Annotated in this window: 45 protein-coding genes, 2 rRNA genes, 4 pseudogenes and 1 riboswitch (1 of these 52 running past the window's edge); of the genes and pseudogenes, 24 read left to right on the forward strand and 27 right to left on the reverse strand. The window is 72.0% G+C overall.

The features are described from left to right. Positions 1 to 114: 114 nt before the first annotated feature. Complete coding sequence (locus ACIRYZ_RS04485; RefSeq protein WP_402939376.1) at positions 115 to 918, reverse strand: nucleotidyltransferase domain-containing protein; 804 nt, start codon at positions 916 to 918, stop codon at positions 115 to 117. Between the two features lie 258 nt (positions 919 to 1,176). Further along, complete coding sequence (locus ACIRYZ_RS04490) at positions 1,177 to 2,562, reverse strand: serine/threonine-protein kinase (RefSeq protein ID WP_402939379.1); 1,386 nt, start codon at positions 2,560 to 2,562, stop codon at positions 1,177 to 1,179. Positions 2,563 to 3,400: 838 nt separating this feature from the next. On the opposite strand from ACIRYZ_RS04490, the pseudogene ACIRYZ_RS04495 reads away from it, so the two are divergent. Next, positions 3,401 to 5,104 (forward strand): annotated as a pseudogene (locus ACIRYZ_RS04495) (nitrate- and nitrite sensing domain-containing protein); the annotation flags it as partial. A 278-nt stretch (positions 5,105 to 5,382) separates the two neighbouring features. On the opposite strand, the pseudogene ACIRYZ_RS04500 reads toward ACIRYZ_RS04495, so the two are convergent. Further along, positions 5,383 to 5,505, reverse strand: a pseudogene (locus ACIRYZ_RS04500) (hypothetical protein); the annotation flags it as partial. A gap of 636 nt (positions 5,506 to 6,141) precedes the next feature. Here ACIRYZ_RS04500 and ACIRYZ_RS04505 point away from each other — a divergent pair. From ACIRYZ_RS04505 to ACIRYZ_RS04520, 4 genes are all read left to right on the forward strand, one after another. Beyond that, on the forward strand, positions 6,142 to 6,588 hold the full coding sequence (locus tag ACIRYZ_RS04505; RefSeq protein WP_402939382.1) for a roadblock/LC7 domain-containing protein: 447 nt from the start codon (positions 6,142 to 6,144) through the stop codon (positions 6,586 to 6,588). Positions 6,589 to 6,694: 106 nt separating this feature from the next. Then, positions 6,695 to 7,060 carry a DUF742 domain-containing protein gene (locus ACIRYZ_RS04510; RefSeq protein ID WP_380609690.1) on the forward strand — a complete coding sequence of 122 codons (366 nt, stop codon included), beginning with the start codon at positions 6,695 to 6,697 and terminating at the stop codon, positions 7,058 to 7,060. Positions 7,061 to 7,062: 2 nt separating this feature from the next. Further along, on the forward strand, positions 7,063 to 7,665 hold the full coding sequence (locus tag ACIRYZ_RS04515) for a GTP-binding protein (RefSeq protein WP_402939385.1): 603 nt from the start codon (positions 7,063 to 7,065) through the stop codon (positions 7,663 to 7,665). A gap of 18 nt (positions 7,666 to 7,683) precedes the next feature. After that, positions 7,684 to 8,817 (forward strand): FAD-dependent monooxygenase, encoded by a 1,134-nt coding sequence (locus ACIRYZ_RS04520; RefSeq protein WP_402939386.1) that lies wholly within the window; start codon positions 7,684 to 7,686, stop codon positions 8,815 to 8,817. A gap of 38 nt (positions 8,818 to 8,855) precedes the next feature. On the opposite strand, the gene ACIRYZ_RS04525 is transcribed toward ACIRYZ_RS04520, so the two are convergent. Genes ACIRYZ_RS04525 through ACIRYZ_RS04535 form a run of 3 tightly spaced genes read right to left on the reverse strand, consistent with a single transcriptional unit; the run spans position 8,856 to position 10,762 of the window. Further along, positions 8,856 to 9,617 (reverse strand): serine hydrolase, encoded by a 762-nt coding sequence (locus ACIRYZ_RS04525; RefSeq protein WP_402939389.1) that lies wholly within the window; start codon positions 9,615 to 9,617, stop codon positions 8,856 to 8,858. Positions 9,618 to 9,641: 24 nt separating this feature from the next. Further along, the gene (locus ACIRYZ_RS04530) at positions 9,642 to 9,884 is read right to left on the reverse strand and encodes a DUF397 domain-containing protein (RefSeq protein ID WP_402939392.1); all 243 of its coding nucleotides are present in this window, start codon (positions 9,882 to 9,884) and stop codon (positions 9,642 to 9,644) included. Next, positions 9,881 to 10,762, reverse strand: coding sequence for a Scr1 family TA system antitoxin-like transcriptional regulator (locus ACIRYZ_RS04535; protein WP_402939548.1), 882 nt, complete (start codon positions 10,760 to 10,762; stop codon positions 9,881 to 9,883). Before ACIRYZ_RS04535 ends, ACIRYZ_RS04530 begins: the two co-directional genes overlap by 4 nt. 116 nt (positions 10,763 to 10,878) lie before the next feature. Between ACIRYZ_RS04535 and ACIRYZ_RS04540 the strand changes: the two genes are divergently transcribed. Further along, the gene (locus tag ACIRYZ_RS04540) at positions 10,879 to 11,340 is read left to right on the forward strand and encodes an ATP-binding protein (protein ID WP_402939394.1); all 462 of its coding nucleotides are present in this window, start codon (positions 10,879 to 10,881) and stop codon (positions 11,338 to 11,340) included. Between the two features lie 275 nt (positions 11,341 to 11,615). Next, positions 11,616 to 11,701: riboswitch (ZMP/ZTP riboswitch) on the forward strand. A 51-nt stretch (positions 11,702 to 11,752) separates the two neighbouring features. Further along, positions 11,753 to 12,586, forward strand: a complete 834-nt coding sequence (locus ACIRYZ_RS04545; protein ID WP_402939551.1) for a bifunctional 5,10-methylenetetrahydrofolate dehydrogenase/5,10-methenyltetrahydrofolate cyclohydrolase — start codon at positions 11,753 to 11,755, stop codon at positions 12,584 to 12,586. Between the two features lie 81 nt (positions 12,587 to 12,667). Here the strand turns inward: ACIRYZ_RS04545 and ACIRYZ_RS04550 are convergent, their stop codons facing one another. From ACIRYZ_RS04550 to ACIRYZ_RS04560, 3 genes are all read right to left on the reverse strand, one after another. Next, complete coding sequence (locus ACIRYZ_RS04550) at positions 12,668 to 12,898, reverse strand: hypothetical protein (protein ID WP_402939396.1); 231 nt, start codon at positions 12,896 to 12,898, stop codon at positions 12,668 to 12,670. 173 nt (positions 12,899 to 13,071) lie between these two features. Then, positions 13,072 to 13,761, reverse strand: a complete 690-nt coding sequence (locus ACIRYZ_RS04555) for an alpha/beta fold hydrolase (RefSeq protein WP_402939399.1) — start codon at positions 13,759 to 13,761, stop codon at positions 13,072 to 13,074. 489 nt (positions 13,762 to 14,250) lie between these two features. Continuing rightward, positions 14,251 to 14,985, reverse strand: a complete 735-nt coding sequence (locus tag ACIRYZ_RS04560) for a MarR family transcriptional regulator (RefSeq protein ID WP_402939401.1) — start codon at positions 14,983 to 14,985, stop codon at positions 14,251 to 14,253. 232 nt (positions 14,986 to 15,217) lie between these two features. On the opposite strand from ACIRYZ_RS04560, the gene ACIRYZ_RS04565 reads away from it, so the two are divergent. Continuing rightward, positions 15,218 to 16,447: a serine hydrolase domain-containing protein gene (locus ACIRYZ_RS04565; RefSeq protein WP_402939404.1), complete on the forward strand. Its 1,230-nt coding sequence runs from the start codon at positions 15,218 to 15,220 to the stop codon at positions 16,445 to 16,447. A gap of 75 nt (positions 16,448 to 16,522) precedes the next feature. Here ACIRYZ_RS04565 and ACIRYZ_RS04570 read toward each other — a convergent pair whose 3' ends face one another. Together ACIRYZ_RS04570 and ACIRYZ_RS04575 are read right to left on the reverse strand one after the other, a co-directional pair. After that, positions 16,523 to 18,067 carry a hypothetical protein gene (locus ACIRYZ_RS04570; RefSeq protein WP_402939407.1) on the reverse strand — a complete coding sequence of 515 codons (1,545 nt, stop codon included), beginning with the start codon at positions 18,065 to 18,067 and terminating at the stop codon, positions 16,523 to 16,525. 91 nt (positions 18,068 to 18,158) lie between these two features. Next, positions 18,159 to 18,314 carry a hypothetical protein gene (locus tag ACIRYZ_RS04575; RefSeq protein WP_402939409.1) on the reverse strand — a complete coding sequence of 52 codons (156 nt, stop codon included), beginning with the start codon at positions 18,312 to 18,314 and terminating at the stop codon, positions 18,159 to 18,161. A gap of 390 nt (positions 18,315 to 18,704) precedes the next feature. Here ACIRYZ_RS04575 and ACIRYZ_RS04580 point away from each other — a divergent pair, with 390 nt between their 5' ends. Together ACIRYZ_RS04580 and ACIRYZ_RS04585 are read left to right on the forward strand one after the other, a co-directional pair. Continuing rightward, a complete protein-coding gene (locus ACIRYZ_RS04580; protein WP_402939412.1) occupies positions 18,705 to 21,941 on the forward strand; it encodes an EAL domain-containing protein in 3,237 nt (1,078 codons plus the stop codon). Positions 21,942 to 21,974: 33 nt separating this feature from the next. After that, positions 21,975 to 22,358: a hypothetical protein gene (locus tag ACIRYZ_RS04585; RefSeq protein ID WP_402939414.1), complete on the forward strand. Its 384-nt coding sequence runs from the start codon at positions 21,975 to 21,977 to the stop codon at positions 22,356 to 22,358. Between the two features lie 249 nt (positions 22,359 to 22,607). On the opposite strand, the gene ACIRYZ_RS04590 is transcribed toward ACIRYZ_RS04585, so the two are convergent. Beyond that, positions 22,608 to 23,111, reverse strand: a complete 504-nt coding sequence (locus ACIRYZ_RS04590; protein ID WP_402939417.1) for an AAA family ATPase — start codon at positions 23,109 to 23,111, stop codon at positions 22,608 to 22,610. A 381-nt stretch (positions 23,112 to 23,492) separates the two neighbouring features. On the opposite strand from ACIRYZ_RS04590, the gene ACIRYZ_RS04595 reads away from it, so the two are divergent. After that, on the forward strand, positions 23,493 to 24,707 hold the full coding sequence (locus ACIRYZ_RS04595) for an alpha/beta hydrolase family protein (protein WP_402939420.1): 1,215 nt from the start codon (positions 23,493 to 23,495) through the stop codon (positions 24,705 to 24,707). Between the two features lie 39 nt (positions 24,708 to 24,746). Here the strand turns inward: ACIRYZ_RS04595 and ACIRYZ_RS04600 are convergent, their stop codons facing one another. Continuing rightward, a complete protein-coding gene (locus tag ACIRYZ_RS04600; RefSeq protein ID WP_402939423.1) occupies positions 24,747 to 25,502 on the reverse strand; it encodes a hypothetical protein in 756 nt (251 codons plus the stop codon). Between the two features lie 184 nt (positions 25,503 to 25,686). Then, the gene (locus tag ACIRYZ_RS04605; protein ID WP_402939554.1) at positions 25,687 to 27,720 is read right to left on the reverse strand and encodes an FAD-dependent oxidoreductase; all 2,034 of its coding nucleotides are present in this window, start codon (positions 27,718 to 27,720) and stop codon (positions 25,687 to 25,689) included. Between the two features lie 225 nt (positions 27,721 to 27,945). Between ACIRYZ_RS04605 and ACIRYZ_RS04610 the strand changes: the two genes are divergently transcribed. Beyond that, positions 27,946 to 29,178, forward strand: a complete 1,233-nt coding sequence (locus ACIRYZ_RS04610) for a monooxygenase (protein ID WP_402939426.1) — start codon at positions 27,946 to 27,948, stop codon at positions 29,176 to 29,178. Between the two features lie 76 nt (positions 29,179 to 29,254). Here ACIRYZ_RS04610 and ACIRYZ_RS04615 read toward each other — a convergent pair whose 3' ends face one another. Beyond that, on the reverse strand, positions 29,255 to 29,830 hold the full coding sequence (locus ACIRYZ_RS04615; RefSeq protein ID WP_355672404.1) for a TerD family protein: 576 nt from the start codon (positions 29,828 to 29,830) through the stop codon (positions 29,255 to 29,257). Between the two features lie 376 nt (positions 29,831 to 30,206). Here ACIRYZ_RS04615 and ACIRYZ_RS04620 point away from each other — a divergent pair, with 376 nt between their 5' ends. Beyond that, the gene (locus ACIRYZ_RS04620) at positions 30,207 to 30,500 is read left to right on the forward strand and encodes a hypothetical protein (protein ID WP_402939428.1); all 294 of its coding nucleotides are present in this window, start codon (positions 30,207 to 30,209) and stop codon (positions 30,498 to 30,500) included. Between the two features lie 87 nt (positions 30,501 to 30,587). After that, a complete protein-coding gene (locus ACIRYZ_RS04625) occupies positions 30,588 to 30,992 on the forward strand; it encodes a hypothetical protein (RefSeq protein ID WP_402939431.1) in 405 nt (134 codons plus the stop codon). A 164-nt stretch (positions 30,993 to 31,156) separates the two neighbouring features. Here the strand turns inward: ACIRYZ_RS04625 and ACIRYZ_RS04630 are convergent, their stop codons facing one another. Beyond that, on the reverse strand, positions 31,157 to 32,785 hold the full coding sequence (locus ACIRYZ_RS04630; RefSeq protein WP_402939434.1) for a glycerol-3-phosphate dehydrogenase/oxidase: 1,629 nt from the start codon (positions 32,783 to 32,785) through the stop codon (positions 31,157 to 31,159). Then, positions 32,782 to 33,381: a TetR/AcrR family transcriptional regulator gene (locus ACIRYZ_RS04635; RefSeq protein ID WP_402939437.1), complete on the reverse strand. Its 600-nt coding sequence runs from the start codon at positions 33,379 to 33,381 to the stop codon at positions 32,782 to 32,784. The genes ACIRYZ_RS04630 and ACIRYZ_RS04635 overlap by 4 nt, the downstream gene beginning before the upstream one ends. A gap of 20 nt (positions 33,382 to 33,401) precedes the next feature. Between ACIRYZ_RS04635 and ACIRYZ_RS04640 the strand changes: the two genes are divergently transcribed. The 3 genes from ACIRYZ_RS04640 to ACIRYZ_RS04650 are packed head-to-tail and all read left to right on the forward strand — an operon-like array spanning position 33,402 to position 36,428. Then, positions 33,402 to 35,024 (forward strand): FAD-binding oxidoreductase, encoded by a 1,623-nt coding sequence (locus tag ACIRYZ_RS04640; RefSeq protein ID WP_402939440.1) that lies wholly within the window; start codon positions 33,402 to 33,404, stop codon positions 35,022 to 35,024. Then, positions 35,021 to 35,929: a diacylglycerol kinase gene (locus tag ACIRYZ_RS04645; RefSeq protein ID WP_402939442.1), complete on the forward strand. Its 909-nt coding sequence runs from the start codon at positions 35,021 to 35,023 to the stop codon at positions 35,927 to 35,929. Before ACIRYZ_RS04640 ends, ACIRYZ_RS04645 begins: the two co-directional genes overlap by 4 nt. 52 nt (positions 35,930 to 35,981) lie before the next feature. Then, positions 35,982 to 36,428, forward strand: a complete 447-nt coding sequence (locus tag ACIRYZ_RS04650) for a hypothetical protein (protein WP_402939445.1) — start codon at positions 35,982 to 35,984, stop codon at positions 36,426 to 36,428. On the opposite strand, the gene ACIRYZ_RS04655 is transcribed toward ACIRYZ_RS04650, so the two are convergent. The 3 genes and pseudogenes from ACIRYZ_RS04655 to ACIRYZ_RS04665 all read right to left on the reverse strand — a co-directional run bounded on the left by ACIRYZ_RS04655 (position 36,412) and on the right by ACIRYZ_RS04665 (position 38,327). Next, a complete protein-coding gene (locus ACIRYZ_RS04655) occupies positions 36,412 to 36,870 on the reverse strand; it encodes a hypothetical protein (RefSeq protein ID WP_402939447.1) in 459 nt (152 codons plus the stop codon). The genes ACIRYZ_RS04650 and ACIRYZ_RS04655 overlap by 17 nt on opposite strands. 407 nt (positions 36,871 to 37,277) lie before the next feature. Then, a pseudogene (locus ACIRYZ_RS04660) lies at positions 37,278 to 37,787 on the reverse strand (GNAT family N-acetyltransferase); the annotation flags it as partial. A gap of 123 nt (positions 37,788 to 37,910) precedes the next feature. Further along, the gene (locus tag ACIRYZ_RS04665) at positions 37,911 to 38,327 is read right to left on the reverse strand and encodes an ester cyclase (RefSeq protein ID WP_402939450.1); all 417 of its coding nucleotides are present in this window, start codon (positions 38,325 to 38,327) and stop codon (positions 37,911 to 37,913) included. Positions 38,328 to 38,503: 176 nt separating this feature from the next. Here ACIRYZ_RS04665 and ACIRYZ_RS04670 point away from each other — a divergent pair, with 176 nt between their 5' ends. Both ACIRYZ_RS04670 and tnpA read left to right on the forward strand, forming a co-directional pair. Then, positions 38,504 to 38,929: a hypothetical protein gene (locus tag ACIRYZ_RS04670; RefSeq protein WP_402939452.1), complete on the forward strand. Its 426-nt coding sequence runs from the start codon at positions 38,504 to 38,506 to the stop codon at positions 38,927 to 38,929. Continuing rightward, a pseudogene (gene tnpA, locus ACIRYZ_RS04675) lies at positions 38,926 to 39,152 on the forward strand (IS200/IS605 family transposase); the annotation flags it as partial. The gene ACIRYZ_RS04670 and the pseudogene tnpA, both read left to right, overlap by 4 nt. Before the next feature lie 58 nt (positions 39,153 to 39,210). Here the strand turns inward: tnpA and ACIRYZ_RS04680 are convergent. Next, positions 39,211 to 39,963 carry a helix-turn-helix domain-containing protein gene (locus ACIRYZ_RS04680; protein WP_402939455.1) on the reverse strand — a complete coding sequence of 251 codons (753 nt, stop codon included), beginning with the start codon at positions 39,961 to 39,963 and terminating at the stop codon, positions 39,211 to 39,213. Between the two features lie 85 nt (positions 39,964 to 40,048). Between ACIRYZ_RS04680 and ACIRYZ_RS04685 the strand changes: the two genes are divergently transcribed. Beyond that, entirely contained in the window at positions 40,049 to 41,020 is a 972-nt protein-coding gene (locus ACIRYZ_RS04685; RefSeq protein WP_402939457.1) for an LLM class flavin-dependent oxidoreductase, read from the forward strand. On the opposite strand, the gene ACIRYZ_RS04690 is transcribed toward ACIRYZ_RS04685, so the two are convergent. From ACIRYZ_RS04690 to ACIRYZ_RS04700, 3 genes are all read right to left on the reverse strand, one after another. Further along, a complete protein-coding gene (locus tag ACIRYZ_RS04690; protein WP_402939460.1) occupies positions 40,998 to 42,356 on the reverse strand; it encodes a DUF2252 domain-containing protein in 1,359 nt (452 codons plus the stop codon). The genes ACIRYZ_RS04685 and ACIRYZ_RS04690 overlap by 23 nt on opposite strands. Positions 42,357 to 42,481: 125 nt before the next feature. Further along, on the reverse strand, positions 42,482 to 44,056 hold the full coding sequence (locus ACIRYZ_RS04695; RefSeq protein WP_402939462.1) for a multicopper oxidase family protein: 1,575 nt from the start codon (positions 44,054 to 44,056) through the stop codon (positions 42,482 to 42,484). Further along, a complete protein-coding gene (locus ACIRYZ_RS04700) occupies positions 44,053 to 44,523 on the reverse strand; it encodes a hypothetical protein (RefSeq protein ID WP_402939465.1) in 471 nt (156 codons plus the stop codon). Before ACIRYZ_RS04700 ends, ACIRYZ_RS04695 begins: the two co-directional genes overlap by 4 nt. 528 nt (positions 44,524 to 45,051) lie before the next feature. Between ACIRYZ_RS04700 and ACIRYZ_RS04705 the strand changes: the two genes are divergently transcribed. Further along, entirely contained in the window at positions 45,052 to 45,885 is an 834-nt protein-coding gene (locus ACIRYZ_RS04705; RefSeq protein ID WP_402939468.1) for a hypothetical protein, read from the forward strand. Continuing rightward, the gene (locus tag ACIRYZ_RS04710) at positions 45,882 to 46,160 is read left to right on the forward strand and encodes a hypothetical protein (RefSeq protein WP_402939470.1); all 279 of its coding nucleotides are present in this window, start codon (positions 45,882 to 45,884) and stop codon (positions 46,158 to 46,160) included. Before ACIRYZ_RS04705 ends, ACIRYZ_RS04710 begins: the two co-directional genes overlap by 4 nt. A gap of 117 nt (positions 46,161 to 46,277) precedes the next feature. On the opposite strand, the gene ACIRYZ_RS04715 is transcribed toward ACIRYZ_RS04710, so the two are convergent. After that, entirely contained in the window at positions 46,278 to 47,561 is a 1,284-nt protein-coding gene (locus tag ACIRYZ_RS04715; RefSeq protein ID WP_402939472.1) for a vanadium-dependent haloperoxidase, read from the reverse strand. 208 nt (positions 47,562 to 47,769) lie between these two features. Between ACIRYZ_RS04715 and ACIRYZ_RS04720 the strand changes: the two genes are divergently transcribed. Both ACIRYZ_RS04720 and ACIRYZ_RS04725 read left to right on the forward strand, forming a co-directional pair. Next, positions 47,770 to 48,372, forward strand: coding sequence for a sigma-70 family RNA polymerase sigma factor (locus tag ACIRYZ_RS04720; protein WP_393040104.1), 603 nt, complete (start codon positions 47,770 to 47,772; stop codon positions 48,370 to 48,372). A 25-nt stretch (positions 48,373 to 48,397) separates the two neighbouring features. Further along, positions 48,398 to 49,243 carry an anti-sigma factor family protein gene (locus ACIRYZ_RS04725; protein ID WP_402939476.1) on the forward strand — a complete coding sequence of 282 codons (846 nt, stop codon included), beginning with the start codon at positions 48,398 to 48,400 and terminating at the stop codon, positions 49,241 to 49,243. Positions 49,244 to 49,348: 105 nt separating this feature from the next. Here the strand turns inward: ACIRYZ_RS04725 and rrf are convergent. Further along, a 5S ribosomal RNA gene (rrf, locus tag ACIRYZ_RS04730) occupies positions 49,349 to 49,465 on the reverse strand. An 80-nt stretch (positions 49,466 to 49,545) separates the two neighbouring features. Next, a 23S ribosomal RNA gene (locus ACIRYZ_RS04735) occupies positions 49,546 to 50,946 on the reverse strand (it continues 1,372 nt past the right edge of the window).

The raw sequence follows: 50,946 nt of genomic DNA on the forward strand, positions 1-50,946 counted from the left end.
CGTTCCCCCAGGCTGCCCTGGAGTTGGAGATTCTGCGGTAGGACCGGGGCCTTGCGGCAAGGCCCCCCGCGCGCTATAAGTTGAGAGTGGCGGGGAGTGGGTGATCGATCCCCATCAGCTTCGCAGCGCCGCCACGGCCTCCTCGACCAGCTTCCGCGCCCGCTCCACGGTCTGCGTCAGCTCCTCGGGGCCCTCCCCCACCGCACCCAGCAGGCCTCGCACTCGCGGCCCGAACTCCACTGGCACGCCACTCAGTTGTGCGGCGAAAGCGAGCGCGCCCTTCTCGTTGAGGCACCAGTGCCGGTTGCGCGCGTACAGCGCCTGCACCAGCACCCCGACCGCCCGGGACAGGCAGAGCGCGACGTACAGGGTGTCGCCGCGCGCCGCTCCCTTGGCCGCGCCGCCGACCAGGAACTCCGCCTCCCAGACGCCCGCCGTCAGCGCTGCGCGCAGCGGCTCGGGGTAGGTCGCGGTCTGTGCCTGCAGCGCTGCCAACTCTCCCGCGGGGTCGGCGAGTACGCGCCCGAGCGCGACCTCGCCGGCGTAACACGGCGACCAGAAGCCGAGCGGGTGCCCGGCCTGTACGCCCACCTCGTACCGGCCCTCCCGGCAGTCCGCCCACACCCGCTCGACCCGGTCGAGGTCCCGCAGGATCCAGTCGACGGCGACTCCGTCGACCTGCAGCCACGCCCCGCCGTTCACCCACGGCCCCCAGCCGCCGGGCCCGGCCACCTCCACCTCCGGCCCGGCCAACTCCCGCAGCGCGGCGAGGTCCAGCTCACCGCGGTAGTAGACCCCGAGGTCCCAGTCCGAATCCGGCCGGTGCGCACCACGTGCCCGGCTCCCACCGAGCATCACCCCCACCACGCCCGGGACTTCGGCCAGTCGGCCCGCCATCTGCTCGATCAACGCATGCATAGCGGGAAGTCTGGCCGCCGAAACGGCCCCGGGCCAACGGATTTCGCCACAGCAACCCGATCGGCGGCGCCCCGACGCCGCACGGCCCGGCGCTTCCCGGCCACCGTCCGGCGACCCGCCCGAGCAGACGCGCTTCCTCTGCCGACCGAACATGCCCATGTGTCGCTTCGGTTGACGTACCCAAAGCATCAACCTCGGCCCTGGCGGGCGGGAGTTTCAACGACCATTGCGACGTAAGTGGCCGTCGGGGCAAGCTCGTTACGGCACCGGCGCCAGGCAGAGGGTGACCTCGGACTTGTGCGCCGTGGCCGGGAGGACCTGTGACTTCGCTTCCAGGGAAGGAGCACAAAGCAACGCCCCTTCGATCCTCCACACGACTTTGCCGTGCTCGGATGCCCAAGGCCATTTCGCCGAGCAGGGCTCGATGTCCCAGGGGCCGTTGTCGTCCAGGTCGGGCGCCTTGTAGAAGACGCAGTCGCCGACCTTCGCATCGTGGGCCGTACGGCCGTAGGCGTAACCACCTCCCACCAGCAGGCCCAGGACGACCACCAGCACGAAGGCCGTGGCGGCGATCGCCCTCTTCTGGTCGGAAGTCAGCGAGGACTTCTCCGGCTTCTTGGCATCGGCCGCCACCTCGGGCGCGTCGGCCTTCCCACGCGATGCCGGGTTCGGGACGCCCCCGCCGATCCGCTGCCCCGCCATGCGGTCGTGCACGGCCCGCATGGCCGTCGCGAGGTCGGTCAGCAGTTGCTTGCGGGTATCGCACTCCCCCGCCCCCGGCGGACCCTCCGACCCCGCCAGACCTCCCAACCGGTTCAGCGCCGCCGCCGCGTCCGGTGGACGGCTCCCGGGGTCCTTGGCCAGTAGGTCCATCACCAGCTGCTCCAGGCTGCCCGGAACGCCCGGCCGCCACACGCTCGGCGGCACCGGCGGCACGTGCACGTGCTGGTACATGATCGCGGGAAGGTCACCCCGCAGGTCCACCCACGGCGTCCCGGCCAGGAGTTCGTACAGCACGCAGCCCACCGCGTACAGGTCGCAGCGGTGGTCGACGGGCGCGGTGGAGAACTGCTCGGGCGCCATGTACGGCGGCGTGCCCACGATGTGCATGCCTGTCAGGATGGCAGTCGCGTTCGCGAGCCTGGAGATGCCGAAGTCGCCGACCTTGACCCGCCCGGAGTCCAGCCTGAACAGGTTCGCCGGCTTGATGTCGCGGTGCACCACCCCCTGGGCGTGGGCGGCCGCGAGCGCGTCGAGCACCTGTCGTGCGATGTCGACGACCTGGTCCACCGGCAGCCCGGTCGGGTGGTCGCGGAGGACGGCCGCGAGGGTCCGGCCGGCGAGCAGTTCCATCACCAGGTACCAGGCGCGGCGCCCGCCGGTGTCGTAACTGTCGAGGTCGAACACGGTGGTGATGCCCGGGTGGTTGAGCATGGCCCCGATCTCGGCCTCCCGGCGGAAGAGCGCGAGATCCTGCGCTCCGACGGCCCCGCCGGCGGGCGTCAGGATCTTCACGGCCACCGGGCGCTTCAGCCGGAGGTCCCGGCCCGCCCAGACCTCACCCATGCCCCCTCGCCCCAGGAGCTGTTCGAGCTGGTACCGGTCCCCGAGCGCCGGTCCCGCCCCCGCGATTTCGCCCGACATCCAAATCCTCCCCCAGCCCATCGCCCGTACCGCCTCACGCATTCCAACAGACGTCGGGCTCCCCGGACCAGAAAGCGCGGAAACCCGTCCGACCCTGAATGAGGCGGCCCCGTGAGGTTCGCGGCCATCAGCGAGGTCTGACGGAACTTCCGAGCGACCGGCCGTTGCCGTTCGCACGTCCGGTTCCGAGGGGGCCGAGTCATCGTAAGGTGACCCGGCTACCCGACTACGGCTCGCACGAGGAGCTGGTCCGGGCCCTGCACGTCGGCGATCCGGAGGCGGCGGGGCGGGTGCTGGCGGCGGGGCGGGTGCTGGCGGCGGGGCGGGTGCTGGCGGCGGAGCTGGAGGCGACCCGCGCCCGGTTGCTCAACTCCTGGCGGCGGGGCCCCGGACGGGGCGTCACACAGTTTTCACACGACGGCCATCCGGCGTCAGCTCGCGTCATTGACACTGTGTTGGGCGCTGCCGAATCAGGCTGCTTCGGACACAAACGGTCAACGCGCGGGTGACATTGTGCCCAACTGGTGCGCAAGCACCGCTCAGGCAGCGAACGGGCATTCACGCCAATCACACGATATGACTAGTATCGCCTCGTCAAAAGCCCGTGCCCGGACGGTCCGCCTCTCACCGGCCGGCCGCCAGCCCCAAGGAGTCTGCTCTGCGCGCGCGTGCGAATCGGCGGCCCCCGGCGCCGAAGGCCCCCCGCAGGCGGCCACGCCTGTCCCTGCGGGGGGCGCTGCTCGTCCTGGCCGTCGTCCCCAGCCTGGCCCTGGTCGCCCTCTGGGCGGTGACCAGTGGTGAGACCGTCTTCGACTTCCAGCGCCAGGCCGCCCAGGGCATGCTGGCCCAGAAGGCCGGCCAGCCGTCCAACATCGTCTACTACAACCTCCAGGAGGAGCGCCGGCTCAGCGCCGAGGCGCTCGCCAGACCCGGCGCCAACGCCGACCAGCTCCGCCACCAGCGGCAGTTGACCGACGACGCCGTGCGCCAGTTCCAGGCACTGTCCGGCGAGACCGCCGACAACGCCCCCGACGACGTGCGCACCGCCGTCGCCGAGGCCCGGCAGGCGATGGGCAAGCTGACCGAAGAGCGCGCCGCCGTGGACAAGGGCTCCGTCGACCAGCAGACGGTCTTCGCTTACTACACCGACCTGATCTCCGTCGACCTGCGGCTGTTCACCGCACTCAGCCACGTCGACACGGGCGAGGTCACCTGGGTGTCCAAGACCCTGGTCAACTCCTTCTGGGCCAAGGAGATGCTGGCCCGCGAGGACGCCGTCCTGGCCCGCGGCTGGCCCGGCGGGCGCCTCAGCGCCGCCGACTACCAGCAGGTCCAGCAGCTGATCGGCTCCCAGGACCACCTGTTCACCGTCCAGGTCGTCCCGTACGTACCGGCCGGCGAGGCCGGCGCCTGGCACGACCTGATGAACAGTCCGGCCTGGCAGGCCAAGACCGCCGTCGAGCAGCAGCTCACCAAGCCGACCGGCGCCGACGCCAACGGCACCGTCAGACTGCCACCCGCCCAGGACCAGTGGCGCCAGGCCGTCGACCAGCTCAACCCGCAGCTCGTCAAGGCCATCGAGGCCCGCACCAGCGCCATCGTCGAGGTCGGCAAGGGCGCCATCCTCGGTCTGCTCACCCGGGTCGTGCTCACCACCGTCGTCGGCCTGATCACCGTGGTCGCCGTCGTCATCTCCTCGTGGCGGATCAGCCGCTCGCTGCGCCGCCGGATCAAGGAGATGCAGACCCAGGCCGAGGAGATGGAACGCACCCTGCCCGAGGTGGTCGACCGCCTCGGCCGCGGCGAGCAGGTCGACGTCGAGGCCGAGACCCGCGCCGTCACCACCGGGGCGCACGGCAACGGCGCCGACGAGCTCGCCCGCCTCGGCCAGGCGCTCAATCTGGCCCGCTCCGCCGCGCTGGAGGCCGCCGTCCGGCAGGCCGAGCAGCACCGCGGCTTCGAGCGCCTCCTCCAGCGCATCGCCCGCCGCACCCAGCTGCTGATCGGGCGCCAGCTGCGCAAGCTGGACGAGCTGGAGCGCAAGCACGAGGACCCGGAGGTCCTGGAGGGCCTGTTCGACCTCGACCACCTCACCGCCCGCCTGCGCCGCTACGAGGAGAACCTCGTCATCATGGCCGGCGGCCAGCCGCAGCGGCGCTGGCGCAAGCCCGTCCCACTGCTGGACGTGCTGCGCTCCGCCCAGGGCGAGGTGCAGGACTACCGCCGGATCATGATCGACGTCGAGGGCCACCCGTGGATCTCCGAGCGGGCCGTCGGGCCGGTCGCGCACGTGCTGGCCGAGCTGATGGAGAACGCCACCACCTTCTCCAAGCCGCCCACCCCGGTCGAGGTCCGGGCCGCCATGGTCGGACGCGGGCTCGCGGTCGAGATCGAGGACCGGGGCCTGGGCATGGACCCGGAGCAGTACGACGCGGCCAACGAGCTGATGAGCCGCCCGCCGCGCACCGACGTGCTGGCCCGCGCCGACGACATCCGGCTCGGTTTCCACGTGGTCGCCCGCCTCGCCGCGCTGACCGGGCTGAAGATCGAGTTCCGGCCGTCGGCCTTCGGCGGCACCCGGGTGGTCGTACTCGTCCCGGACGAACTGGTCATCGACGGCGACGCCGAGCTCCTGCCGGAGACCGCGCCCGCGGAGCCGATCCCGCTGGTCCGGCGCTCCCGCCGGGCGGTGCGCTCCGCCTCCGACGAGCCGCCGCAGCCCGCGGTGCCGGTGGGGCCGCCGGTCGCACCGGTGGACTCCTTCGGGCCCATCGAGGCCGTCGCGCCCGCCTGCCAGAAGCCGACGTTCCAGAAGCCGACGTTCCAGGAGCCGACGTTCCAGGAGCCGACGTTCCGGGAGCCGACGTTCCGGGAGACCGCCTTCCAGCAGCAGGCGGTGCGGGGACAGGCGGCGCAGCAGGAGCAGGCGAACGAGCAGCCCATCGAGCACAGCTCCCCCGCCGACCCGTCCCCGGTCTGTCAGGCCCACGCCGCGCACGACACCCCGCCCGCGCACGACACCCCCGCCTACCCGGACATCGCCTACGCCCGGGTCACCGAGGCCGAGGCCCCGTACGCCGACGAGCAGTACCGCCCGGCCGACCACTACCGGCTGGCCGAGCGGCGGCAGCCCCGCGAGTACCCCTCCGCCGTGCCGGTGAGCCCGGTCGAGGGCGGGCAGCCTCCACTGCCGCAGCGGGTCCGCCAGGCCAGCCTGGCCGCCGAGCTGCGGGTGCCGCCGCCGACCCGGCAGCAGTGGGTCGAACCGGCCGACGGGCAGCCGGCCGACGGGCAGCCCGTCGGCGGCCCGTTCCACCGGCTCGACCAGACCGACCAGCCCGACCAGCCGGACCGCTCCGGGCGTCCGGTCCGCCGCTCCGGCGCGACCATCGGCGCCTTCCAGCGCCAGTCCCGCGCCGCCCGGGCCCAGGACAGCGGCGAGCACCCGCTGCCCCGGGCCGCCGCCACCCCGCCGGCGCCCCCCAGCACGCCCGCCGGTCCCCCCGCCTCCGCGTCCGCCGCGTCCCCCTGGGCCCTGCCGGCCGCGGAACCCCGAACCACACGAACGGATGACAGGCCATGAACCGCACGATCGCCACCCACCAGGACCTGGACTGGCTGCTGGACGGACTCGTCGACTCGGTGCCCGGGACCCGCAACGCCGTCCTGCTCTCCGACGACGGCCTCGTGGTCAGCCACTCCCGCACCATCGAGCGGGCCGACGCCGAGCGCCTGGCCGCCGTCGCCACCGGACAGCAGTCGCTCGCCCGGGGCGTCGGCCAGCTCTTCGACGGCGGGCCGGTGCACCAGGTGATCGTCGAGCTCGCCGAGTGCTGGCTGTTCGTCATCGCCGCCGCCCAAGGCACCCACCTGGCCGTGGTCGCCTCCCAGGAGGTGGACGCCGAGGTGATGTCCGTCGCGATGCACACCCTGGTGCAGCAGGTCGGCCAGAAGCTCACCACCCCGAACCGGGCCGAGGCCGCGCCGGCGTCCTTCGACGTCTTCGCCAGCCGGAACCGGGGCTGACGGCCGCGTGGGCCCGTACAGCGAGCCGGGGGACGGCTGGGCGCGCGGCCGGGTGCCGCACTGGAGCGAGCTGGAGGAGCCGGAGGCGGAGGACGAGACGGGCGTCATGGTGCGCCCGTACACCATCACCCGCGGCCGGACCGCGCCCGAGCGCGACGACCTCACCCTGATCACCGTGCTCACCACGATCGACGAGGAGGCCGACGCGGCCCTGGCGCGGGGCAGCCGCGCCGGTGCCCGCGGCCTCCAGCCCGAGCACCGGCTGATCCTCGACCGCTGCCGGCGCCCGGCAGCCGTCGCCGAGGTGGCGGCCGGCCTGGACCTTCCGGTCTCGGTCACCAAGATCCTGCTGGGCGACCTGGTCGCCCAGGGCCTGCTGAAGGCCCGGGCACCGCTCTCGGTGGCCCGCGCCGCCGGGGGCGTGGACCTCGGCCTGCTCACGGCCGTACGCGAAGGACTTCGGAGACTCTGAACATGGCAACACCCCACTCCAGCGGTTCCGTTGACGGACTCGCCGCCGCCCCGGCCGCCGTCAAGATCCTGATCGCGGGCGGCTTCGGCGTCGGCAAGACCACCCTGGTCGGCTCGGTCAGCGAGGTCACCCCGCTGCGCACCGAGGAGTACCTGACCACGGCCAGCGTCGGCGTGGACGACCTGGCCGGCGTCGACCAGAAGGACACCACCACCGTCGCCCTGGACTTCGGCCGGATCACCATCAGCCCCGAGCTGGTGGTCTACCTGTTCGGCACGCCCGGGCAGGAACGTTTCTGGTTCATGTGGAACGACCTGGTCAACGGCGCCCTCGGCGGGATCGTCATCGCCGACACCCGGCGGCTGGAGACCAGCTTCGCGTCCATCGACTTCTTCGAGAGCCGGGGCATCCCGTTCGTGGTCGCGATCAACTGCTTCCACAACCACAACACCCGCACCCCGGACGAGATCCGGGCCGCGCTCGACCTCGACCCGCAGGTCCCGATGCTGATCGGCGACGTCCGCGAGCGCGCCTTCGGCCGCGACCTGCTGCTCGCCCTGGTCGACCACCTGATGGACCTCGCCGCCGTCGCCCCCGTCGGCTGAGCCGCTTTGGAGCCCCTCTTGACCACACCCCTGCGCGTCCTCGTCCACGGCGGCGGCATCGGCGGCCTCACCCTCGCCACCGCCCTCGCCCGCCGCGGCCACCACGTCGAGGTCGCCGAACTGCGCGACCAGCTGGAGGCGCTCGGCGTCGGCATCATCCAGCCCTCCAACGCGCTGCACGTGATGCGCGAGATCGGCGTGCTGGCGGAATGCCTGGCCGTCGGCTTCGAGTGGGAGGTGCTGACCATCTGCGACCCGGCCGGCGCCACCCTCGCCCGGATCCCCCAGCCCCGGATGGGCGACGCCCCCTCCAACAACGGCATCCCGCGCCCCGCCCTGGCCCGGGTGCTCGCCGCCGCCGCGACCTCCGCGGGCGCCGTCGTCCGCTTCGGGACGACGATCGAGTCGGTGAAGGACGACGGTTCCGGTGTCGACGTCACTCTCACCGACGGGCACGGCGGCCGCTACGACCTGGTCGTCGGCTTCGACGGCATCGGCTCACCGCTGCGCAGGCACCTCTACGGGGAGAAGTACGCCCCCGAGTACACCGGTTTCGCCAACTGGCGTGTCACACTGCCGCGTTCGCCCGAGGTCCAGGGTGTGGTGATGTCGGCCGGCAACCTCGAGGCCAAGGCGCTGCTCACCCCGATCAGCGACGAACTCATGTACCTGGGCGCGGTGTTCGCCGAGGCCGAGGACTTCCGCCCGGACCCGTCGACCGCGCATGAGCAGCTGCGGGAGCGGCTGGCCGGCTTCGGCGGCCCGATCGCCGAAGCCCTCGCCCAGGTCACCGACCCGGAGGCGGTCGTCTACTCGCGGATCTCCCAGGTCACCGTCGAGGAACCCTGGCACGTCGGCCGCATCGCCCTGGCCGGCGACGCGGCCCACGCCTCCACCCCGCACCTCGCCCAGGGCGCCGCCATGGCCGTCGAGGACGCCCTGGTGCTGGCCGAGAGCCTGGAGGCCGCAGCCGACGCCCCGGCCGCGCTCGCCGCGTGGGAGGAGCGGCGTCGGCCGCGCGCCATGTGGGTGCAGGCGATGTCCCGGGCGATCCTCAAGCAGGAGACGGGGACGGAGACGACGGCCGAGGAGGAGGAGCTGCTGAAGGTCGGCATCCCGGGCGCCGCCCACGTGCTGGTCGAGCCGTACTGAGGCGAAGTCGAACCCGGACGGCGCCGCGATGCCCGCGATCAGCGAGGAGTGATCTCCTTACGGCGTTTCCACACTCTTGCCGAGACGCGGGCCAGGAGGCGGGCCGCCGGGTCGTCTCGGTCCGCGCCGGAGGCGAGCGGGCCGGTGTAGCAGACCGCGATCAGGTACGGCGGGCAGTCGTACGGGTGCACCAGGCCGACGCAGTGCCGGGCGCCGGGGATCCAGCCGTTCTTGAACGCGATCCGGGTGCCCGGCGGAAGGCCTGCGGCGAGGTCCACCCGGAAGTCGTTGCGCTCCAGCAGGGCGAGGAGTTCGGGCTCGTCCGCGAGGGAATGGAGGAGTCGAACGAGGTCGCGGGCGCTGACTAGGTTGTGCACCCCCGCGTTGCGCGCCGCGTAGTCCTCGATCCCGCGCGGGCTCGCACTGCAGGTGGCTCCCGCCTGGCGCCAGACCTCGGCCACGGCCCGCTGGTCGGTGCGGGCCAGACAGAGGTTGGTGGCGAGGTTCGAGGAGTGGGTGATCATCCGCTCGGCGAGCAGGCGGAGTGGGACATGGCTGCCGAGGAGTTCCCAGGGCAGCGGATCGCTGTCCCAGTCCGGGTCGTTGCCGAACTCCCCACCCACGACGGACTCGAAATGGTTGACGACCGGCACCTCGGCATCGAGGTTCGCCCCACTGCGGGTGAGTGCGGCGAGCACCGCGATCTTCATCGTGCTTGCAGCATCGTGCAGTTCGTCCGGCGCATGCATGAACACCGGCTCGGCATTGCCGGCCCAGGGGGCCACCACCACGGACAACATGGCGGCAGGATAGAGGAGATCCGGTCAGACCTCGGCCGTTGCGGCGAACGACACGAACGCCTCCCAGGCGGCGGGGTGGAAAGTGAGTTGGGGACCGCTCTTGTCCTTGGAGTCTCGGACGAGAACGGCGGCCGTCGTCTCGGCGACCTCGACGCAGGCGCCGCCCTCGTTGCCGCTGTAGCTGCTCTTGCGCCAGGCGACTTCGACGCACTCGCCGCCCTCGTTGCTGCTATAGCTGCTCTTGAACCATGCCAGCTCAGTGCTCATCGTTCTCCCAAGATCTTCTCGATCAAGGCCAGGGACTCCTCTGGGCTGTAAGCCTGGGCCCTGAGGATGCTGTAGCGCGCGTTCATAATCTGGACCTCGTCCGGATCGGTGATCAGCCTACTGCTCGTCTGCACCTCGATGTAGCCCTGCTGGGGCCGACCTTTGGGCGTGATCAGGATGAACGGTCCGCCCATTCCGGCGTGCTCGGTTCTGTCCAGCGGCAGCACCTGGATGACCATTCCGCGCATCCGCCCGACCTCCAAGAGATGACGCAGCTGAGCCTCGTGCACGTCCCACCCTCCGAGCGGCCTGCGCAGCACGCTCTCGCAGATCACCCAGCTGAACATCCCGCGAGGCCAACGAGTCAGCACCTCCTGCCGCGCCATTCGCGCCGCGACCCGCATCTCGATCACTTCCTCCGACAACGGCGGCTGCCTCATCGCGAAGATCGCACGAGCGTGCTCCTCGGTCTGGAGCAGCCCGGGGATTCCGAGCGTGGCGAAGTTATGGCTCTCGATCGAGTCGACTTCCAGGAGCACGTAGTCCCGGAACCAGGCCGGGTGCCGCAGCCGCGCCTTGGCTCGCGCCCGTCTCACGTCGTCTGCGGCGATCGCCAACAGGCCGCCAGCGTTCAACAGCTTGTCCAGCGCAACCAGCAACTCCGGCTGCGGGGTGCGGACCCCGCGCTCGACCGAGCTGATCAACCGCTCGCCGTAGCCGACAAGCTCGCCGAGCTCTTTCTGTGTCAGTCCGGCCCGTTCCCGTAGGAGCTTGATCTGCTTGCCGATCGCCCGGAAGAAGTCCGAGACCTCCCCCAGGTCCTCAGGCAGCTCCGTCCGGATTTCCTCGCCCGACTCGCTCTTACGCGCCGCACCCATCGCGACCACCCCACTGTGATTCAGCTTGGAACAAAAGCTGTCCGCACCCACACAAGCACTCTCTGTGCTCGCCAGATCCATGGTCAGCGTACGTCCGCCCCGCCACGCTTTCTCCCATGACGACCGAAATCCCCCTCGACAACCCCCGCCGCCGCACCATCACCCTCGCCGGCACGCCCAAGGGCGCCGCGATCTGCCGGCGCATCGCTAGACGTCAACTCACCACCTCGGGACTGAACTCCACGCACACCGAGCCGTTCCACTCCGCCCTGCTCATCGTCGCCGAGCTCGCTGCGAACGCGATCACGCACGGACGCGTTCCGGGGCGCGGCTTCGAACTTCACCTCGCCCTCACCACCACCGCGCGCCGGGGCACCACCCTCCGCATCGAAATCAGCGACCCGCGCGGCGACCGACTCCCCGTCCTCCCGACCGTCCACGTCCCCAACGCCCAGTCCGGGCGCGGCCTCACCCTCATCGACGCCCTCTGCGACCGCTGGGGCACCATCCCCCGTCACCCCAACTCCAAGACCGTCTGGGTCGAGCTCGACCTGGCCACCGCCCCCGATGCCACCTGAACCCCGCCATAGCCCGGGCAGCGCGACCCTCTGCACCCTCCTCCCCTTCGCGCTCTTCCTCGCCCTCCTCCTCGCCTGGGCCTACCCCCTCACGTCCAACGACCCTCCCCCACACCCCACTTCAAGCCCAACCGCCACCCCCTGAAACAACCAGGAGTGGGAAGTCGGCCCCACCGACTTCCCACTCCTCAGCCATGTCCGCCGGCCGAACCCCACCCGAGCAGTTGTCAGGACTTGCGGACGGGACCAACCGCCCGGGTTTGGCGGGTACTGTGGGCTCGGGCCGTGACTGGCGCTGAGGTGGAGTACCACCGGGGAGCGGCCTGACGTTTCGTCAATGCCGTGCGCCTGGGCACCTCACCTCGGAGCTCAGGAGTGGAACGTGCTGGAGACGCAGAAGCAGGCGCGGTTGATGGATGGTACGGATCTTGCCCGCCGCATCACCGAGACCAGCGCGGCAGCCGCAGAGGAGATCCGCGAGCACACCGGGGCCTCCCCGTGTCTCGCGACCGTGCTGGTGGGAGAGGATCCGGCTTCGGTCACGTACGTCCGGATGAAGCAGGCCCGGTGTGCGAAAGCCGGCATCCACTCGCGGCACGTGGCCCTGCCCGCCTCAGTGAGCACCAGCGGCCTGGTGGAGGCCGTCACCGCGCTGTCCGAGGATCCGGACGTGCACGGCATCCTGCTCCAGCACCCGGTGGGGGCGCACATCGACGAGCGCGCCGCGTTCGAGGCGATTGCCCCGGACAAGGACGTCGACGGGGTCACCATGCACTCCTTCGCGGCGATGGGGTTCGGCCTGCCCGGCTTCGTCTCCTGCACGCCCGGCGGGATCATGCGCCTTCTGGACGAGTACGGCGTCGACCTCACGGGCAAGCACGCCGTCGTGGTGGGACGTAGCCCTATCCTGGGAAAGCCCGTCGGGATGCTCCTGCTCGGCCGGGACGCCACGGTGACTTACTGCCATTCCCGCACCGTCGATCTGCCCTTGGTCGTGCGCGAGGCCGACGTCCTGGTCGCCGCGGTTGGCCGGCCGCGCTTCATCAACGGGGCGGACATCAAGCCCGGTGCCGTGGTGATCGACGCGGGCTACAACCCGGGCAACGTCGGGGATGTTGACTTCGAGACGGCCCGGCGTAGGGCGAGCCTGATCACTCCGGTTCCTGGTGGTGTCGGTCCCATGACCATCGCCGTCCTCCTTGCGCAGACGGTCGACGCAGCGGCACGTCAGCTCGCCCGGTCCTGACCGTTGCGGACGACCGGGCGACGGCCCGCCTGGTCGGTCTCGGCTGCCGACTCGGTTGTGTACTGCACGTGCGCTGCGCAGTCAGACCGCACGAGCACGGATGACGAGGAACGGTGGCAGCCCGGCCCTCTGTGGTTGCTGGGCCGCCACTTGGGCGGTCGGCGCCGGTTCGGTGACGGCTTCCGGAACGAAGCCGCGCCGAAGGAGTGTGCTCAGGTACGTGGACAGCGTCCGGTGGTGGTTGCCGGCCCGGCGGACGGCCTGGGGGTTGTCGGAGCGCCAGAATCCTTCGGCGAGGTAGTCGCCGACCACCCTCCGGACGGCCCCGTCCGCGACGTGCGTCCAGGAGGCGTAGGGCGCTTCGAGACATCGCTGCAGCCCTTGGACGTCAACTGCCGCTCCCTTGAAGCGATCTCGTGGCCCCGTTGGGGAGTGGGAAGTCGGACGGGCCGACTTCCCACTCCCCCGAGCAATCGCCGGGCCGCTCACAGCTCGGCGCGGTACGCCTCCAGGCGCTCGGCCAGCTCCTTCGGGTGTCCGAGCATCGGGAGGTGATCGCCGGGCATCTCATCCGGCTGGAAGCCGAGCCGTTCGACGACCACTCTCCGCATGAACTCCGCGGGGAAGAAGCGGTCGTCGGACGCCACCAGGAACCTGGTGGGCACCTTCGGCCACGCGTCCAGCGGCCACGACTTCCCGAACGGCGTCGCCGCCTGACCCCGCTGATGCTCCGCCAGCAGCTCGGCGGCCAGGGCGGCCGGAGTGTCGTGCAGGAAGAAGGAGCGGGGGTCCTCCTCGGTGCCCTCCGCGATGCCCCTGCGCAGGTCGGCTTCCCGCCGCGCCGGCCCGTACCCCGTGTTGTCCCACCACTCACCCGGCGACTCGCCCGGGGCCGGCACCTGGGCCTGGAGCATCACCAGCAGGTCCACCGGCACCCGGTCGCACACCAGGGGACCGGTGAATCCGCCGAACGAGTGCGCGACAACGACGAGTTCACCGCGATCGCCGATCGCCTCGACCACCGCGTCCGCGTACTCCGCGAGCCCGGCCGACTCGTCGTCGCACGGCAGGTCGGGCGCGACCACCTCGTGGCCCCGGTCGCGCAACTCGGCGGCCAGCGGCCCCCAGCACCAGGAATCAGCAGCCCCGCCATGGATCAGTACGTAGGTCGCCACCGGCCAGTCCCCTCATCGTCGTTGGTCCACCAGGCAGGCTAGGCGATCGAGCCCGGCCAACGCCCAGGAAGTCGCGGAGTGGCAAGTCGGATCCGCCGACCTCCCACTCCGCGGCCGTTCTGCCGGCTCAGAAGACGAAGTGGCTCGCCCTTTCCGAGGGCGCGCGACCGGGAAGGGGGCCGCCCGAACCATGGATACCGTTCTCGCCGCGTCCACACCCTGTTCCAGGACCGCACCCCGGCTGCCTGGCTGACCACCGTCCTGGCCGCCCGAAGCGCCGCCCTTCTCACTGCCGCGCCCACGGGCACCGCCCTCGGCGGCCCCCTCACCGCCGCGATCGGACCCCGACAGGTGCTGGCCGCCTCGGGAATCGCCACCATCACCCTCGCCCTCGCCGCCGCCGCCGTTCGGGCCCAAGGGAAGCGTCGAGCGCTCGCCAGGCCAGTGGACCGGGCGACCCGCGACAGCGCGTCCGAACCGGGCGGGTGATCAGGAGGGCGCAGCACCCTGCTCCCGCTCGGCCACCCGCTGCCGCCACCGGTCCATCACCTGCTGGAGGGCCTCGCTCATGGTGAGGAGGAACTCCGCGGAGGATTCGAAGCGAGCACCGGCCGGGGTGGTGGCGCCGAGGATCTCCGCCCCGCGCCGCGATGCGGCGATCAGGGCGTCGTTCATCCGCAACGCGGCGAGGGTGGAGCGGAGCCAGACGTCGTCGTCGATGACGTAGCGCTCGCGGCGCTCGCCGGGTACCCGCTCGCGCCGGACGATTCCCTGCTGCTCCAGGACGTTGACGGCCTGTGAGACGGACGCCGGGCTGACCTGGAGGCGCTGGACCAGGTCGGCGGCGGTGAGGGCGCCGGAGTCGGTGACGCACAGGCACGTCAGCACCCTGGCCGCCATCCTGGGCAGCCCCTGCTGTTCGACGAGGCCCGTGAAGAACTCCGCGAACTCCTGAACCTGTTGGGGGTCGCGCCCGCCGCCGCCGACGACGGGAACAGTCGCTGCTGGAGGCCGGTCCTGCTTCCGGCGGCGCGCGCGTTGCCGCGTGGCTTCCTGAGCCCGGTTCGCCCGGTAGTCCTCGGGCCCGCCGTTGCGGGTGACCTCCCGCATGACGGTCGAGGCGGGCCGCCCCAGACGTCGGCCGATCTCGGTGTAGCCGAGCCCCTCGGCCAGTCCCTCGGCGATGAGCCGGCGATCCTCACCGGTGAGTCTGCCTCCGGGCATCGGTAATCGCCCCTCCCTGTCGGTCTTCGCAGTATGCATTCACTCACATCTCATTGCAACATGAGCTCCGATCGACCATTGCATTCAGCGCCACACTCATTGCAATAGAGGCCAAATCTCCTTCACTGACGGGCCATAGAGGCGCCCGTCGCTCATTGACGGATTCGTAAACGCAATGTAGCTTCTCAAGCGTTCAGCAATTGCCGAACACTCACCCAGGGGGAGATCCATGATGGGAAAGACCAACGGCGGCTTCTCGGAGGCAGGGCTGCGCAGGATGCGCGACGTGCTGACGCGACACGTCGACTCCGGGCGGATCCCCGGGGTCGTCGCCCTCGTCAGCCGGGGCGGCGAGACGTACGTCGAAGCAATCGGGACGATGAGCCACGACGGTGGCGCGCCGATGCGCCGGGACACGATCTTCCGGATGGCCTCGACGTCCAAGCCGGTCTCGGTGGCGGCCGCGATGGTCCTGCTGGACGAGTGCGGGCTGCGGGTGGACGACCTGGTGGACCAGTGGTTGCCCGAACTCGCCGACCGCCGCGTACTGAAGCGGGTCGACGGCCCCCTGGACGACACCGTGCCGGCGAAGCGGCCGATCACCGTACGGGACGTGCTGACCAGCACCTTCGGGCTCGGCATGGATATGACGGCGCTGGGCACCCCGATCATGAACGCGGTCTTCGAACAGGGACTGACGCCCAATCTGCCGACGCCGATGCCCGCCCCGGACGAGTGGATGCGCCGCCTCGGCACGCTTCCGCTGTCGCACCAGCCCGGGGAGTTCTGGCAGTACCACATCGCCAGCGACCTCCTCGGCGTGCTCGTCGCGAGGGTCACGGGCCAGCCGTTCGAGACCTTCCTGCGCGAGCGGATCTTCGATCCGCTGGGGATGGAGGACACCGGCTTCTACGTGCCCGCCGACAAGATCGACCGGCTGCCTCCGCTCTACGCCCCCGACCCGCAGACCGGGGCCTTCACCCTCGGGGACGAGCCCGCGGACGGACAGTGGAGCAAGCCCCCGGCGTTCCCGGGCGGCGGTGGCGGGCTGGTCTCCACCGTCGACGACTACCACGCCTACTTCCGGATGCTGCTGAACCACGGCATGCACGGAGGCGAGCGGATCCTGTCGCGGCCCGCCGTGGAGCTGATGACCACCAACCGCCTCACGCCCGAGCTGACCACCGCCCGCGCCGCCCTGGCCCGCGAGTTCGTCCACGTCTCGTACGGCCAAGGCCAGCAGGGCGGTTGGGGCTTCGGGATGACGGTGCGCACCTATCGCGGCGACTACGCGCCCGTCGGCCAGTTCGGCTGGGACGGCGGAAGTGGCACCTCGACCTACGCCGACCCGGAGAACGGGCTCGTCGGCATCGTGCTCACCCAGGTCGGGATGTCCGTGCCGCACTCGGCGCGGCTGATCCACGACTTCTGGACCACGGTCTACCAGGCGATCGAGGACTGACACCGGCCCGCACAACGAGAGAGGAGTGGGAAGCCGGACCGGCCGACTTCCCACTCCTCTCTCAGCTGTGATCGATCAGGTGCTGCTCGGGCGCGGGGACGGCAGGGACGCCGAGCCGGCCAGCAGCGGCCATTCCTTGTGGAACGGCGGCAGCGGCAGCTTGCCCTCGATGATCGGGGTGCCGAAGATCTTCAGGTGGGCGGTCAGCGCGCCGTTCAGGTCGATGCCGCCGACCAGGGCCCAACTTCCCTGCACCTGCGGCCCGTTGCCGGGAAGGTCGACGGCGAGGGAGCCATCGGCCTTGGCGCTCAGGTAGGGGGCGACGGTGGCCTCGACGCCGACGGTGTCGTACAGGCCGAGGCTGACCTCGGCGCCGAGGGCGGCGCGCACCGAGGCCTTGCCGTTGAGGCGGACGTGGACCGGGGAGACCTTGGTGTCGGCGTTGGTGGACGAGGTCCAGCCCTTGCCGCCGGTGTAGTCGGCGCGGACGGCCCAGGTGCCGGTGGCGTCCTGCTCGGTCTCCAGGTGGACCTGGCCGTCGGCGCTGACCTCCAGGTAGCAGGTGAGGCCGAGGTTGACCACCACGGGCAGGCCCGCGACGGTCAGCACCGGGCTGGCCTGCAGCTTGGCGAAGGGCACCCGGATGGGCGCCGCGCCGGTGTTGCGGGCGACGTCGCCGGTGACCTTCCACTGGGCGTGGGCGCCGAGGTCGAAGCCGATGGAGGCGGTGCGCGGGCTGGTGGCCTGCGCACCGTGGTAGGCGAAGTGGACGGCCGGGTGCAGCTGGAGGGAGCCGGAGGCGTCCAGGCTCGCGCCCTCGGGCAGCGGCACGGGGGCCTTGACGTTGACCTCCAGGGTGCCGGAGGCGTCGGCCTGCACGCCGCCCAGGTCGGCGCCGATGGTCGCCTTGAGGTCCTTGACCAGCGGCGTGATCTTGATGCCGTGGACGTCGACCGGGATCTGGCCGTCCGCCTCGGTGCCGCCGAGGAGTTCGGAGAGGGTGGCCGGGCGGGTGGTCAGGTTGAGGGTGTTGCCCGCGCCCTGGTTGACGCCGGTGACGGCGACCAGCGCGCCCTGCGGCGCGGCGGCGGTGGGCGGGCTGGCGATCAGCTGGCCGGGCTGGACGGCGGCGGCCGCGGCGGTGGCGGCGGCACTCGCGCTGGGGGTCGCGCTCGCACTGGCGGACGCACTCGGGGACGCGCTCGGGGCCGAGGCCGTGAGGACGGCCGTGCCCTTCCCCGCGTCGTAGGCGGTGAGTTGGAGGGCCTTGGTGGCGGCCGTGACCGCGCCGCCGTCCTTGCCCGGGCTGCCGATCGCGGCCTGGGTGTCGCCGGCCGGCGCGGTGGCGACCTGCGCGGTGCCCGCGGACGGACGGGCCGAGGCCGAGGCCGGGGCTCCGGCGCGGGCGCGCGGGGTGCCGCCGGCCGCTGCGGCGGCGGCCGGGCTGCCCCCGGCGGCAGCCGCGCCGGCGTCGGCGGCGGTGCTGGAGGTGGCGGCGGCCGGTTCGACGGCGGCCTGCGGGCTGCTGCCGGGGCTGGTCGGCCCGCACGCGGCCGTTCCGGCGAGGACGAGGGTGAGCAGGGCGGCGGGCGCGGCCCTGCCTATCGAGGGTTTGAACACGCGGCGCAATGTTACTGACGAGGAATAAGTTTGTCGAAGACAGGCCAAGACCTCGCGGAAGCGCAGGTCAGACCAGCCGCACGGCGGGCAGTCAATCGCCCCTCAACGGGCCCGTCGCAACGGCCCCGGCGAGCTCGGCGAGGTGCCGGGAGCGCTCCATCGGCACCGCCCCGAGGCTGCGGACGTACGGCCCGTCCCACTGGGCGTCCAGCAGCCGCCCGCCCGCCGCGCCGAACCGGGCCCCCACGGCCAGATCGCGTACTGACCGTCGTCGTTGCGTACCACGGCGTGACTTCGGGAGCTCACATCCGCTCGTACGCCCTGTGCGCTGTCGGCTGCGTCGTCCACCGGCTTGACCTCGTGCTGAAGCGGCAGAATGCTGGGAGACGCGACATTCTCGACTATGCGCACCCCCGGCGCACCGACACCGCCCGTCACGGGACAACGCCGGACGCCGGTGGCCTGTGCGCCGATCCGCCCCGTCGATCCGGCATCGACACTGCATCGACACTGCATCGACGCCGCCAACCGCCGCGCCGACCACCGCGCGCTGACCCCCCGTACAGCGGCACAGCCCGCCCTCGCCCGTACTCCCCCGGCCGACCGGCGGGGTGATGTCGTGGAGGAGGTAGCCTCATTGACTCGCCGGCGACAACGCCTGATGGCCTGCTACCTGCTCTGGATGGTGCTGTTCACCGGCATCCACTTCTCCTACCCCGGGTTGCGGGTCATCTGGTGGACAGGCATGGGCCTCGGCGGCGTCGCCGCCATCGTGATCGGCGTCCGGCTCAACCGCCCGCGCCATCCGCTGTTCTGGTACCTGCTGGCGCTCGCCAACCTGAGCTTCATCACGGGCCAGGCGATCCAGATCCTCGAACTCGACATCCTGCGCCTCAACAACCCGTTCCCGTCCATCGCCGACGGCTTCTACCTCGCCGAGTTCCTGCTCTACGCGGTCGGCCTGCTCGGCTTCATCCGCTGGCGAACCGCCCGTCAGGACCGCGCCGGGTTGCTGGACGCACTGATCATCACCCTCGGCCTGGCCCTGCTGGTCTGGATCTACCTGATCCTCCCGTACGCCCGGAACCCGGACCTCACCTGGCTCCAGAAGGCCGTCTCGATCGCCTACCCGCTCGGCGACGTGGTCGTGCTAGCCCTGCTGCTGCGACTGTTGACCCCGCGCGGCGGCAACTCCCGCTCCCTGCAACTGCTCACCGTCGGCGCCCTCGGTCTGCTCACCTCCGACATCCTCTACGGGCTGATCCAGCTGCACGGCACCTGGCGGACCGGCACCGGCGTGGACCTCGGCTGGGCCGCCTTCTACACCGCCTGGGGCGCGGCCGCGCTGCACCCCTCGATGGTCGAGCTGACCAGACCCGTCCCCACCCAGCAGCCGGACCTCTCCACCACCTGGCTCGTCCTGCTCACCCTCGCCTCGCTCATCGCGCCCGCCATCCTGATCATCGAGTCGCTGGCCGGGAACACCAGCGACGCGGGCGTGATCGGCGCCTTCTCCACCCTGCTCTACCTGCTCGTGCTGGCCCGGCTGGCCGTCGTCGTGGTCGCCAGACGCCAGGTGGTGGCCAGGGAACGGGCGCTGCGCGAGGCGGGCGCCCGGCTGACCGCGGCCGTCACCGTGGCGGAGGTCGCGGACGCCGTCCAGTCCGCCGCCTCCGCCCTGATGCCCGCCGAACCCGGGCACCTCGCCCTGCTCGCGGTCGCCGAGACCGGCGCCGGGTCAGGGAGCGGGTCGGGGGGCGCGCCGGACGTGCTGCACATCCGGCGCGCCGGGCCGGACCCGGCGCAGCGCCGCCCCGCGCCGACGGCCGCCGGCGGCCCGAACGTCGGCAGCCCGGATCCCGACGACTCGTACGCCGACGACTCGTACGCCGACGACGAGGTGCTCGCCCTCGCCGCCGACCGGGAGACCCGGCTGCTGCCCGTCGGCTCCGTCAACCTGCCCGCCCACCTGGGCCGGATGCCCTCCGCCCTGGTCTGCCCGCTCACCCTGGCCGAACGCCCCTCCGGCGACCCGGTGATCGGCGCGCTGGTGGTCACCGGCACCGAGCAGGAGCTGACCAGCCTCTGGGGCTCGCTGGAGATCCTGGCCGCGCAGGCGGCACTGGCCGTCGAACGGGTGGTGCTGAGCCAGGAGGTCACCCGGCGCAACAGCGAGCTGTACTTCCGCACCCTGGTGCAGAACGCCGGCGACGTCATCCTGATCCTGGACGCCGACGACGGCGTGCGCTACGCCTCCTCCTCCGCCGAGCGGGTGCTCGGCTACCCGAGCCTGCACGGCACCCTGCTGACCGACCTCGTCCCGCCCGAGGACATCCGGGCCGTCGGCAAGGCGCTGGCCCGGATGCGCGGCCCGGCCGACCCGCCGCACGGCGACCAGCCGCGCGAACACTGGCGACTGCTGCGCCAGGACCGCACCCCGATCGAGGCCGAGGTCCGCTACACCGACCTGCGGGCGGATCCGACCGTCGGCGGCCTGGTGCTCACCCTGCGCGACGTGACCGAGCAGCGCCGGATGGAGCGTGAGCTGACCCACCGGGCCTTCCACGACTCACTGACCGGCCTCGCCAACCGGGTGCTGTTCCAGGACCGGGTCGGCCACGCCCTCTCCCGCGGCGAGCGCAGCGGCGCCGTCACCGGGGTGCTCTTCATCGACCTGGACGACTTCAAGGTGGTCAACGACACCCAGGGCCACGCGGTCGGCGACGAACTGCTGGTCGCCGTCTCGCTGCGGATCTCCACCGCGCTGCGCAGCTCGGACACCGCCGCCCGGCTCGGCGGCGACGAGTTCGCGGTGCTGGTCGAGGACGCGCTCCGCCCCGGCGACGTGGACACCATCGCGGGCACCGTGCTGGCGGTGTTCACCGAACCGTTCAAGCTGAGCGCGGGCTCGGTCCGGGTCAGCGCCAGCATCGGCGTGGCGACCACCGAGGACAGCGTGGACGCGGCCGAACTGCTCACCCACGCCGACCTCGCGCTCTACTCGGCCAAGGCGGCCGGGCGCCGCCAGTGGTGCCACTACCGGCCGGCCCTGCAGGCCGGGCTGGTGGAACGGCACGAGCTGAACGAGAACCTGGACCTGGCGATCGCGGAATCGGCCTTCCAGCTGTACTACCAGCCGATCGTCGACCTGCGCACGGGCGACCTGGTCGGCTTCGAGGCCCTGGTCCGCTGGCCGCACGACCGTCGCGGCATGGTGCTGCCCGACGAGTTCATCGCCCTCGCCGAGGAGAGCGGCCAGATCGTCCCGCTCGGCGCCTGGATCCTGGAACGCGCCGTCCAGGAGGCCGCCGCCTGGCACGCCACCAGCTCCGCCCCCCGCGCCGCCGCCGGACGGCCCCCGCTGCGGGTCAACGTCAACGTCTCCGCCCGCCAGTTCCGCGACGCCGGCTTCATGGACGTCGTCCGCCACGCCCTGGACACCTCCGCCATCGACCCGCGCACCCTGGTCCTGGAACTCACCGAGTCCGTCCTGATGCGCCGCGACGACCGCCTGCGCGCCGACATGGCCACCCTCGGCGACCTCGGCGTCGGCCTCGCCATCGACGACTTCGGCACCGGCTACTCGTCGCTGTCGTACCTGCGCGAGCTCCCGATCTCCATCCTCAAGATCGACAAGTCCTTCATCGACGGCCTCGGCCACTCCCCCCAGCAGTACGCCCTGGTCGAGGGCATCACCCGGATCGCCGACACCCTCGACGTCCAGGTCATCGCCGAAGGCATCGAACACCCCGACCAGCGCGACCTGCTCGCGGCCATGGGGTGCCCGCTGGGGCAGGGGTACCTGTTCGCGCACCCGATGGACGGGCCGCAGGCGCGGGCGCTCGTGCGACGGGCGACGTTCGAGGCGGCCTGAGCCGGGGCGATCGCCTACTTCCTGATCGGGCTGATGTGCGTACTGGTCTCGGTCTCCACCGCGGCGTATGCCACCAGGGTCGACGACCTGATTCCGATCGTCCTCACCGGAATCCCCGGGCTGGTTCTGACGGTGCGCACCCCGATGTACGGAGTGTCCTTCGGACCTGCCGGGCTGACGTACTCCGGACTGCTCCGGGCGCGCTCGTACACCTGGTCCGAGGTCGAGAGGGTGGAGTCCGCCACGGTCCCGGGAACGCTTTTCTCCTCCGACCTCCCCGAACTGGTACTGGCCGACGGCAAGTCCGACCAGCTGCCGCTGCTGGCGGGATACGGCCGGGGCTCGAAGGTGAACAAGCGGGTGGAATCCCTCGTGGCCGACATGGAAAGGGCCCGGGCCGCCGCACGCACCAGGTGAGAAGACCGGGTTCCCGGCCCGAGCTCTCTCCGGCTGGTGGTGGCGGAGCGTTCGCGAACGCTCCGCCACCGGCATTCGTGTGTGCAGTTGCCGACGGGCGGACAACCGGCGAGGAGACCACCACGATCGAGGACTGACGGCCACCGTGGTATCCGGTTCGAGCCGATGTCCGGCTACCTGACCGGGTGCGGGTGCCCGAGGTGCGGGAACGCCGGTGTGCTGGAGGACGGCCGTCCAAGCCGGGGCCGGTTACGCCCTGGGCTGGACGAGGACCTGCTCGCCCTCCCCCACCGGCTCCTCGAAGTTGGCGAAGTAGCGGCCGAACAGCTCCTCGTCCACGGTGACGGCGTTGGCGCCCCGCTGCTCGTTGCGCACCGCGAGGCGGGCCTCCAGGGTCGACCGGTCGGCCTTGAGGTGGACCAGTTCCCAGCGGCAGCCGTGGCTCTCCACCAGCGCCTTGTAGTCGTCCCGGGCGGCCCGGTTCCAGAAGCTGTAGTCCACCACGACATCCCGCCCGGCGCGCATCAACTCGACGAGTTCCAGGCGCTGCTCGCTGCGGATCCGGTCCTTCAGCCGGTCGAAGGCCGCCGGCTCCAGCACCCGGCCGGCGTCGCGCTGCCCGATCCGCTGCCAGACCACCTCGTCGATGGAGAGCCGGACGTAGCCGCGCCGTTCCAGCTCCTTGGCGTAGGTGGTCTTGCCCGCGCCCGGGAGTCCGCACATCAGCACCACGGTGCTCAATCGCTCTGTCATGCCCGGAGGTTAGCCGTTGAGCGGGAGCACCCGCCCCGAGCCGAAGGGGCGCGCCGGTACCGAAAGGGAGAAGCGACGGAGCGACGAAGGAGCGACCGAGCGCCGACCGTCGGCACCGGGTCTGAGCGCCCCGGAGGCGAGCGGGCGAGTCACAGCCCCGAGCCGAAGGGGCGCGCCGGTACCGAAAGGGAGAAGCGACGGAGCGACGAAGGAGCGACCGAGCGCCGACCGTCGGCACCGGGTCTGAGCGCCCCGGAGGCGAGCGGGCGAGTCACAGCCCGCATCAGCCTGGGGATGTAAACCCGTGGACCAATGCGCGCGGCCGGAGATCAATCGGTGGACCGATGCCGCCCGCCGGCGCCGCGTGACACCGTTCCGCGCATGGACACCACGCCGTTCACCGGCTCCAACGGACTGACGCGCCGTCGCATGCTGGGCACCGCCCTGGCCTTGGGCGCCGCCGCCCCGCTCGGCCTGGCCTCCACCGCCTGGGCCTCCTCGCCCTCCGCCGCCGGGAGCGCGACCGGCCGACTCACCCTGCCCGCGCCCACCGGCCCGCACCCCGTCGGCACCGTCGCGCTGCACCTGCGCGACGCCTCCCGGCCGGACCCGGCCGCCGGGCCAGGCCAGTACCGCGAGCTGATGGCGAGCGTCTGGTACCCCGCCCGGCAGACGGACGGACTCCCGCTCGCCCCCTGGCTGGCCGACGGCCCGATGCAGCTCTTCCTCGACGACACCGGCTACCCGCTCCCGCTCTCCCTCGCCCCGCTCACCTCCGGGCACGTGGGCGCGCCCGTCCACCGCAGCGGCCACCGGCTGCCCGTCGTCGTCTACGCGCACGGCGCACACAGCCACCGGGGCGACCACACGGTCATCGTCCAGGAGCTCGCCAGCCACGGCTACCTCGTGGTCACCGTCGACCTCCCCCACGACGCCTTCACCCAGTTCCCCGGCCGCCCCCCGGTCACCCCGTCCAGGGACCCGAACGTCGACACCGGTGTGCGCGCCTACGTCCCGGACTTCCGCTTCGTGCTCGACTGCGTCGAGGAACTCGCCGCCGGCCGCAACCCCGACGCCGACCGGCGCGAGCTGCCCGAGGGCCTGCTCGGCGCCCCCGACCCGCAGCTCATCGGCATGTTCGGCTGGTCGAAGGGCGGCAGCGTCACCGCCCGGACGGCGGTCGTCGACCCGCGCGTCCGGGCCGGGCTGAGCCTCGACGGACCGATGATCCCGACCATCACCACCGACCTCGACCGGCCGTTCCTGATGATGACCGCCGACTGGCCCCGCACCCCGGACTCGGCCGCCGAGACCTTCTGGACCCACCTGCGCGGCTGGCGGCTCAACATCCGGGCCGACGGCGCCGTCCACTCCTCGTACGGGGACAACATGACGCTGATCCCGCAGGCGGGGAAGCTGCTCGGGATGAGCGAGCAGCAGATCCAGCAGCAGGTCGGCACCCTCGACCCCGAGCGCGGGATGCTCATCCAGCAGGCCTACCCGCTCGCCTTCTTCGACCAGCACCTGCGCCACCGGCGCGGGCACCTGCTGGACGGGCCTTCGCCGCGCTTCCCGGAGGTCGAGTTCCTTCCGTAGTCCGGTCGCGGGACGTACGGGACGACGCCGGCGGACGGGTCAGACCGACATGCCCTGGGCGGCGGCGGTGGGCGGGGTGGTGCTGCCGGCCGTGGCGCCGAGAGTGTGTTCGACCTTGGCGACGGCGGTGCGGTACTGCGCCGAGGCGGCCTGGGAGTCGGCGCCCTCGCGTTGGAAGAAGCCGAAGGCCATGCCGACGGTGCCGAAGCGCTCGATGCCGATGTAGGCGTTGAGTTGCACGCCGGCGATCGTGCCGTCGAGACGGACGGCGGGGGCGTCACCCCGGTCGCCGAGGGTGACCGGGGTGACGGTGAAGGTCACGGAGTCCGTGGTGTCGGCATTGAAGGTGATGGCGTGGCAGGTCTTGAACGCGTCGGTGGCGGTGCTGAAGTCGGCGGTGAGCCTGTCGGAGTCCTCGGCAGTGAGGGACTGGGTCACCATCGGGTTGCCGTCCGGGCCGTCGAGTTCGGTCTCGGCGCGCGGGGTGGCGGGGCCCGGGACGGTGGCGTGCATCTCGATCAGGGCGCTGAGCGCGTCGCAGCCGGTGACCGGGGTGGGGTTCTCGCCGGGGCCGGGGCTCTCGGTGGTGGGGCTCTCGGTGGTGGGGCTCTCGGCGGTGGGGATCTCGGTGTAGTCGGCGCCGAGGTCGTTCGCGGTCAGCAGCGCCGACTTCAGCTGGTCGGCGGAGGGGAGGTCCTCTGCTGGTGCCGCCGATGCGGGCTGGGCCGGCCCCAGGGCGGCCGCCGCGACCAGGACCGCGGCTGCGAGGGCGTGGAGAGGCCTCGGGAGGGACATGGCTGGCCCCCGGTCGGGAGTTCGGGCAGGGACAGGGCACCAGTGTCCCACCGGGGGGCGGGCGGGGCGCGCGGGGCGGGTATCGCCCCAGCTCACCGGCAGGGTTCGGAAACGGCAGGCCGAGGGCCCGCGACGCGACGCGCCGCGGGCCCCGAGCGCCTGGTAACCCCCCGACCACCCGACGTCAGATGCTCGCGGCCAGCTCGGTGCCCTGCTTGATGGCCCGCTTGGCGTCCAGCTCCGCCGCCACGTCCGCGCCGCCGATCAGGTGCGCGGTCACGCCGTTCTCGCGCAGCGCCTCGTACAGGTCGCGGCGCGGCTCCTGGCCGGTGCAGAGCACCACGGTGTCCACGGGCAGGAGTTGACGCTCGCCGTCCACGGTGAAGTGCAGCCCGGCGTCGTCGATCAGGTCGTAGCCGGCGCCGGCGACCATGGTGACGCCGCGGTGCTTGAGCTCGGTGCGGTGGATCCAGCCGGTGGTCTTGCCGAGCCCGGCGCCGACCTTGGTGGTCTTGCGCTGCAGCAGGTGGACGCTGCGCGGGGGCTTCGGCCGCTCGGGGGCGCGCAGTCCGCCACGCTCGTGGTACTCGGGGTCGATGCCCCACTTGGCCTGGAACACCAGCGGGTTGAGGCTGGCCCGGTCGCCCTGGTCGGTGAGGAACTCGGCCACGTCGAAGCCGATCCCGCCCGCGCCGAGGATGGCAACCCGCTCGCCGACGGCCGCGCCGTCGCGCAGCACGTCCAGGTAGCCGAGCACGCTGGGGTGGTCGATTCCCGGGATGTCGGCGGGGGTTCGGGGCGTGACGCCGGTCGCGAGGACGATCTCGTCGAAGCCCTCGGCGGTGAGCTGCTCGGCGGTCACGACGGCGCCGAGGCGCTGGGTGACGGCCAACTCGGCCAGCCGGGTGCGGTAGTAGCGCAGCGTCTCGTTGAACTCCTCCTTGCCCGGGATGCGCCGGGCGATGTTCAGCTGCCCGCCGATCGCGTCGGCGGCGTCGAACAGGGTGACGTCGTGGCCGCGTTCGGCGGCGGAGACGGCGAACGCGAGCCCGGCCGGTCCGGCCCCGACGACGCCGATGCGCTTGCGCAGCTTGGTGGGCGAGAGCACGAGTTCAGTCTCGTGGCAGGCGCGTGGGTTGACCAGGCAGGACGTGATCTGGAGGCTGAAGGTGTGGTCCAGGCAGGCCTGGTTGCAGCCGATGCAGGTGTTGATGGAGTCGGCGCGGCCGCCCTGCGCCTTGTTGACGAACTCGGCGTCGGCGAGCAGCGGACGGGCCATCGAGACCAGGTCGGCGCAGCCGTCGGCGAGCAACTGCTCCGCGATCTCGGGGGTGTTGATGCGGTTGGTGGTGACCAGCGGGATGCCGACCTTGCCCATGACCCGCTTGGTGACCCACGCGAAGGCGCCGCGCGGCACGGAGGTCGCGATGGTGGGGATGCGGGCCTCGTGCCAGCCGATGCCGGTGTTGATGATGGTCGCGCCGGCCGCCTCGACGGCCTGGGCGAGCTGGACCACCTCGTCCAGGGTGGATCCGCCGGGCACCAGGTCGAGCATGGAGAGCCGGTAGACGATGATGAAGTCCTCGCCGACCCGCTCGCGGACCCGGCGGACGATCTCCACCGGGAAGCGCATCCGGCGCTCGTACGGGCCGCCCCACTCGTCCTCGCGGCGGTTGGTGGCGGCGACGATGAACTCGTTGATCAGGTAGCCCTCGGAGCCCATGATCTCGACGCCGTCGTAGCCGGCCCGGCGGGCGAGCTCGGCGCAGCGGGCGAAGTCCTCGACGGTCTGCTCGACCTGCTCGGCGGTGAGCTCGTTGGGCACGAAGGGGCTGATCGGGGCCTGCAGGGCGCTGGGGGCGACCAGGTCGCGGTGGTAGGCGTAGCGGCCGAAGTGCAGGATCTGCAGGGCTATCCGCCCGCCGGCCGCGTGCACGGCGTCGGTGACCACCCGGTGCCTGTCGGCCTCCTCCTCGGTGGTCAGCATCGCGCCGCCCTCCCAGGGGCGCCCGGCCTCGTTGGGGGCGATGCCGCCGGTGACGATCAGGCCGACGCCGCCTCGGGCGCGCTCGGCGTAGAAGGCGGCCATCCGCTCGTAACCGCCGGGGGCCTCCTCCAGGCCGACGTGCATCGAGCCCATGATCACGCGGTTGGGCAGGGTGGTGAAGCCGAGGTCGAGCGGGCTGAGCAGGTACGGGTAGCTGCTGCTGCCGGGCATGGAGCTCATCGACGTCTCCTGAAGGGGCGGCCGGTGGGAATTGTTACCGCAGGGTAGGGGACGGTCGAGGCGCTATGCAACTAGTTGCATAGTCGAGCACGGGGAAAGCACAGGAGGAAGCGCGGGAGCGAGCCGTACCGCCCCCCGCGCCCCCGCCGGGCGGCGTATCGTCGTGCCCCGACGTCGTGGGACTCGCGAGAGGGGGCGACCGTGTGGGGTGGCTCGGTGGCTGTGGTCGGGGGCAGCATCGCCGGAAGCGCGTTCGCCGGCGCCGCCGCCCGGCTGGGCGCGGAACGGGTCGTGGTGCTGGAGCGCAGCCCCGGTCGGCTGGAGGACCGCGGCCTGGGAATCTGCACCCACAACGACCGCTTCGCCGAACTGGTCGACGCCGGACACCTCGCCCCGGACACCCGCCGCCACCGCCTCACCGTGCGCAGCTGGGTCACCCGGGAGCCGGCCGGCGGGGGCGACGGCCCGGACGGGCGCGGTCGGCTGCTCTGGGCCCAGCCGTTCCCGTTCCACTCCCACCACTGGGCCGTGCTCTGGCAGGCCCTGCGGGAACGGACACCCGACACGGTGGAGTACCGGCTGGACACCACCGTCGCGGCAGTCGGCGGCGACCACGACGGCGGGTGGGTCGAATCGGCGGACGGCACCCGTACGCCGTACGACCTGGTGATCGGTGCGGACGGTTACCGGTCGGTGGTCCGCGCGGCCGTCTGCCCGCAGGCCGTGCCCGAATACGCCGGGTACGTGTGCTGGCGCGGCAGCTACGACTCCGCGCTGCTGGCCGAACTGCCCGGCGGGGCCTCGGTCTGGCCCGAGGAGGAGTGCATCACCGTCTGCTACCGCGGCGGCCAGGTCGTGATCTACCGCATCCCCGGACTCGCCCCCGGGAGCACACAGGTGAACTGGGTCTTCTACACGCCCACCCCGGACTGGCTGCGCCTGGACGGCCCGACCGCCGTCGCGGCGGGCTCCCTCACCGACGGGCAGCTGAACGGGCTCCGGCGGTTCGCACGGCGGCACCTGCCGTCGTACTGGGCCGGCGTGGTCGCGCTGACTCCGCGCGAACGGACCCTGCTGCAGCCCGTCTACGACCTGGCGACCCCGCGTCGTACAGCCGGCCGACTGCTCATCTGCGGGGACGCGGCGACCATCGTCCGCCCGCACAACACCAGCGGCGCGGTGAAGGCGCTGCAGGACGCGCACGCCTTCGAGCAGGCCGGGCGACGGCTCGACGACGCGTCCTGGTCGTCCCTGCTGGCCGAGTACGACCGTGAAACCAGCGCGGCCGGTCTCGCGTTGGTGAACCTGGGCCGCACGCTCGGCCGGGCACAGGTCACCGAGGCGCCGGACTGGCCGACCATGGACGAGCCGGCGATGACCAACTGGTGGCGGGAACAGCTCACCGGCAGCGGGGGTTTCGGCGGCCACGCGCTCGGACGGACCGACTGAGCCGGTCCACCCGGCGGACCGGTTCGGCCGACTCTGCCGGACGACCGCCGAACCCCCCCTCAGATCACTGCGTGGGTCAGACGTTCACGCCGTAGTCGGTGGCGATGCCGCGCAGGCCGGAGGCGTAGCCCTGGCCTATGGCGCGGAACTTCCACTCGGCGCCGTTGCGGTACAGCTCGCCGAAGACCATCGCGGTCTCGGTCGAGGCGTCCTCGCTCAGGTCGTAGCGGGCGATCTCCTGGCCGTTGGCCTGGTTGACGATCCGGATGAAGGCGTTGCGGACCTGGCCGAAGTTCTGCAGCCGGGCGTCGGCGTCGTAGATCGACACCGGGAAGACGACCTTGGCGACGTCGGCCGGCACCCGCGCCAGGTCGACCTTGATCTGCTCGTCGTCGCCGTCGCCGCCACCGGTCAGGTTGTCGCCGCTGTGCTCGACCGAACCCTCGGGGCTGCGCAGGTTGTTGAAGAAGACGAAGTGCTGGTCCGAGACCACCTTGCCGAGCGCGTTGCACAGCAGCGCGCTGGCGTCCAGGTCGTAGTCGGCCCCGGTGGTGGTGCGCACGTCCCAGCCGAGACCCACGATCACGGCGCTCAGACCCGGCGCCTCCTTGCTCAGCGAGACGTTGCCGCCCTTGGCCAGCGAAACTCCCACAATGCCCTCCTCGGATCTCTCCCTGCGGACGAATCTACAACACTGTAGAGATCACGAGAATCCGCCTGCGGGCGGGCCCCGCCCCGGGGATTTCTCAGGGCCGGGAACGGGAACCGCCGCCTCACCTCGCGTCGTCGATGATGATCCGCAGCGCACCCCCGGCGGCGGCCGCCCGACGCCCCCAGTCCGACAGCAGGCGCAGCAGCGCGCGCTCGTCCTCCGGCAGCCGCGCGAGGTCCACCTGCCCGATCTCCCGCACCAGCGCGGGGCGCCGGGTCCGTACGGCCGCCCTAGACTGGCCCTGGCCGCTCTGCAGGCTCCGTTCGCCCTGATCACCTCGGCGCGCCCTGATGCGAGGCCCTCGCGGGAGGTTCCCATGCGCCAGCGGTACAGCTTCCACGTCGACCGGGCCGGCCACTCGGTCACCGTCAACGTCCGCTCCGGCTGGATCACCGAGACCGAGCTGCTGGTGGACGGCAAGGAGTGCGCCTTCCACCGCGTCCACGGCCACGGCAGCTACCCGCTGACGCTCTCCGGCCAGTTACCCGAGGAGCCGCCGCAGCCGCTCGCCGTCACCCTCGACCGCACGGGCCGGGCGGAGCACCCGCTCGCCTGCGTGCTGGCGGTCGCGGGCCGCGAGCAGCCGATGCCGGAACACACCGCGCGCTGAATCCACCCGCAGTGGTGGTTTGCGGACGAAAAGCCCGAAAACCTACAATCCTTCGTCCGCTTCCACCTCCTGCTCGAAGGCCCTCGCATGACCTCCCCCATCCCCCCCGACGCCTTCGACGAGCTGCTGCGCGAGGTGATGGCCGACGCCGAGCGCTTCGGCCACCGCCAGCACGTCCGGCTCACCTGGCTCGCCGTCCGCCGTCACGGCGCCACCGCCGCGCTCGACCTCGTCGGCGAGGGCATCCGGCGCACCGCCACCAAGGCCGGGGCGCCGCAGAAGTTCCACGTCACCATGACCCGGGCCTGGGTCGAGCTGGTGGCCCGGCACGCCGATGGCGCGGGCGACTTCGAGGATTTCGCCGCCCGCCACCCCGAGCTGCTCGACCGGGACCTGCTCACCCGCCACTACCGGCCCGAGACCCTGGCCGACGAACGGGCACGCACCGCCTGGGTCGAGCCGGACCTCTCCCCCTTCCCCTGGGCCTGCTGAGCCCGGACCGCGCTCCGATCCAGCCCCGACCGAGCCCGCCGGTTGCCCGACCGGCGGGCTCCCGCCCACCCGCAGGGCTACCGCGCCGGCAATCCGGAGTACCGGCCGAGGACGACTGCCAGGCCGGTACGGCGGATCCGCCGTACCGGCCGTCGGCATCGCCGCTACTGCGGGGCGATCTCCGAGGCGGCCTCCGCGACGATCTCCTCGACCGCCTTCCGGGCCCGCTCGGCGTCCGCCTGCACCAGGCCGATGCGGGTCCTGCGGTCGAGGACGTCGGCCGCGTCGAGCGCGCCCTCGTGGGTGACGGCGTAGGCGATCTCGGCGCGGGTCACGTCCAGGTCGTCCGCGGCCGGCGTCAACTCCCCAGCCGCCAGCACCTCGTGGGCCGCGCCGCCGTGCCGGGCGAGCAGCGAGGCGGGCACCGGGGCGGCCGGGGCCGGGCGGCTGTCACGGTGGCCGGGGGCGCCGACCAGCGGGAGGCGGGCCGTCCAGCAGGTGCGGGCGGGCAGGCCGCGCAGCCGTACGGCGGCGTCCACCGCGTCCTCGGCCATCTGCCGGTAGGTGGTGAGCTTGCCGCCGACCACGGTGACCACCCCGGACGGGGACTCCAGCACCGCGTGCTCCCGGGAGATGTCGGCGGTGTTCCCGCCCCCGGTGTCGATCAGCGGGCGCAGCCCGGCGTAGGCGCCGCGCACGTCCTGCCTGGTCAGCTCGGTGGCGAGGGCGGCGTTGACGGTGTCGAGGAGGAAGGTCAGCTCGGCCTCGGTGGGCTGCGGCTCGTCCGGGATCGGGCCGGGGGCGTCCTCGTCGGTCAGGCCGATCGCGACCCGGCCGAGCTGCTGCGGCAGGGCGAAGACGAAGCGGCTGACGGAACCGGGCACCGGCACGGTCAGCGCGGCGGTCGGGTGCCCCAGGGCCGCGGCGTCCACCAGCAGGTGGGTGCCCCGGCTGGGCCGCAGCTTGATCGAGGTGTCCACCTCGCCCGCCCACACCCCGGTGGCGTTGATGACCGCGCCCGCGGTGACGGTCAGCGTCTGGCCGGTCAGCGTGTCCACCAGCCGGGCAGAGGTCCCGGTGACGGACTCGGCCCGCACCCGGGTCAGCACGCTCGCGCCGTACTGCGCGGCGGTGCGCGCCAGGGCGACCACCAGTCGTGCGTCGTCCACGAGTTGGCCGTCGTGCGCGACCAGCGCCCCGCGCAGGCCGGCCGTCCGCACGCCCGGCACCAGCCGGCGGGTGCGGGCCGCGTCGACCCGGCGCACCCGGGGCAGCAGGGCGCCCGGCGTGCCGGCACTGAGCCGCAGCGCGTCGCCGGCGTGGAAGCCCGCACGGATCAACGAGGCCTGGCCCGGTCGCAACAAGTCCGGAAGCAGCGGCACGAGTTGGGGCAGGGCGCGGACCAGGTGCGGGGCAGTGCGGGTCATCAGCACGCCGCGCTCGACCGCGCTCTCCCGGGCCACCTTGACCCGGCCGGAGGCGAGGTAGCGCAGGCCGCCGTGCACCAGCTTGGAACTCCAGCGGCTCGTGCCGAAGGCGAGGTCCCGGGCCTCGACCAGCACCGTGCGCAGGCCGCGCGAGGCGGCGTCCAGGGCCGCCCCGGCGCCGGTGACGCCGCCGCCGATCACCAGCAGGTCGATGCGCGGGTCGTCGGCGAGCGCTTCGAGCTCCAACGTCCGGCGGACGGCGTTGAGTCGGCTGGTTCCGGCGAACGGGCTGACGAATGGACCGGCCGAGGGGCCGGCGGGAGAACCGGGGTGGGAACCGGCGGACGAGCCGGCGGTGGACGTCATGGCGCGAGGTATCCGTTCAGTGCTCTGGCCAGTTCGCGCCGCCAGGCCGCCTCGGGGAGCAGGGAGGCGACCATGCGGTGCGACTGGACGGTGGACTGGGCGATCAGCAGGACCATGGCCGCCAGTTCGGTCGGCTCACCGGCCCGGATGGAGCCGCCGGCCTGCCCCTGCTCGATGCCGGTGCGCAGCGCCTCCAGCAGGCCGCGCTGGCTGGCGCCGAGCCGCTCGACCACGTACTGGAGCAGCAGGTCGGAGTCGTCGGAGTGGAGCAGGACGCCGAGCACCGGGTGGTCGCGCAGCCGGACGGCGACCTCGACCACCCGCTCCACCAGGGTCTCCCGGTCGTGGACGTCGAGTGCGGCGCCCTCCAGGGTGGCCAGGATCTCCCGGGTGAGCAGCGCCCCGATCACCGCCCGGACGTCCGGCCAGCGCCGGTAGACGGTCGGGCGGCTGACCCCGGCGCGGCGCGCGATCTCCGCCAGCTGGGTCCGGCGGACGCCGAGGTGGACGATCAGGTCGGCGGCGGCGTCCAGGATCGCATCGTCGGTGCTGCGGGGTTGCTGGGCCTCGGCGGGCTCGACGTTACTACTTGACATGATGTGTGAAACTGTAACGCATGGCACCTGAGACGCAAGCGGGACCGGCGAACGCCGCGCTGCCGCTCCCCCCGATGAAGTGGGACGCCTGGGGCGACCCGACCCTCGCCAAGGAGCTGTCCGCGGACATCAAGGGACTGCTCGCCGCCGCCCTCGGGGTCACCGGGGACGCCGCCCCCGGACCCAGCGCCGAGGAGGTCGTCCTGCGTCCCTCCCGGATCACCGCCGAGGACCTCAAGGCGCTGGCCGCCGCCGTCGGCGAGGCGCACGTCAGCGCCGCCGACGCCGACCGCCTGCCGCGCGCCGGCGGCAAGTCCACCCCCGACCTGCTGCGCCGCCGCAGCCGCGAACCGCAGGACGCCCCCGACGTCGTGGTCGTGCCCGGCAGCGAGCAGGAGATCGCCGCCGTCCTGGCCGTCTGCGCCGAACGCCGCATCGCCGTCGTCCCGTTCGGCGGCGGCACCAGCGTGGTCGGCGGCCTCGACCCCGAGCGCGGCGCCCTCCAGGCCGTCGTCTCGCTCGACCTGCGCCGCTTCGACCAGCTGATCGACCTGGACGAGACCTCCGGCGAGGCCGTCCTCGGCGCCGGCCTCACCGGCCCGGCAGCCGAAGCCCTGCTCGCCGAGCGCGGCTGGGAACTCGGCCACTACCCGCAGAGCTTCCGCTACGCCACCATCGGCGGCTTCGCGGCCACCCGCTCCTCCGGCCAGGACTCCGCCGGCTACGGGCGCTTCGACGAGATGGTCCGCGGCCTGCGCGTGATCACCCCGGTCGGTGTGCTGGACCTCGGCCGCGCCCCCGCCTCCGCCGCCGGCCCCGACCTGCGCCAGCTCTTCCTCGGCTCCGAGGGCACCCTCGGCGTGATCACCGCCGTCCGGCTGCGCGTGCACCCGCTGCCCGCCGTCAAGGCGTACGAGGCGTGGAGCTTCCCCGACTTCGCCACCGGCACGGCCGCGCTGCGCGCCGTCGAGCAACAGGGCACCGGCCCGACCGTGATCCGGCTCTCCGACGAGGCCGAGACCATGGTCAACCTCGCCATGACCGAGCAGATCGGCGGCTCCCCGACGGTCAGCGGCTGCCTGGCCGTCACCGTCTTCGAGGGCGACGCCGCCCAGGTCGCCGGCCGCCGGCAGCTCACCCGCGAGGTACTGCTCGCCGCCGGGGGCACCTCGCTGGGCGAGGAACCCGCCCGGGCCTGGGAGCACGGCCGGTTCAACGCCCCGTACCTGCGCGACTCCCTGCTCAGCGCCGGCGCGCTGTGCGAGACCCTGGAGACGGCGGCCGGCTGGAGCGGGCTGGCCCAGCTGCGGACGGCCGTCACCGAGGCGCTCACCGGCGCCCTGCCCGGCGCGCTCGTGCTCTGCCACATCTCGCACGTCTACCCGACCGGCGCCTCGCTCTACTTCACCGTCGTCGCCGCCCTCGGCGAGGACCCGCTCAGCCGCTGGGGCGTCGCCAAGCGCGCCGCCGGGGACGCCATCCTCGGCGCGGGCGGCACCATCACCCACCACCACGCGGTCGGCGCCGACCACCGGCCCTGGATGACCGAGGAGATCGGCGACCTGGGCGTGCGCATCCTGCGCGCCGTCAAGGCCGAACTCGACCCGGCGGGCATCCTCAACCCCGGCAAGCTGATCCCATGACCGGCGCGAGAACCGTCCGCAGGGTCGCCGTTCTCACCAACCCGGCGGCGGGCATCGGCCACGCCGAACCCGCCGCCCGCCGGGCCGTCGCCCGCCTGCGCGCCCTCGGCGTCGAGGTCGAACCGCAGGCCGGGCGCTCCGCCGAGGACGCCGTCCGCCTGGCCCGCGAGGCCGCGGCGGACGGCGTGGACGCGGTGGTCGTGGTCGGCGGCGACGGCATGATCAACCTCGCCCTCCAGGCCCTGGCCGGCACCCCCGTCCCGCTCGGCGTGATACCGGCCGGCACCGGCAACGACCACGCCCGCGAGTACGGCCTGCCGATAGCCGCCCCCGAGGCCGCCGCCGACGTCATCGCCGCCGGACGGGTGCGCGGCGTCGACCTCGGCCGGATCACCGACCCGGACGGCGCCGTCCGCTGGTACGGCTCCGTCCTCGCCACCGGCTTCGACTCGCTGGTCAGCGACCGCGCCAACCGGCTGCGCTGGCCGCGCGGCCGGATGCGCTACAACCTGGCCATCCTCGCCGAGTTCGCCAACCTGCGCCCGCTGCCGTTCCGGATCACCCTCGCCGACGGCACCGTCATCGAACGCGACCTGACGCTGGCCGCCGTCGGCAACACCCGCAGCTACGGCGGCGGCATGCTGATCTGCCCCTCCGCCCTCCCGGACGACGGCCTGCTCGACGTCACCCTGGTCGACGCCATGCCCCGACTGCGGATCGCCCGCTTCTTCCCCACCCTCTTCAAGGGCACCCACATCAGCCACCCGGAGGTCACCACGCTGCGCACGGAGTCCCTGCGGATCGAGTCCCCCGGCATCACCGCCTACGCCGACGGGGAGTTCATCGCGGCCCTGCCGGTCGAGGTCACGGTGGTACGGGAGGCACTGCGACTGCTCACGCCGTGAACGACCCGGCCTCCCCGGGCGGCGGTCGCCGGGGCTCGGGTACGGTCCTCCGGTGACGACATCCCTCCCCGGCTGCCGGGCACACGGCCCCGGTCTCGACCCGGCAGCCCTGGTCGACCGTCGGCTGGCCCGGATCACCGCCGCCTGGCACGTGTACCAGGGCCGGCTGGACCCGATCCCGGCCGACCTCTGGCTCATCGACGACCGCGGCGAGGCCACCCGGCTCGCCAGCGGGACGGACTGGTGCCTGGAGGTCGAGGCCTCCGCGCCGTACGACGGCTACGACATGGGTGAGTGGGGCCGCATCGAGGTCGGCCCGGCCGATGCCGACACGGCCTTCGCCCACCACCTCGGCCAGCCCGTCCTCGCTGCCCGCGAGGAGTACGAGCCGAGGGCCGGACGCATGGCACTGGAACTCGACTTCCCCGACGGCACCGTCCGCTGCGAGAGCTACGCCGGCGAGCTGATCGTGCGCGCCGTGTTCAAAGGTGCGCCCTGACCTGCCGCACCGGGTGACCGAGCGCGACACCGATCGCCGTCAGCTCCGGCGCGGCGAACCAGACGCACTCCGGGTTCCACACCTCGATCTCGAACCGGGCGAAGCCGCACGGCCAGTCGTACTCCAGCGCGTCCAGCGTGGTGTCCGCTCCGCAGCAGGGCACCGTCACCGCGAGCGTCGCGACGCCCGCCTCGGCGCGCTCCTCCAGCAGCGAGCCCCACCAGTCGAGCCCCGGAGTGCCGCCGCATTGCGGACAGCCGATCCGCTCCAGGTTCTCCCCGCAGTCGACCACCGACGTCCGCTCGTGCCAGCTCACCTCCACCTCGGCGTCGTCGTCCTCCCGGAGCAGCTCCGCGACCACCGCCACGGCCCGCTCCGCGGCGGCCGGCTCCGGCTGCCACTGCGGGTCGGTCGGGATCACCGACAGCACGTCATCGCTCACCGCGCGCCTCCTGCTCCGCCCGTACCGGGTTGGCCGCCTCGACCTTCCGGGCCCAGCGGCGCACCAGCGGGTTGGCGTCGTGGTCCGGGGATCCGTCGAGGACATCCACGCCCGCGGCCGCACCCGGGCCGGCGCTCATGGCCGCGTCGAGCAGGTAGCGCAACCGCTCGCCGACATCCGGCCGGCGACGGGCGCCGGGTGTGCCCAGCACCTGCCAGGCCCAGCCGACGGCGATCGCCGCCACCCGCCGGTCCTCCCAGGCGCGCCCCCGCCCGGCCGCCGCGATCACCTGCCGCCGGACCTTCCTCGGCAACCCCCGCCACAACTCCCGGGCGTTGCTCGACAATCGAAGCCGGCCCCGCTCTCCAGCAGCACCCGGTCCTCGCACCCTGGACGGCGTGGTCCGCCCGCCGCAGACGGAACACCACACTGCGACCCCCCTCGGGGTCGTCGAAGTCCTCGGCCGGGTCGTGGGTCATCCCCAGGCGTCGCATCACGGCCTGGGAGCGCAGGTTGGCGGCGGTGGTGACGGCGAGGATCTCGCGGAGGGCGAGCGTGTCGAAGCCGTACGCGAGGACGGCGCGGGCCGCCTCCGTCGCGTAGCCGTGGCCCCAGGCGGAGCGGGCCAGGCGCCAGCCGATCTCGACCCCGCCGACCGGGGCCTGCTCCTCTACGTCGTCCAGGCCCACGAAGCCGACGAACTCGCCGCTCTCCCGCACCGCGACGGCCAGCCACCCGTAGCCGCGCCGCTCGATCGCCGCCTCGTACCGCGCCACCGAGGCGTCACTCCGCTCGCGGGTGAGGATGCCGCCGAGGTGCTCGCGGACCTGCGGGTCGGCGTTCATCGCGGCCCAGGGGGCGAGGTCGGACTCCCGCCAGCGGCGGATCAGCAGCCGGTCGGTGCGCAGTTCGTTCATGGCCCCAACCCAACGGCACCCCACCCACCCGGGCAACCGGATATCGAGGTGCTTCGGAGACGAGCCGCACACGCCCTGACGAGCCGGACAAGCCCTGAGGCCCCCAGCCCCGGCGCATCCGGCTCACAGCCGGATGCCGCCGAGCTGCCGGATCATGGTGAGGTCGTCGCGGATCGCCCAGCGCTCGGCGATCCGCCCCTCCCGCAGGCGGTAGGCGAAGGCGACGTCCCGGGCGTAGTCGCCGCTGTGGGTGGGGAAGCCGAGGAAATCGCCGCCCGTCCAGCGGCCGGCCCGCAGACCGAACTGGACGACCAGGTCGTCCTCGGCGACGGTAAGGCAGCTGCGCCAGTGGTCGTCCTCGAACTGCCGGGCCGTCGTGGTGAGGAACTCCCGGGTGCCCGCGAGGCCGGCGGGCCGGCCGGGGGCGAGGGCGTGGTTGACCAGGTCCGGTGTGCAGAACTCGTCCAGGCGGCTGGCGTCCCCAGCCCGGACCAGGACGTCGAAGCCGTCCACGATCTGCTTGTTGACCTCGGCGTTCATAACGTCCACCTCCTGCGGGCAGCGGCCAAGGACTCCCCCGCTCCCGACGTTCCCACGGACGCCGTGCGCGTTCCACCCGGGAGCGGCGGCCATTCCCCGGCGGGAATTGTCCGGTCGCGGCGCCGCTTCGAGGATGGGGCGCACAGTGACCGACCGAACCCGAGAAGGAACCGGCCATGACCACCAGCGCCCAGCAACTCGCTGACCGTTACGCCGCCCTGTGGGCCGAGCCCGACGCCGATCAGCGGCGGAAGGCGATCGAACGACTGTGGGCCGAGGACGGCGTGCACCTCGTCCACCCGCCGGAGTCGATCCGCGCGGAGGCCGCCCTGGTGGGCTTCCCCGAGCCGGTGCTCGAGGCGCGCGGCCACCGGGAGCTGGAGATCCGCGTCGCCCGCGCCTACCAGGAGTTCTTGACTCCCAAACTCCCCGGCGTGAACGCCGGGGATACCTACCACGCTTCGCGCGGTACCGCTGCGCGTGGGCGTGATGGTTGGTTCCTGCTTCCTCCCCCGCCGGGGGTTACTCGCGCGCCTCCCGATTTCCGACCGGGTGGTCTTACAGCGATCCGCAGGCGTTTACCTCACTCGGTCACCCGGTGAGGGCCGGTACTTTCGTGACGAAGTACCGGCACCGGGCTCACAACGACGCCCACCTCAAGTGCATGGAGGAGATCATGCGCGCGGTGTGCGCAGACTTCGAATCCGGGCTGGTCCAGTTCAACGGCGAGAACAACCACGTCCACCTCCTGGTGAACTTCCCGCCGGAGTCGCTGTCTCCAAGCTGGTCAACAGCCTCAAAGGCGTCAGCTCCCGCCGCTTGCGCCTGGGGATGCCCCCTCTGGAGGAGAGTTCCCCGACCTCGTAGGACGCCGACGGGCGGATCACCGCCGACTACCAGTTCCCCGGGCTCCGACCAGCAGCTCCGCGGTCCGGGCGTCGGCGGGCAGGAAGGCCTCCAACTTCAGCTCGGCGATCGTCACGTCGACGGCGGTGGCGAAGGTGGTCACCGTGGTCATCAGGTGCAGCTCGCCGAGCGGGGTCCGCAGCTCCAGCGGCACCGCGAAGCCCAAGTGCTGCTCCCCCACCGCCGCTTCGGGCACGTAGGAGCTCAACTCCTCGTGCAGTTCGCCCAGATGGCGGGTGCGCTCGACGATGTGCCGGGCCCAGGCGGCGAAGTTGAGGATGCGCGGCGCGAGGCCGTCCGGGTGCAGGGCGAGCCGGTAGGCGTTGGTGCCGGGCCCGACCAGGCGCGGGTCGGCGCCCTCGGTGATCACGTCCAGCGCCTCGTTGGCCGCGACCACGTCGCCGCGCCGGTCCACCACCACCGCGGGGTACGGCAGGTGGCCGGCCAGGATGTGGTCGATCGCCGCCCGGACCGGCGCCAGTTGCGGCCCGTCCAGCGGCGTCTCCGGGTAGACGGGGGCGTAACCGGCCGCCAGCAGCAGCTCGTTGCGTTCCCGCAGCGGCAGGTCGAGTGACTCGGCGAGGCGTACGACCATGCCCCGCCCGGGCACCGAGCGGCCGGACTCGATGAAGCTGAGGTGCCGCTGGGTGGTGCCCGCTCGGGTGGCGAGGTCGAGCTGACTGATCCGGCTGCCGGTACGGCGCTCGCGCAGCGCCCGGGGGAAGTCCACGCCCCATTTCTATCCGGGCCCGGCGCCACCCGCCATTCCCCCCGGGGAATTGAGTCCATTCACCGCGACGAGAAGGATCGACGGCATGGACATCGGTGTTTTCCTCCCCACCGGGGAGAATCAGTGGGCGCCCGTCGGCGGTCCCCGCGACCTGATCGGATTCGCCCGCCGGGCAGAGCAGTTGGGCTTCGCCTCGCTGTTCGTCAACGACTCCCTGCTCACCCCGCGGATCGAGCCGCTCACCATGCTGGCCGCGGTCGCCCCGGTGACCGAGCGGATCCGGCTGGGCACCGGCGCGCTGCTGCCGGTCCTGCGCCGCCCGGTGCAGACCGCGCAGACCCTGGCCTCGGTGGACCAGCTCTCCGGCGGACGGCTGACCGTCGCGGTCGGCGCGGCCTTCCCCGGTCACTTCGGGCGGCCGCTGCACGAATTGTCCCAGGTGCCGTGGGAGCGCCGCTTCGCCCGGCTGGACGAGACCGTCGCCCTCTGGCGGGCCCTGTGGGCGGGGGCCACGGAGTTCCACGGCGAGTTCCACTCCTTCCCCGAACTCCCGCCCGCCACGCGGCCGTTCCGGCCGCAGGGGCCGCCGATCTGGCTCGGCGGCGCCACCCCGGCGGCGCTCGCCCGCACCGGGCGGAAGTACGACGGCTGGCTGCCCTACCCGCCCGATCCCGCCGACTACGCCACCGGGCTCGCCACCGTCCGGCAGACCGCCCGCGAGGCCGGGCGCGCCCCGGAGGCCGTCACCCCCGCGCTCTTCGTCAACGTCCGGATCGACGAGGACCCCGAGGCGGCCCGCCGCACCATGGACGCCTACGTCCGGTCCAACTACGGCCTGCCGTTGGAGGAGGTGGAGCACATCCAGGCGATCGCCCTCGGCACCCCGGAACAGGTCGCCGCAACCCTGCGCCGCTACACCGAGGCGGGCGCCCGGCAGGTCGTCGCCCGGCTCGGCGCGCTGGAACTCAAGGGCCAGTACGAGCAGTTGGAACGGCTCGCGGCCCTCGCACTGCCGTCCGCACCGCCGTCCGCCCTCACACGCCCCGCGTCGCGGTGACCCGCCCGGTCTCGATGGCCTCGACCAGCTCCGCGTGGTCGGCCGTCGTCCGCTCCGCGTACTTCAGCGCGAAGTCGGCGACCGCCTCGGCGAAGGTGTCGGCGCCGCCCAGGTAGCCGGCGATGGCGAGGCGGTCGCCGGTGCGGGCGTGGGCGCGGGCGAGGGTGCGCCCGCACAGGTCGGCGTAGGCGCGCAGGCCGGCGGGGGCCATCGCGTCGACCTCCACCGAGCCCTTCATGTCGCGCAGTTGGCGGCCGTAGAAGTGCCGCCCGGCCGGGCCGGCGGTCCAGCCGAGGAAGATGTCGCTGGCGGCCTGCATCAGGTGCTGCCCGGTGACCACCCGGCGCCCGCCGTGGTGGGCGGCGACCTCGGCGTCCACCCGGGTGGGCGGCAGGTGCTCCTCCAGCACCGACCGACCGGCCTCCTTGAGCTGCAGGAACAGCGGGTCGCGGGTGTCCCGGCCCTCCAGCAGGAGGATGTAGCAGCGGGTGCCGACACTGCCGACGCCGACCACCTTCATCGCCGCGTCCATGAAGCGGTAGCGGTCCAGCAGCACCCGTCGGTCCTCGGCCAGGGCGGCCCGGTAGTCGCTGAACACCTTGCCGATGTCACGCAGTTCGGTCCCCTTCAGCTCCTCGATCAGCGGTGGCGAGCTGATGATCCGCCGCCGCCCGTCCCGTTCCTCGGTGAGCTTGCCGAAGGCCTGCAGGCTGGTGCGGCGCCGGGCGTGGGCGAGCTCGACCTCCGCCCGGCTGCGCCGCTTGGACCTGCCGACCAGCGGCAGCAGCTCGGCGGCGTCGATCCGGCTGTACCAGACGTCGAGTTCGCCCCTCCCGGCCAGCCGGCGCACCGCGGTGGCGTAGCTCTGGACGGCGGTGAGCGCGGCACGCCGGGCCCGCTCGTCGCCCTGGCCGTTGTCCCGGGCGGCGACCGCGACGCTGGCGGCCAGACGCTTGACGTCCCACTCGAAGGGCCCGGGGTAGGTCTCGTCGAAGTCGTTGACGTCGAAGAGCAGCGCGCGCTCCGGCGAGGCGTACACGCCGAAGTTCAACAGGTGGGCGTCGCCGCAGAGTTGGACGGTCAGGCCGGTGTTCGGGACGGCCGCGAGGTCGGCGGCCATCACCGCGGCGGCGCCGCGCAGGTAGGTGAAAGGGCTGTCGACCATCCGCCCGTAGCGGATCGGCAGCAGCCGGGTGACCCGGTCGGCGCCCTGCGCCTCCAGGACGCCGAGCGGGTCGGGCCGGTCCGCGGTCGGGATCCACCGGCCGTGGTCGGAGCGGGAGACGCGCTCGCGCGCGGCCCGACCGGTGCGGCGGCGTTCGGCGGGGGTGGTCATGCGGCGGCTCCGTCCGTCACCAGGCAACCTTCAACGAGTACACCTGACCGCGACGCTAGGACAAGAGTGCCGGAGGGCGCAGCACGCGCCCTCCGGCATTCGGCCGATCGGGTGAGGCCGCCCGGTCACCCCACGGTGAAATCGGCCATCATCGCCATGTCCTCGTGCTCCAGGTTGTGGCAGTGCATCATGTACGTCCCCGCGTAGTCGGTGAAGCGCACCAGCACCTCCACCGCCTCGGCCGGGCGCAGGTCGACGGTGTCCTTCCAGCCCCTGTCCCACGGGCCGGGGTCCTTGCCGTTGCGCCCGATCACCTGGAAGTGGTCGAGGTGGAGGTGCACCGGGTGGTGCACGTCGGAGGAGAAGCGCCACCGTTCGACGCTGCCGAGCGCGGGCGTGGCGACGTTGCGCCCGGGCTCGTACGGGTCGCCGTTGATGGTCCAGCCGTCGTCGCGGCTGCGGCGGAACTTGAAGGAGCGGGTGGTGACGGCCGAGGAGGCGGCCAACTCCTCGATGGTGGACAGCTTGCCGGGCACCGTGGCGTCGTCGCTCACCGCCCGGGAGGCGAGGTCGAAGCGCATCACCTCGGCCGTCCGCCCGCTGCCGAAGCGGTTGAGCAGCCGCACCTGGGTGCCGGGCTGGTAGCGGGAGAAGTCGACCACCACGTCGAAGCGTTCGGCGGGGGCGATCTCGATCGCGTCGTGGGCGAGCGGGGCGGCGAGCAGGCCACCGTCGGAGCCGATCTGGACCAGTGCGTCGCCGCCGGAGGGCTGGGGGTCGAGTTCGAGCCGGTAGAGCCGGGTGTTGGAGGCGTTGAGCAGCCGCAGCCGGTAGTGCGCGCGGTCGACGTCCAGGCGTGGCCAGGGGGCGCCGTTGACCAGGATGACGTCACCGAGCACGCCGTTCATGTAGTCGTCGGTGACGCCGGGCACGGCGAGCGCGGCGTCGGTGGACGGGTACCGGAAGGAGCCGTCGGCGGCGAAGGAACGGTCGGCGAGCATCAGCGGGAGGTCCCGCTCGCCGCGCGGCAGCGGCAGCGCGTCCTCCTCGTCGTCGTGGACCAGATGGAAGCCCGACAGGCCGCGCCAGACGCCGGGGCCGGTGAAGCCCATCCGGTGGTCGTGGTACCAGAGGGTGGCGGCGCGCTGCTCGCCCGGATAGGTGTGGGTGCGCTCGCCGACCACGTTGTGGCCCGTCGCGTGCCGCATCCCCGGCATGCCGTCCATGGAGCCTGAGGACATGGCCGCGGCGGGGGACCCGACCGGCAGCAGCAGGTCCACCGGGTAGCCGTCGCTGTCGGCCGGGGTGTGCCCGCCGTGCAGGTGGACCACGGACGGCACCGGCAGCTCGTTGCGGTGTTTGATCACCGCCGCCCGGCCGGACCGGGTGACCACCGTCGGCCCGGGGAAGCTGCCGCCGTACGTCCAGGCCTCGGTCCGCACCCCGGGCAGGATCTCCAGCTCGGCGACCTTCTGGGTGATCTCGTAGTAGTCGTTGGTGCCGTCGGTGCGCACCGGCTTGAGCACCGACGGCACCGGCAGCGTCACCTGGAAGGGCCCCGGCAGGTCGAGCTCGCTGCTGAGCAGCCGCCCGGGGCGGCCCTCGGCGAGCAGCCGGGCCGCCGAGGGGACGGCGACGGCGGTCAGCGCGCCCGCACCGAGCACGGAGGCGCCGATGCCCAGGAACCGGCGGCGGTTCACTGGCTCACCTCCACGGGCCCACCGGGGCGCGGCAGCCGCCCGTTGCCGTCCGCGCCGCTCTCGGGCAGACCCACCCGGACGGGCAGCGGCAGCCGCCAGGCGCCGACCAGGCCGAACAGGACGCCGCTGACCAGCAGCACGCCCAGGGTGACGTGCACCCCGATCGCCCGGCCGTAGCCGGCCGCGATCTGGCCGACCACGGCGACGGCGAGCACGGCGGTGGTCCACAGCGGCCAGAGCGGGCCGCGGCCGGGCCGCCGCACCAGCGCGGCCACCGCCAGCTGGAGCACGACCACGGTGCCGATCGTCATCGCGGTGCCCTCGTGGTCCTTGAGGGATTCGTAGGTGCCGTTGAGGAAGCTGCCGGCCAGCATGACCTGGAGCAGGGACAGCAGCGCCAGCGTGGCGGTGGAGATGCGCAGCAGGATCAGCGGCCAGCGAGGCGCGGCGGCAGGGGGACTGCTCATGTCGGGCTACTCTCTGCTTCGGCGGGTCGGGAGGGCGGGCGAGAGCGTAGCTGATCATCCGTCATGATCAGTTGAAGCGAAGGGATTCGGCGGCGCCCAGCACCCCGTTTGCGTCAGCTCCCGGAGGTTTGTCACCCGTACGGGGGCGCTTGTCAGCCTGCGCGGCCGGCGCCGGACCGACCGTGGTCGATCGACGACGATCCGTCGCCCTCTGCGGCTTCGGAGCGTGAGCCTGGTTACGTCACTCCGGGTAGCTACTACGTTCGGCCGTAGGCACGGGCCCCTGTCCGGGGCGTGGGCAGGCGCCGTGCGAGGCCCCGCGCCAGGGCCCTCCTACTGCCCGGTGTCGTATGCGGGGACCTTGTTCCCCCGTTCGGGTGCCGCAAAGAATGGGCGGGTCCAGCCGCGCCACCCGTCCCACGAACGGGCGCGCTCTTCGATCCGGCTTCGAGGCGAGTCCAGCCGATCCGACACCGCTGTCGGCCCACAACCCGCCGGCGGGCCCGAACCGCGGAAGAAGGATTCCCGATGGCCGCACTCGCCCTTCTCGCAGGTACCGCGGTCGGTGGTGGGCCGGTCGCCGTGGCTGGTCGTGTCATCGACTTCCTGGACTACTTCGCCGGGGTCTTCACCCTGCTCTCGCTGACCGCGGCGGTCGTGTGCGGGCTGGCCGCCACCGACCGCCTGGTCCTGACGCCGCGGTTGCGGGTGGCCGTCCAGTCGGTGCACCGGGCAACCGCCGTCGCGGCGCTCGGCTTCCTGGCCGTTCACATCGCGGTCAAGGTCGCCGAGCACCACGCCGACCCGCGGAGCGCGGTCCTCCCCTTCACCGGCACGACTGCCGTGGCGGTGGACCTGGGAACCGTCGCAGCCGACCTGCTCGTCCTGGTCGCGGCGACGGGCGCCTTTCGCGGACGATTCGCGGGAAGCCGGCATGCCTGGCTCTGGCGTGTGCTGCACGCGGGCGCGTACGCCTGCTGGCCGATCGCGCTGGCCCACGGTCTGACCGCCGGGCGCCCGGCGCACGCCTGGGTCCTGTGGGGCTACGGCCTGTGCGCGGCGCTGGTCGCCCTCGCCCTGCTGGTACGGACCCTCTCCTGGCTGAGCCACCACCGGGCCGTCACCCGGCACCGGCGCTACTCGAAGGCCCACCTGGCCGGCGCACCGCTCCCGGCCGGGCCGACCGTCTTCTCCGCACCCTCGACACGGCACCGTGGCGGTCTGGCGACCGCCTGGAACGGTCCGTCCTCGGCGACCGCGAGCGTGGCGGCCCGAATCGGCACGGTGCCGCGTCGGTCGCGGCACGCCACGCCGGCCGCACCCCCGCACCTGGGGCTGCTCCGGCCCGGCGGTGACCTGTGAGCACCCGGATCGACCTGCCGCAGGTGTTCCACCTGGGACCGGCCCGGCTGACTGCCGGGCTGGACCGCTTCCGGCGCCTCGACCTCGCCTCCCACACCCACGTCCACCCTCCGCTCCCCCGGCCCACCCGGGACAGCCTGCTGGACCTGGCCGAGCACGTCGATCTGCGCGGACGCGGCGGCGCGGGATTCCCCTTCGCCCGCAAGGCCCGGGCCACGATGCGCCGGGCCGTGAACCAGTGCCCGGCACTCGCTCTGCGCATGCGCCGCCCCTAGCCGCCACCCGGTCGGCCCCGGTGAACGGCCTTCAATCGACGGCCGGCTGCACCCGACACGGCGGGTGCAGCCGGCTCCTGGTCCCGGTGCCCTGGCGCCTCGGCGCCGCGCGAACGGTCAGAGGTCGTGCGCTACGAACTCGGCCACCTGCGTACCGAGTTGCCGGCCGACCTGGTTGTCGATGGAGGTGTGCTGGCCGGACCAGACCCGACTGAGCCAGGCTTCGGTGGCGGCGTCCTGGAAGCCGGCGAAGGTTCGGGTGACGCCCTTCGAGGTCACCGTGAGCCGGTGCTGGGCACCGTAGAGCCCGGCGAGCGTCGTCGCCGCCGCCTGGCTGAGAGCGCCGTGAGCGCCGGGGTAGGACGGGTCCGGGGCGGTCGGCAGGAGGGGGGTCCAGTGGGGATCGCCGACGGTGCCCGGGCTGTCGTGCGAGTCACCGAGCCGGATCGCGGTCACGGGCCGCCACACGTGGTAGGCGTACTTGGCGTCGTACATCGCGATCGCGGTGTCGGCGAGGGACAGGTCGAGCCGGGCGAAGACCTTCACCGCTTTCTCCAGGCTCGCGTTCTCGGAGGTGACAAGACCCTGCGCGACCTGGTTCCAGACGTTCCAGACGGGCGCTGCCGCCCAGAACTTCGCGGCCGCGGTCTGATCGGGAGTGCGGGTGGTACTGGTCTTGCTCCCCAGGCTCTTGACCTCGTTCAGGGCGGCGGAGTACTCGGCGGTGCCCACGGCCGGCGGCGCTGCCGGGCGGAACTGGCTTCCGCTCGCCAGCACGAACGGCTTGACCGAGCCCCAGTTGGTGAACACCGGCGCGGGGAAGTCGGGCGGCGTGCGCCGGTAGTCGCCGGGCAGGCCGCCGGGAGTGAACTGCGGCGGCTCGGTCGATGACCCGTCATCGGAGCGCAGACTGATCAGTCGGCGCGCGACCGCTGTTCCCACGCCGATGCCCGCCTGCTTACCGGTGCCGTCAGCGATCGCGGACAACTGGCTCCTCAGCTGCCGGTCCACGCCTGCCCGCTTGGTGGGATACAGGGCGACCAGCACGTCGTGCGCTGCCTGGTCCGCTGCGACGTCCGCACGTGCGCCCTGAGGTGCCGGCACCGAGAACACGTACGGAGGGGCCGCCCGGGTGATCGACACCACCGCGTCGTACTCGGCGGCCTGGAGGATCGCGAAGCTGCGCGTGGGCTGGACGGTGGACGGTTGGGCTTTCGGATCGCCCAGGATGGTGATGAGTTCGCGGTTCCACGCCACGACCGACGCCCCGGACGCGTTGGCGGCGGTGCTCGTGGTCGGTGGCACAGCGGTGATGGCGGTGGAACCGAAGGCCGGGCTGGTGAGTCCGGCCGCCAGCACGGTCCCGGTCAGGGCGGCGAGTGTCTTCTGTTTTCCACACATTTCGGTGGCTCCTTCTCGCTGGTGGCGGGCTGCCCCGGGCAGCTACCGGCCGCGGTCATCTCGGCTCACTCCTTGCGGGACGGGGGGAAGGAGGGGATTCCGAGGATCGGTGCTCGTCAGTTCCACGGGTGCCGGCGGCTGTACGGTTCGGTGCGTAAGCACCTTTTGCGAGATTTCATGGATTAGTGGCATATGCGATGATCGACTTATGCCGTGGAGTCTTCGGAGACGCGGTCCATCGAGTGAGCCGGATCGCTCCGGGGACCGTGTCTCTGGTACGGGGACCATCTCCCGCGCGGACGAGGAACTACTCCGCACCCTGTACGCGGAGCATGCCGGGCCGCTGCTTCACTTCGCCCTGCGACTGACCTCAGGAGACTGGCAATGGGCCGAGGATGTCGTGCAGGAGACACTGCTCCGGGCCTGGCAGCACCCGGCGGCGTTCGACCCCGAGCGCGGACCGGCCCGGGCGTGGCTGTGCACGGTCGCCCGGAACCTGGTCATCGACGCCCACCGGGCCCGCCGGGCCAGACCGACCGAGGTCGACGGGGAGGCGCTGGAACGGCTCGCGGAGCAGACGCCCGGAGAAGACGAAATCGAGCAGACGCTGCAGAGCTGGGCGGTGGCCGAGGCCATCCGGACCCTCTCCCCGGATCACCGGGCCGTGCTGCTGGAGACGTACTACAGAGGCCGGACGATGGTCGAGGCCGCGGAGGTGCTCGGCATTCCGGTGGGGACCGTGAAGTCGCGCACGTACTACGCCTTGAAGGCGCTGCGGCTGGCGCTGCAGGAACGGGGTATCGAGCCGTGACAGCGTCGTGGAGGAGGTGCGGACCATGAACGGCGACCGTGACGCCTTCCGGATGTCCCTGGGCGGATACCTGCTGGGAACGCTGTCCCCGGCGGAGACCGAGCAGGTCCGCGCCCACCTCGCGGAATGCGCCGAGTGCCAGGCCGAGCATGCCGAACTGGCGGGACTGCCCGCGCTACTCGCGAGGGTCAGCGAGGCCGAGGCCGAGGCCGCAGGCGAGGCAGCACCCGTGCCCAGCGAGGAACTGGCCAACCGGTTGGTACAGCGGGCCGCCGCACGCGAACGAGCACGGCCGGAACCTGCGGCCGCTGCCGCGCCGGACATGCCGGGCGTGCCAGGCGTGCCAGGCGTGCCAGGCGTGCCAGGCGTGCCGAAGCGAACCGCGCCAAGCCGGCTCGACCGGCTGCTCCAGCAGGCCGCGTCCCGACGTCGGATCGCCGTGCGGAGGCGACTGGTTGGGGTCGCAGCCGCCGCGACGCTCATCGCTGCGGCAGCGTCGGGCGGTACGTGGCTGGCTACCATCGCGTCCACGAGCAGCCAGGTGGCGCAGCCCGCGCCGACATCACCGGCCCCGGTCCGCACTTTCTCCGGATCCGACCCCACCACCGGCGTGTCCGCCTCGATCGAGGTCTCGCCCGCCGCCTGGGGCAGCGTGCTGCAGATCTCGGCAAAGGGAGCGCCCGCCGGGATCACATGCAGCCTGCAAGCGGTCGGGGTCACGGGCACCACAGCGACCGCCGCCACCTGGCAGGCCGGCGCGTACCCGGGTGGCGCCAAGATTTCCGGGACCGTACCCATGTCCCCAGGAATGATCAGTCACTTCGACATCTACGCCGCCAACGGCCAGAGGCTGCTCACCGTCCCGGCGTGACGCCCCGGCCCGGTCGGCACCTGACCCGGTACTCGACTCCACGACCGACCGGTAAACGCGAAAAGGCCCCACCCGGAAACCGGGTGGGGCCTTTTCTGAATGATTGTTCGGCGGCGTCCTACTCTCCCACAGGGTCCCCCCTGCAGTACCATCGGCGCTGTGAGGCTTAGCTTCCGGGTTCGGAATGTAACCGGGCGTTTCCCTCACGCTATGACCACCGAAACACTATGAAACTGTCAACCGCACCAACCACGATCGGTCGGGGTCGTTGTTTCAGAACAACACAGTGGACGCGAGCAACTGAGGACAAGCCCTCGGCCTATTAGTACCGGTCAACTCCACCCCTTACAGGGCTTCCATATCCGGCCTATCAACCCAGTCGTCTACTGGGAGCCTTACCCTCTCAAGGAGGTGGGAGTGCTCATCTCGAAGCAGGCTTCCCGCTTAGATGCTTTCAGCGGTTATCCCTCCCGAACGTAGCCAACCAGCCATGCCCTTGGCAGGACAACTGGCACACCAGAGGTTCGTCCGTCCCGGTCCTCTCGTACTAGGGACAGCCCTTCTCAACACTCCTACGCGCACAGCGGATAGGGACCGAACTGTCTCACGACGTTCTAAACCCAGCTCGCGTACCGCTTTAATGGGCGAACAGCCCAACCCTTGGGACCTACTCCAGCCCCAGGATGCGACGAGCCGACATCGAGGTGCCAAACCATCCCGTCGATATGGACTCTTGGGGAAGATCAGCCTGTTATCCCCGGGGTACCTTTTATCCGTTGAGCGACGGCGCTTCCACAAGCCACCGCCGGATCACTAGTCCCTACTTTCGTACCTGCTCGACCCGTCAGTCTCACAGTCAAGCTCCCTTGTGCACTTACACTCAACACCTGATTGCCAACCAGGCTGAGGGAACCTTTGGGCGCCTCCGTTACCCTTTAGGAGGCAACCGCCCCAGTTAAACTACCCACCAGACACTGTCCCTGATCCGGATCACGGACCCAGGTTAGACATCCAGCACGACCAGAGTGGTATTTCAACGGCGACTCCACAACAACTGGCGTTGCTGCTTCAAAGTCTCCCACCTATCCTACACAAGCCGAACCGAACACCAATATCAAGCTATAGTAAAGGTCCCGGGGTCTTTCCGTCCTGCTGCGCGAAACGAGCATCTTTACTCGTAATGCAATTTCACCGGGCCTATGGTTGAGACAGTCGAGAAGTCGTTACGCCATTCGTGCAGGTCGGAACTTACCCGACAAGGAATTTCGCTACCTTAGGATGGTTATAGTTACCACCGCCGTTTACTGGCGCTTAAGTTCTCAGCTTCGCCTGGACGAATCCAAGCTAACCGGTCCCCTTAACGTTCCAGCACCGGGCAGGCGTCAGTCCGTATACATCGCCTTACGGCTTCGCACGGACCTGTGTTTTTAGTAAACAGTCGCTTCTCGCTGGTCTCTGCGGCCACCCCCAGCTCAGAGTGCAAGACTCGTCACCAGGAATGGCCCCCCTTCTCCCGAAGTTACGGGGGCATTTTGCCGAGTTCCTTAACCATAGTTCACCCGAACGCCTCGGTATTCTCTACCTGACCACCTGAGTCGGTTTGGGGTACGGGCCGCCATGAAACTCGCTAGAGGCTTTTCTCGACAGCATAGGATCATCCACTTCACCACAATCGGCTCGGCATCAGGTCTCAGCCTTAATCG

It is taken from the genome of Kitasatospora sp. NPDC101155, from assembly GCF_044768305.1.
Taxonomy (GTDB): Bacteria; Actinomycetota; Actinomycetes; order Streptomycetales; family Streptomycetaceae; genus Kitasatospora.

What these genes read in the sequence shown, in the direction of transcription:
- ACIRYZ_RS04485 (WP_402939376.1), bottom strand. Translation starts at nt 918, where the DNA reads ATGCATGCGTTGATCGAGCAGATGGCGGGCCGACTGGCCGAAGTCCCG.
- ACIRYZ_RS04490 (WP_402939379.1), bottom strand. Translation starts at nt 2,562, where the DNA reads ATGTCGGGCGAAATCGCGGGGGCGGGACCGGCGCTCGGGGACCGGTAC.
- ACIRYZ_RS04505 (WP_402939382.1), top strand. Translation starts at nt 6,142, where the DNA reads ATGAACCGCACGATCGCCACCCACCAGGACCTGGACTGGCTGCTGGAC.
- ACIRYZ_RS04510 (WP_380609690.1), top strand. Translation starts at nt 6,695, where the DNA reads ATGGTGCGCCCGTACACCATCACCCGCGGCCGGACCGCGCCCGAGCGC.
- ACIRYZ_RS04515 (WP_402939385.1), top strand. Translation starts at nt 7,063, where the DNA reads ATGGCAACACCCCACTCCAGCGGTTCCGTTGACGGACTCGCCGCCGCC.
- ACIRYZ_RS04525 (WP_402939389.1), bottom strand. Translation starts at nt 9,617, where the DNA reads ATGTTGTCCGTGGTGGTGGCCCCCTGGGCCGGCAATGCCGAGCCGGTG.
- ACIRYZ_RS04530 (WP_402939392.1), bottom strand. Translation starts at nt 9,884, where the DNA reads ATGAGCACTGAGCTGGCATGGTTCAAGAGCAGCTATAGCAGCAACGAG.
- ACIRYZ_RS04535 (WP_402939548.1), bottom strand. Translation starts at nt 10,762, where the DNA reads ATGGGTGCGGCGCGTAAGAGCGAGTCGGGCGAGGAAATCCGGACGGAG.
- ACIRYZ_RS04540 (WP_402939394.1), top strand. Translation starts at nt 10,879, where the DNA reads ATGACGACCGAAATCCCCCTCGACAACCCCCGCCGCCGCACCATCACC.
- ACIRYZ_RS04545 (WP_402939551.1), top strand. Translation starts at nt 11,753, where the DNA reads ATGGATGGTACGGATCTTGCCCGCCGCATCACCGAGACCAGCGCGGCA.
- ACIRYZ_RS04560 (WP_402939401.1), bottom strand. Translation starts at nt 14,985, where the DNA reads ATGCCCGGAGGCAGACTCACCGGTGAGGATCGCCGGCTCATCGCCGAG.
- ACIRYZ_RS04565 (WP_402939404.1), top strand. Translation starts at nt 15,218, where the DNA reads ATGGGAAAGACCAACGGCGGCTTCTCGGAGGCAGGGCTGCGCAGGATG.
- ACIRYZ_RS04585 (WP_402939414.1), top strand. Translation starts at nt 21,975, where the DNA reads ATGTGCGTACTGGTCTCGGTCTCCACCGCGGCGTATGCCACCAGGGTC.
- ACIRYZ_RS04590 (WP_402939417.1), bottom strand. Translation starts at nt 23,111, where the DNA reads ATGACAGAGCGATTGAGCACCGTGGTGCTGATGTGCGGACTCCCGGGC.
- ACIRYZ_RS04595 (WP_402939420.1), top strand. Translation starts at nt 23,493, where the DNA reads ATGGACACCACGCCGTTCACCGGCTCCAACGGACTGACGCGCCGTCGC.
- ACIRYZ_RS04600 (WP_402939423.1), bottom strand. Translation starts at nt 25,502, where the DNA reads ATGTCCCTCCCGAGGCCTCTCCACGCCCTCGCAGCCGCGGTCCTGGTC.
- ACIRYZ_RS04605 (WP_402939554.1), bottom strand. Translation starts at nt 27,720, where the DNA reads ATGCCCGGCAGCAGCAGCTACCCGTACCTGCTCAGCCCGCTCGACCTC.
- ACIRYZ_RS04620 (WP_402939428.1), top strand. Translation starts at nt 30,207, where the DNA reads ATGCGCCAGCGGTACAGCTTCCACGTCGACCGGGCCGGCCACTCGGTC.
- ACIRYZ_RS04625 (WP_402939431.1), top strand. Translation starts at nt 30,588, where the DNA reads ATGACCTCCCCCATCCCCCCCGACGCCTTCGACGAGCTGCTGCGCGAG.
- ACIRYZ_RS04630 (WP_402939434.1), bottom strand. Translation starts at nt 32,785, where the DNA reads ATGACGTCCACCGCCGGCTCGTCCGCCGGTTCCCACCCCGGTTCTCCC.
- ACIRYZ_RS04635 (WP_402939437.1), bottom strand. Translation starts at nt 33,381, where the DNA reads ATGTCAAGTAGTAACGTCGAGCCCGCCGAGGCCCAGCAACCCCGCAGC.
- ACIRYZ_RS04640 (WP_402939440.1), top strand. Translation starts at nt 33,402, where the DNA reads ATGGCACCTGAGACGCAAGCGGGACCGGCGAACGCCGCGCTGCCGCTC.
- ACIRYZ_RS04645 (WP_402939442.1), top strand. Translation starts at nt 35,021, where the DNA reads ATGACCGGCGCGAGAACCGTCCGCAGGGTCGCCGTTCTCACCAACCCG.
- ACIRYZ_RS04665 (WP_402939450.1), bottom strand. Translation starts at nt 38,327, where the DNA reads ATGAACGCCGAGGTCAACAAGCAGATCGTGGACGGCTTCGACGTCCTG.
- ACIRYZ_RS04670 (WP_402939452.1), top strand. Translation starts at nt 38,504, where the DNA reads ATGACCACCAGCGCCCAGCAACTCGCTGACCGTTACGCCGCCCTGTGG.
- ACIRYZ_RS04685 (WP_402939457.1), top strand. Translation starts at nt 40,049, where the DNA reads ATGGACATCGGTGTTTTCCTCCCCACCGGGGAGAATCAGTGGGCGCCC.
- ACIRYZ_RS04690 (WP_402939460.1), bottom strand. Translation starts at nt 42,356, where the DNA reads ATGACCACCCCCGCCGAACGCCGCCGCACCGGTCGGGCCGCGCGCGAG.
- ACIRYZ_RS04700 (WP_402939465.1), bottom strand. Translation starts at nt 44,523, where the DNA reads ATGAGCAGTCCCCCTGCCGCCGCGCCTCGCTGGCCGCTGATCCTGCTG.
- ACIRYZ_RS04705 (WP_402939468.1), top strand. Translation starts at nt 45,052, where the DNA reads ATGGCCGCACTCGCCCTTCTCGCAGGTACCGCGGTCGGTGGTGGGCCG.
- ACIRYZ_RS04715 (WP_402939472.1), bottom strand. Translation starts at nt 47,561, where the DNA reads ATGTGTGGAAAACAGAAGACACTCGCCGCCCTGACCGGGACCGTGCTG.
- ACIRYZ_RS04720 (WP_393040104.1), top strand. Translation starts at nt 47,770, where the DNA reads ATGCCGTGGAGTCTTCGGAGACGCGGTCCATCGAGTGAGCCGGATCGC.
- ACIRYZ_RS04725 (WP_402939476.1), top strand. Translation starts at nt 48,398, where the DNA reads ATGAACGGCGACCGTGACGCCTTCCGGATGTCCCTGGGCGGATACCTG.